The 44,051-nt window shown below is 70.7% G+C and carries 33 protein-coding genes and 2 pseudogenes; 30 read left to right on the forward strand and 5 right to left on the reverse strand.

The window, feature by feature from the left end; all coding sequences use genetic code 11:
- The 4 genes from SSNG_RS35785 to SSNG_RS35800 all read left to right on the forward strand — a co-directional run.
- Positions 1-1,915, forward strand: a 1,915-nt coding sequence (locus SSNG_RS35785; protein ID WP_063749982.1) for an ATP-binding protein, incomplete at its 5' end; no start/stop codon positions are given.
- Positions 1,912-4,311 carry a hypothetical protein gene (locus SSNG_RS35790; protein WP_007268877.1) on the forward strand — a complete coding sequence of 800 codons (2,400 nt, stop codon included), beginning with the start codon at positions 1,912-1,914 and terminating at the stop codon, positions 4,309-4,311. The genes SSNG_RS35785 and SSNG_RS35790, both read left to right, overlap by 4 nt.
- Positions 4,308-5,468 (forward strand): NlpC/P60 family protein, encoded by a 1,161-nt coding sequence (locus SSNG_RS35795; protein ID WP_042804684.1) that lies wholly within the window; start codon positions 4,308-4,310, stop codon positions 5,466-5,468. The genes SSNG_RS35790 and SSNG_RS35795 overlap by 4 nt, the downstream gene beginning before the upstream one ends.
- Before the next feature lie 64 nt (positions 5,469-5,532).
- Entirely contained in the window at positions 5,533-6,942 is a 1,410-nt protein-coding gene (locus SSNG_RS35800; RefSeq protein ID WP_007268879.1) for a hypothetical protein, read from the forward strand.
- 247 nt (positions 6,943-7,189) lie between these two features.
- Here SSNG_RS35800 and SSNG_RS35805 read toward each other — a convergent pair whose 3' ends face one another.
- Entirely contained in the window at positions 7,190-8,071 is an 882-nt protein-coding gene (locus SSNG_RS35805; protein WP_128637639.1) for a helix-turn-helix domain-containing protein, read from the reverse strand.
- Between the two features lie 9 nt (positions 8,072-8,080).
- On the reverse strand, positions 8,081-8,911 hold the full coding sequence (locus SSNG_RS35810) for an alpha/beta hydrolase (RefSeq protein ID WP_063749984.1): 831 nt from the start codon (positions 8,909-8,911) through the stop codon (positions 8,081-8,083).
- A gap of 336 nt (positions 8,912-9,247) precedes the next feature.
- On the opposite strand from SSNG_RS35810, the gene SSNG_RS35815 reads away from it, so the two are divergent.
- From SSNG_RS35815 to SSNG_RS35835, 5 genes are all read left to right on the forward strand, one after another.
- Positions 9,248-9,709 carry a hypothetical protein gene (locus SSNG_RS35815; RefSeq protein WP_007268882.1) on the forward strand — a complete coding sequence of 154 codons (462 nt, stop codon included), beginning with the start codon at positions 9,248-9,250 and terminating at the stop codon, positions 9,707-9,709.
- The gene (locus SSNG_RS35820) at positions 9,706-11,877 is read left to right on the forward strand and encodes a hypothetical protein (protein WP_007268883.1); all 2,172 of its coding nucleotides are present in this window, start codon (positions 9,706-9,708) and stop codon (positions 11,875-11,877) included. Before SSNG_RS35815 ends, SSNG_RS35820 begins: the two co-directional genes overlap by 4 nt.
- A 17-nt stretch (positions 11,878-11,894) precedes the next feature.
- Positions 11,895-12,836 carry a replication-relaxation family protein gene (locus SSNG_RS35825; RefSeq protein ID WP_007268884.1) on the forward strand — a complete coding sequence of 314 codons (942 nt, stop codon included), beginning with the start codon at positions 11,895-11,897 and terminating at the stop codon, positions 12,834-12,836.
- Between the two features lie 917 nt (positions 12,837-13,753).
- A complete protein-coding gene (locus SSNG_RS35830; protein WP_007268885.1) occupies positions 13,754-14,458 on the forward strand; it encodes a helix-turn-helix domain-containing protein in 705 nt (234 codons plus the stop codon).
- A gap of 46 nt (positions 14,459-14,504) precedes the next feature.
- A complete protein-coding gene (locus tag SSNG_RS35835; protein ID WP_007268886.1) occupies positions 14,505-14,924 on the forward strand; it encodes a hypothetical protein in 420 nt (139 codons plus the stop codon).
- A gap of 178 nt (positions 14,925-15,102) precedes the next feature.
- On the opposite strand, the gene SSNG_RS38485 is transcribed toward SSNG_RS35835, so the two are convergent.
- Entirely contained in the window at positions 15,103-16,491 is a 1,389-nt protein-coding gene (locus SSNG_RS38485) for a competence protein CoiA family protein (RefSeq protein WP_128637640.1), read from the reverse strand.
- A 387-nt stretch (positions 16,492-16,878) separates the two neighbouring features.
- On the opposite strand from SSNG_RS38485, the gene SSNG_RS35845 reads away from it, so the two are divergent.
- The 16 genes and pseudogenes from SSNG_RS35845 to SSNG_RS35925 all read left to right on the forward strand — a co-directional run bounded on the left by SSNG_RS35845 (position 16,879) and on the right by SSNG_RS35925 (position 35,883).
- Positions 16,879-17,481 (forward strand): hypothetical protein, encoded by a 603-nt coding sequence (locus SSNG_RS35845; protein ID WP_042804686.1) that lies wholly within the window; start codon positions 16,879-16,881, stop codon positions 17,479-17,481.
- Positions 17,482-17,789: 308 nt separating this feature from the next.
- Entirely contained in the window at positions 17,790-18,365 is a 576-nt protein-coding gene (locus SSNG_RS35850; RefSeq protein ID WP_241695339.1) for an ATP/GTP-binding protein, read from the forward strand.
- Positions 18,366-18,403: 38 nt separating this feature from the next.
- Positions 18,404-18,712, forward strand: a pseudogene (locus SSNG_RS44560) (hypothetical protein); the annotation flags it as partial.
- A 381-nt stretch (positions 18,713-19,093) separates the two neighbouring features.
- Positions 19,094-20,023, forward strand: a complete 930-nt coding sequence (locus SSNG_RS35865) for a hypothetical protein (RefSeq protein WP_007268891.1) — start codon at positions 19,094-19,096, stop codon at positions 20,021-20,023.
- Positions 20,016-21,575 (forward strand): CpaF/VirB11 family protein, encoded by a 1,560-nt coding sequence (locus tag SSNG_RS35870; RefSeq protein WP_007268892.1) that lies wholly within the window; start codon positions 20,016-20,018, stop codon positions 21,573-21,575. The genes SSNG_RS35865 and SSNG_RS35870 overlap by 8 nt, the downstream gene beginning before the upstream one ends.
- Positions 21,572-22,489, forward strand: a complete 918-nt coding sequence (locus SSNG_RS35875) for a type II secretion system F family protein (protein ID WP_007268893.1) — start codon at positions 21,572-21,574, stop codon at positions 22,487-22,489. The genes SSNG_RS35870 and SSNG_RS35875 overlap by 4 nt, the downstream gene beginning before the upstream one ends.
- A complete protein-coding gene (locus SSNG_RS35880) occupies positions 22,486-23,376 on the forward strand; it encodes a type II secretion system F family protein (protein WP_007268894.1) in 891 nt (296 codons plus the stop codon). Before SSNG_RS35875 ends, SSNG_RS35880 begins: the two co-directional genes overlap by 4 nt.
- Before the next feature lie 18 nt (positions 23,377-23,394).
- Positions 23,395-23,583, forward strand: coding sequence for a hypothetical protein (locus SSNG_RS35885; protein ID WP_007268895.1), 189 nt, complete (start codon positions 23,395-23,397; stop codon positions 23,581-23,583).
- 27 nt (positions 23,584-23,610) lie between these two features.
- On the forward strand, positions 23,611-24,033 hold the full coding sequence (locus SSNG_RS35890; RefSeq protein WP_007268896.1) for a TadE/TadG family type IV pilus assembly protein: 423 nt from the start codon (positions 23,611-23,613) through the stop codon (positions 24,031-24,033).
- Positions 24,030-24,473, forward strand: coding sequence for a TadE/TadG family type IV pilus assembly protein (locus SSNG_RS35895; RefSeq protein WP_007268897.1), 444 nt, complete (start codon positions 24,030-24,032; stop codon positions 24,471-24,473). Before SSNG_RS35890 ends, SSNG_RS35895 begins: the two co-directional genes overlap by 4 nt.
- Positions 24,470-24,928: a pilus assembly protein TadG-related protein gene (locus SSNG_RS35900; RefSeq protein WP_241695329.1), complete on the forward strand. Its 459-nt coding sequence runs from the start codon at positions 24,470-24,472 to the stop codon at positions 24,926-24,928. The genes SSNG_RS35895 and SSNG_RS35900 overlap by 4 nt, the downstream gene beginning before the upstream one ends.
- A gap of 7 nt (positions 24,929-24,935) precedes the next feature.
- Positions 24,936-28,475, forward strand: coding sequence for a LysM peptidoglycan-binding domain-containing protein (locus SSNG_RS35905; protein WP_007268899.1), 3,540 nt, complete (start codon positions 24,936-24,938; stop codon positions 28,473-28,475).
- 608 nt (positions 28,476-29,083) lie between these two features.
- On the forward strand, positions 29,084-30,310 hold the full coding sequence (gene cas7u, locus SSNG_RS35910; RefSeq protein WP_241695330.1) for a type I-U CRISPR-associated RAMP protein Csb1/Cas7u: 1,227 nt from the start codon (positions 29,084-29,086) through the stop codon (positions 30,308-30,310).
- A 4-nt stretch (positions 30,311-30,314) separates the two neighbouring features.
- Entirely contained in the window at positions 30,315-31,796 is a 1,482-nt protein-coding gene (csb2, locus tag SSNG_RS35915; protein WP_007268901.1) for a type I-U CRISPR-associated protein Csb2, read from the forward strand.
- Positions 31,793-34,825 (forward strand): type I-U CRISPR-associated helicase/endonuclease Cas3, encoded by a 3,033-nt coding sequence (gene cas3u, locus SSNG_RS35920; protein ID WP_007268902.1) that lies wholly within the window; start codon positions 31,793-31,795, stop codon positions 34,823-34,825. The genes csb2 and cas3u overlap by 4 nt, the downstream gene beginning before the upstream one ends.
- A 2-nt stretch (positions 34,826-34,827) precedes the next feature.
- The gene (locus SSNG_RS35925; RefSeq protein WP_206731430.1) at positions 34,828-35,883 is read left to right on the forward strand and encodes a hypothetical protein; all 1,056 of its coding nucleotides are present in this window, start codon (positions 34,828-34,830) and stop codon (positions 35,881-35,883) included.
- A gap of 2,113 nt (positions 35,884-37,996) precedes the next feature.
- Here SSNG_RS35925 and SSNG_RS35930 read toward each other — a convergent pair.
- On the reverse strand, positions 37,997-38,230 hold the full coding sequence (locus SSNG_RS35930) for a DUF397 domain-containing protein (RefSeq protein ID WP_007268906.1): 234 nt from the start codon (positions 38,228-38,230) through the stop codon (positions 37,997-37,999).
- Positions 38,227-39,075, reverse strand: a complete 849-nt coding sequence (locus SSNG_RS35935) for a helix-turn-helix transcriptional regulator (protein WP_128637667.1) — start codon at positions 39,073-39,075, stop codon at positions 38,227-38,229. The genes SSNG_RS35930 and SSNG_RS35935 overlap by 4 nt, the downstream gene beginning before the upstream one ends.
- A gap of 504 nt (positions 39,076-39,579) precedes the next feature.
- Here SSNG_RS35935 and SSNG_RS35940 point away from each other — a divergent pair.
- The 5 genes and pseudogenes from SSNG_RS35940 to SSNG_RS35960 form a co-directional block, all read left to right on the forward strand.
- Complete coding sequence (locus tag SSNG_RS35940; protein WP_241695331.1) at positions 39,580-39,993, forward strand: ATP-binding protein; 414 nt, start codon at positions 39,580-39,582, stop codon at positions 39,991-39,993.
- Between the two features lie 83 nt (positions 39,994-40,076).
- Complete coding sequence (locus SSNG_RS35945; RefSeq protein WP_042804689.1) at positions 40,077-40,331, forward strand: hypothetical protein; 255 nt, start codon at positions 40,077-40,079, stop codon at positions 40,329-40,331.
- A 257-nt stretch (positions 40,332-40,588) separates the two neighbouring features.
- Positions 40,589-41,683 (forward strand): hypothetical protein, encoded by a 1,095-nt coding sequence (locus SSNG_RS35950; RefSeq protein ID WP_241695332.1) that lies wholly within the window; start codon positions 40,589-40,591, stop codon positions 41,681-41,683.
- Positions 41,680-43,722: a hypothetical protein gene (locus SSNG_RS35955; RefSeq protein WP_007268911.1), complete on the forward strand. Its 2,043-nt coding sequence runs from the start codon at positions 41,680-41,682 to the stop codon at positions 43,720-43,722. Before SSNG_RS35950 ends, SSNG_RS35955 begins: the two co-directional genes overlap by 4 nt.
- Positions 43,707-44,051 (forward strand): annotated as a pseudogene (locus SSNG_RS35960) (hypothetical protein); the annotation flags it as partial. The gene SSNG_RS35955 and the pseudogene SSNG_RS35960, both read left to right, overlap by 16 nt.

Genomic DNA, 44,051 nt, shown 5'->3' on the forward strand with positions numbered 1-44,051 from the left:
CGCGGCGCTGGGGGAGATCCTCGTCGCCGATGGCGGCGCCGACTTCAATGCTGGCCCCGCGCTGCCGGCCAACCCGTTCAAGCGGCGCTTCCTTCAGGTCTCCTCCGAGTGGGGTGACTCCTACCAGGCGCTCCTGGCCCTCTCGGAGATGCCGGAGGCCTTCGCTCTCCCGGGGGCGGCCTACCTTCAGCAGCTGGACGACCTGGCCTACCCCGTCGACTGGACCGCGCGCCTGGTCATCGTGCCCGGCTCGAAGGCCGAGCCGAAGGTCCGCAAGCGCGCCCGGCACCTGAAGGCGCAGGCCGCCGAGTACGAGGGCGACCCTGCCGGTCCGCCCGCGGCCGTGGCCAACAACCAGTCCGACAACCAGGAGTACCACGAGAGGTTGACGGCCAACCGGCGCGAAGTCGAGATCCGCCCCATGATCACCCTTGCTGTCTGGGGCAACAGCCCCGAGGACGCGATGGACCGCGCCGCCGCTCTGGCGAGCGACTTCGGTTCCACCGACTACACCTTCTCCCGGCCCGTCGGCGAGCAGGCCAGCCTGTGGCAGTCGATGCTGCCCGGCTGCCGCACCCCCCGCGTCATGGCCAGCTACGCGCAGGTCCTCCTGGCCAAGGACTTCGCGATGGCCATGCCCTGGTGCGGCTCCCAGCTCGGCGACGAACGCGGCGGCCTCTACGGCCTCCAGCTCGCCTCCGGCGGCGCCCGCCCCGTCCTGATCGACCCGGCCCGCGGCCCCCGCGAGAACGCATCCGCCTCGATGGCGTGGCTCGGCGAGCTCGGCGCCGGCAAGTCCGTGGCGATGAAGTCGGCCGTCTACAACGTCCTGGCCCGCGGACACCAGCTCGGCCGGCCGGGCTCCCGCGGCCGCGCCGTCATCGTCGACCGCACCACCGACCAGGAATGGGCCCGCTTCGCGAAGGCCTGCCCCGGCACCACCCAGCTGATCCGCATTGACCACACCGCCGAAGTCTCCCTCGACCCCCTGCGCCTCTACGTGAAGCACAGCCCCGAAGTCGCGGCCCGCTTCACCGAGTCCTTCCTTACCCTGCTGCTCGGCGTACGCCCGATGGACCTCGAAGGCGTCGCCCTCTCCGAGGCCGTCCAGGCCGTCCTGGCCCGGTCCGAGCCGTCGATGCGCGCCCTGATGGATGAGCTCACCGCGCGCGGCGCCGGGGACGCGGCCGCCCACGGCCTGGCCCGCAAGCTCGCCTCGGTCGCCCGCAAGGACCTCGCCCGCGTCGTCTTCGACGAGACACTCCCGGTCGTCGACACCCAGCGCGCCGACAGCGTCGTCTTCCTCGTGAGCGCGCTGCAGCTGCCGAAGAAGTCCGAGCTCGCGAGCGAGCACCGCATCCAGCGCCTGGAGTTCGAGAAAGTCCTGGGCCGCGCCCTGATGTACCTGATCGCCGCGGTCTCCCGTGAGACCGCGATGCGCTCCAGGGATGAGTTCGCGGTCACCGTCTTCGACGAGTGCTGGTGGCTCACCTCCAGCGACGAGGGATTGGAGCTGCTGCTGGAGCTGCTGCGCGACGGCCGCAAGCGCAACGCCGCCGCGTACGTCGGCAGCCACGACGCCAACGACATCGGCCCGGCCGACAGCGAGAAGGGCGTGATCGTCCGGGGGCTGATCCCGCACCGGTTCGTTTTCCGGCAGACCAGCCGCACCCTGGCCGCCCGCTCGCTGGAGTTCCTTGGCGTGGACTCCACCGACACCGATCTCCTGGACCTGGTGACTGGTGGCCTCTCGCCGCTCGGGCTGCCCGAGGACCAGCGCCGCGCCCGCGCGGGGGAGTGCCTCTACCGCGACCTGGTCGGCCGTATCGGACTCATGCGGGTCCTCATCCCCATGGACCGCGCGATCGAACGCGTCATCCACACCACCCCCACCGGCGAACTGGCCGCGGCATGACGACCCCTCGCACGTGGTGGAAGCAGCTGCGCCTGCTCGGCCCCGCCCGCCTGCGCCTGGCCCTGCTCGTCGCGGCGCTCGCCGCCACCGCCTTCACCATGCTCACCTCCCTGCCGGCCCTCGCCGACCCCACCCCCAGCCCGAGCACCAGCCCGACCGCGACCCCATCCCCGGCGCCCACTACCGCGCCGCCGGCCGGACCCCTGCCTCCGGCCACGCCCGGTACCCGTACGCCGACCCCGGAGGAGCTCGCCGAGATCGAGAAGATCCTCGGCGACCTCAACAAGAAGCTCTCCGGCTCCATGCAGGAGGCCTACCTCAAGGCCGAAGAGGAGCGCCTGCGAAAGCTCCTGCCCGACGAGGGCGGCGTCCTGGCGGTCTTCAACGTCACCGACGCGAACAACCTGCCGATCTCGGCCTACACGGTGAAGTCCGACACCGGCGGCCTGACCGACTGGGACCTCGGCATCATGAACCTCCTCGTGGAACTGTTCTTCATGGCCGTCAAATGGGTCATCGCGTTCTGCTGCTGGCTCATCGTCTGGGCCCTCGGCTTCGGCCTCGCCAAGCTGCTCCTGGCCCCGGTGCTGTCCGTCGCCACCAGCCTGCACGCCCAGGTCATCGTCCAGCTGGGGCTGCCCAGCCTCTTCCTGTCGGTCTGCGCCCTGATCACCGTCGCCCGCATCTTCTTCGGGGACCGGGCCAAGGGGTGGGGCGACGCGGCCCTGTCCATCCTGATCGCCGCGCTCACCGCCACACTGCTGTCCTCGCCCCCGCAGCTCCTGCTCGGGGAGAAAGACGGCGCCATCGCCGCCGCCCGCGGCCTGGCCCTCGAAGTCGCCGAAATCATCCTCGACGCCAACCCCGGCCCGAAGGAGAAGGCTCCCGACGAAGAGGACTCGGTCAGCAGCCGGGCCCTGTCCCGCCCGCTGACCGACGCACTGACCGATGCCTTCATCGTCAAGCCCGCCATGCTGCTCCAGTACGGCCGGGTCTTCGAAGGCGACTGCGCGAAAAAGTACTCCGCCACCAAGATCACGCAGCTCGCCTACGACCGGGCGATGAACCAGCAGATGGAGCGGCTGAAGAAGTACAACTCCTACCGGGCCTGGATCGACCCCGCCGGCGCGCAGATCACCGAATGGACCCTGCCCCTGTCCAAGCAGTGGGCGCTCGACCACTTCGGCAACCCGCCCATGGAGCGGTTCGAGAAGGAGTGCGTCAAGGGCGACGTCCAGTCCGCGAAGTGGGCCTCGATGGACAAGGTCGGCGGCGCGATCTTCCTCCTCGTCGCCGCCCTGATCGTCAGCGCGCTGATCGCAGGTCTCGCCGGCAGCTTCCTCGTCGCCCAGTGCCGCATCGCCTGGGACGCCGTACGGGCCGAACCCGCCCTCGTTGCCGGCCTGATGCCCGGCGCCGGCCGCGGCTACCTGTGGGACTGGGCCGCCTCCGTCCTGCACTCCCTCGGCCAGCTCCTCGCCTCCATCCTCGGTCTCGCCGTCCTCATCCTGATCATCCAGGCCGTCCTCGACCCCGTACAGCAGGACTGGGGCAACGAACTCACCTTGCGCTTCCTCGCGGTGGACATCGTGTGCATCGGCGCGATCAAGAAGCGCAAGGCCCTCACCGTCCACTCCAGGCAGGTCGCGGCCAACTGGCGCGCGAAGATGTCCTCCGGCCGGATCGGCGGGACCAACGGCAGCGCCTTCACCCCCTCCTCCACCCCGGTCGCGAAGAACCAGTCCATCACCCGCAAAATCACCCGCGGCGCGGTCCGCACCGCGATGGTCGGCGTATCCCTCGCCTCCGGCAACCCGATCGCCGCCCTCGGCTACGCCACGAGCAGCAGCGTCAGCACCGTCGCGCTGATGAACCGCGTCCAGACAGCCAGCCGCGGACGCGGGCGCACAGCCCGCCCAGCCGGGCAGGCACCCCAGCCACAGACCGGCAGCCAACCGCAGCCCGGCGCCCCGCAGTCCAGCAGCCAAGCGCCGCAGCCCACCCCGCAGAGCGCGCCCCAGCAGCCGTCCAACCAGCCCATCCCCGGCGGCCCCGCCGCTCAGCCCGCCTCCACCACCCCGGCCGCAACCGACCCCGCGGACAACCCGGCAGCGGACCCCGCGAACCAGTCCGGACCCGATGCCGGGTCGGCGGCGGCGCCGCAGGCCCGAAGGCAGCGGATGCGGCCCCGGCACCCCATGCCGATCCAGCCGGCCGCCTCCGCCCGCCAGCAGCAGCTGCGCCAGCGCATCAGCCGTGGAACCCGCCGCGAGCCGGTGGCGCGCCACAGCGCGCCCGCACGGCTGACGCGTCCCACCGATGCCTCCCTCACCCGCAATGAAGAGCAGGAGCTCAACCGCCGGCGGCGTCGGCGCCGCGGGCGAGGGCGGTCATGAGGAAGAACAGGCGCTGGATGGCCGGCGGTGCCGGGCTGCTCGTGCTGGCGCTGATCCTGGCGGGGGCGATTGCCGCGCACGTCGTCGGTCTCGCCCAGAGCGAGGCCGAGGCCGCCGCGGCCCGCTGCCCCGCCGGCGGCCAGCCCGGCCTCGACCCGGACACCGCCGACATCGCCCGCAAGGTCCAGGCGATGCTCGCCGGCAGCGGCGACGTGAACGTGCCCGGCCTCCTGGAGCCCGAGAAGCAGGTCCCCAACGCGAAGGTCATCGTCGCGACCGGCATCCAGAAACGGGTGTCGGCCCGCGGGCAGGTCGTCGCCCTCGCCACCGCCCTCCAGGAGTCCACCCTGATCAACCTCGACCACGGCGACCTCGACTCGATCGGCCTGTTCCAGCAGCGGCCCTCCCAGGGCTGGGGCACCCGCGAGCAGATCATGGACCCCGTCTACTCCTCCGGGAAGTTCTACGACGAGCTCGTGAAGCTGAAGGACTGGGAGCAGATGCCCGTCACGGTGGCCGCGCAGAAAGTGCAGGCCAGCGGGTTCCCCGACGCGTACGCCAAGCACGAACGGCTCGCCACCGCCCTCCAGCAGGCCATCGCCCCCACCCTCGGCGCAGCCCCCGCCGGGCCGATGCCAGGACAGCCCGGCCTTCGCGAAGGCCTCGGCCCGGGAGGATGCGCGGGCCAGGGCGCCACCGGCAACGTGGACTTCGGGAACATCCCGCCCGGCTCCCTCCCGGAGGGCTACCAGATCCCGGCCACGGCACCCATGCAGGTGCAGACCGCGATCCGCTGGGCTCTCGGCCAGCTCGGCACCATGTACCAGTGGGGCGGCACCTGCACCAACCCCCACGGCCCCAACGCGGCAGAGCGGTGCGACTGCTCCTCCCTGACCCAGCGCTCCTACGGAGTCGCAGGAAAGGAGATCACCCGCACCACCTACACCCAGATCTACGACGGGCGCGCCGTGCCTGAGACCGCGATCCTGCCGGGCGACCTGCTCTTCGCCCGGGGCACAGCAGATGCCCCCGAGCACGTGGCCATGGCCATCGGCTACGGCTACGTCGTACACGCGCCCCGGACCGGGCGGCCCGTCTCCGTGGTCCCGCAAAGCCAGCTGGGTCCGATCCTCGTCGTCCGGCGCATCATCGGCTGACCCACCCTCGGCTGACGCGTCGTCACCGTTTGCTACTGTCCAGGCGAAGATCACCCCAGCCCCCGTGAAGGACGAGAAGATGCGTGCAGCACAGGCAATGACCGCGGCAGCTCTGCTGGCCTTACTCGCCACAGGCTGCTCTAGCGGTACGGACACCGGGGAGAACAAGCCGGGCGGCTGGCTCGGCGGCGGTGCAGCCCCGGCAGCGCCCACGAAGCTGAGCGTGCCGCCCGCCTTCGACGCCTCGAAGGGGTGGGACGAGGTCCTCTCGTGGGTACCGCAGGGCCTCGGCTCGATGCCGGTGACGGTGGTGCCGCGGTCTCAGGCTGTCGCGTTCATGCAGGCGGCGCCCAACGGGTACACCATCTCCATGCGCTCAGCCGACGGCAAGCTGGTCTGGCGGTCCGCACCCTGGGCCGGTCTGACGCCGGTGGCCGGAGTGACTGGCTCCAGAGGTCCGGCAGAGATCCCGGACCTGAAGGGTGTGGAGATCGAAGGCCGCTCCTACGTTGTGGCCTACGCCCATGGCCTGCGGGGCAAGGACCAGCTTCACGACGGCGCCGAGATCGTGCGCCTGGCGATCTTCCCGGCGAACGCGAAGGGAGAATCCGTCAAACCCCTGCGGGAAATCGACGTACCTGTATCGGCCGACCCCGGCGAGATCCGGGTCCAGGCAACGGGCGGCCGGCTGCTCGTCGCCTGGGGACAAGAAGGCTACTTTCCGGACAGGAGCGCGACGGTCAACGTGACCAGCGGCGAAGTCGCCGTCCATGACTCCCGTCGTCTGCTTGAGCAGTGCCGCACACCCCTATGTAGCAGCCGTGTCGTCGCCGCCACTGCGGACGGCCCCCTGGTCGCCATGGCCAGGGGAGGCTTCGGCATGCCGGGACGCTACTTCAGCGAAAATCTGACTCCCGAGGGCATCGACCCCAAGTCCGGCTTCCTCGGAGACCGGAACGGCAGCGTCTACGGCGCCGAGGCCGGACACGCCCTCATCAGCTGGCGTGCGGGAAAGGTCGGCGACACCCCCGTCTGGGCCATCCACGACCTGCGCACCGGAGCGCCCCAGGCTCGACTGGTCTGCGGCCAGGAGGTCGCCCCCAGCGAGGATGCCACCCGTGACTACCCGGTGGTCTCCTCTCCCGGCGGCCAGTACCTGGCCGCCGGGTCGGTGATCTTCGACGTCAAGAACAAGCGGGGCATCTGCCTGCACGGCGACGGCAACCGCAAGACGATCGCGGTGCTGTCGATCCAGGACAACGGCACCGCGTACGGGGTGACACAGGAGACCTCGGCGGGGGGCACGAGCGTCCTCGCCCAGGTGGACCTGAGGACCGCCACCGGCGATGCGAAGCCCCTTGAGATGGGGACGGAGGTCCCCCTCGCCCATACCGAGGACGGGACGGGGGTGTTCCTCACCCGCAACGAGGACAAGAGCCTCCGCCTGTCGGTACGCAGGCCGGCCCGTCGCTGAGCAGACCCCCGCCGGGACGAGCCGCCACGGTTTTTCCCCGCGAGCCGTGTCGGCCCGGTCCGAGCACGTACGCCGACCAGGGGGCCGCTATCCGGACTTCGGGGCGATCCGCTCGCTGCCGAAGGGCCGCCGCCTGTCCTTTGACAGCCAAGTTAGTCCGGTGCGATGTCCTGAGCTGGGGCGACTAGGTTGGATGTCAAAGGACAGTTGTCGGTCGGGAGCAAAGTGAGGGCTGCGGCTGGGCGGTTCAGCACTGGCCGGAACCGCGTGCGCCACCTGTCACGGGCCTCCCTGCCCGCCAGGAGTCCGGCCACGCGACGTCGTCGATCGCCAGCCACGGCGCGGCGGCGACGGCAGTCGGCGTGAGCCCGGTGAACGCCTTCACTTCGCGGTGCAGATGGGACTGGTCGACGTAGCCGCTCTCGGCCGCGACACCGGCGGGAGGGACACCCGCCGCGAGCAGATGGGCCGCATGGTCGAACCGCACCAGCTGGGCGGCCCGCTTGGGGGTGACGCCGAGCTGCGCCCGGAAGCGCGCCCACAGACGCTTGCGGCTCCAGCCGACCTCGTCCGCCAGGCCGTCGATACGCAACTGGCCCCTGCTGGCGACCGTCCGCCTCCAGATGTGAACGACCTCCGGATCGACCCGCGGGCCGTCCCCGATCCGCCGGCGGACGGCGTCCGCTGCCATCGCGAACCGCTCGTCCCACGATCCGGCTGTACGCAGCCGCTCCTCGAAGCGCCCGGCGTCGCGGCCCCAGACGTCCGCCAAGGACTCCACGCTCCCGCTGCCCCCGGCCGACGAGCCGAGCACTGCGGCCGCCACAGCCGGCTGCAGCCGGATCTGCAGGCACTCGCCCACCAGGCCGGACGCCCGCAGCTCCCCGGGTGCCAGGCCGATCACGACACTGCCACGTCCGTGCCGCCCCTGCGTGTCGTAGACCAGGCCGTCATCGTCGCTCAGATCGATGAGCAAGGTGACGGACGGATGCGCGACCATCGCGATGTCGACGGGCGCGGGGACACGGTGGCGGAATCCGGCCATGCTGATGCCCAGCAGTCGGTCCGAAGGCTCCGGTACTGCTATGTCAACGCCCGACCACACGGGTGGCACACCCTGCGACAACACGGCGCCAGTCTAGGCCGGGCCTGCCGGCGGGGTTCCGGCGCACAGGGTCGCGAAGTCCAGCAGCCGGCCCACCGGCTCGGGCGCTTCCAGCATGGGCATGTGCCCAACACCCGGCAGCATCTCGACCCGCACGCCCGGCACGACGTCGTACTGGCGCGCCGACGCCGGATCCCACCGGGGATCGGCAGCGCCGAAGACCACGAGCACCGGGAGCCCGAGGGCGGCGAGCCGCTCGGGCACGGACTGCTCGGCGAGGTACGCGGTGTTCTCGCGCAGCACCTTGCGGAACGCGCGGTACGTGGTGCTCCGCACGTCGGCGACCATGCCGGGCGGAATGGGAGCAGGCCCGGCGAGCGTGGCGCCGATGCCTTTGCGGATCATCGCATCCGAACGCCGCCACCACAGCAGCGGCCCGAAGGGCGGTGCCAGCATCACGCGGAGGACGGCCGGTTGCGGCAGGAGGGCGTCGAGGTGCGGGCCGGTGCTGATCATCGCCAGCGAACCCACCAGGTCGGGGCGCTGCTCCGCGAGCGCGGTGGCGACGTATCCGCCGCTGGAGTGGCCGGCCACGGTGATGGCGCGCAGCCCGAGTTCGTCGAGCAGCGCCGCCACGCGGCCCGCCTGCGCCGGAACCTCGTAGGACGTGGCGCGCGGGGACTGGCCGCAGCCCGGGAGGTCTATCCGGACGACATGATGACGGGCGGCGAGCACCGGAACCACCGGCCCCCAGGAGGCGCTCGAGGCTCCAGATCCGTGGATGAGCAGCAGTGGCGGCGCGTCCCGCGGTCCATCACGGTCCACATGCATCGGCTGCGCGTGCTGTGCGTCGTGGGCGTTCATAGAGCGATAGTGCGGGGGGCGGCGGCTGCCGGTCTTGTACGAATGTCGCCAACGGCCCGCGGCGGGCGCGCCCCGCATCTGGATGTCAACACGACTAGGTTCACTGTCAAAAAAGCCGAAACGACTGGGTTCGTTGTCAAACGCCTCGATTGGATGACAAGGGACACCAGATCCTGGCCACGGCACCCTCAAGGGTCAAGGGATGGCAAAGCATTCGGGTGCGGTGTCTGGATCGGCCTCGAAATCGTACTTGGTCCAGGTGAAGGGCTTCTTCCCACCACCTGGAGGAACCGTGCAACACCCCGCCCCGTCCCGGCCGACCCAGGGCCGGCCGACATGAGCCTCCCGGGCCTGCCGGTCGACGAGTTCCTCGCCCAGCTCCAGTCCGTCCTCATTGCGGCCGCGCCGTACCTCGTCGCCCTCAGCATCCTCGGGGCGGCTGTCTGGGTGTGGTGGACGATCCGGCGCGCGGCGCTCGTCCGGGAAGCGCTCGCCGACCGGGTCCGGGTCGAGGTGATCCCGACCGCGACCTTCGATCCCGGTGAAGGCGAGGTCGGCCGCTGGGCCCGCCAGCTCGGACGCGTGCACTACGCCGCCGATGGTGTTCCGGACCGAGGATCCGCTGTGCGCCTGCGGTACACCGCGGTCGACGGCAAGATGCGCTGCTACGTCGAAGGCCCGGCCGCGGCGGCCGCGATCCTGAGCATGCCCGGCTTCGCCGAGGTCGAGGTACGCACCCCCCACGGCCAGGCCGACATCCGACCGGTCCGCTTCACCGGCCCTGGAGGTGCGCCGTGACCGCCGCCATCTCCCTTACCAAGCCGGCGCAGGCGACCACCGCCCAGGCGGGCGCGCGCCGGTACGTTCAGCGCGCCGAGCTCGCCCTTGGCCTGCCCGACTTCAAAGCCCTCGCCTCTCTCGGCCTGAGCCCGGACCCGCTCCAGCAGTTGGCCGCGGCCATGGCCTCCGTCCGCACTGAGGACGGGGAGAAGGCCGAGGCGGTCTTCGACCTGGTCCCGGTCTCCGAGCGGCGCCTGGCCCGGCGTCGGCGCCGCCTGATGGCACGGGCCGCCCGGCGCGGTCCGTCCGCGTACGGCGAGCGCCTCACCGGCGGCCTCGGCGGAGGCGGCCTCTGGGGCTCGGCCACCTCGGCCTGGTCCGGCGGCGGGGCCTCCAGCCGCTCCGAGCGGATCCCCCGGCAGACCGACCTGCGCGACGGCGTCGGCAAGCTCGAACCCACCGCTGGGGCGGTGTTCGCCGTGCAGATCCTGCTGCGCACCGAGGCCGCGCACCCGCAGCTGGCTCTGGCCCGGATGCACCAGCTGATCGCCGCGCTGTCGATGACCTCGGGGGAGAACTACCTCAAGGCCCACCGGCCCCGCCGGTGGGCGATCGGCCGGTTCGAGCGCCGCTTCGCGAGCGGGGAGTTCGCACCGTGCCGTCGGCAGTGGCTGACGGTGCCCGAGCTCGCGGGGTGGCTGAAGCCGCCCACGGTGAAGTGCACCGCGTCCAGCGTGGTTCGCTCCGGCGGCCTTGTTCCGCCGGCCCCGGCAGACCTTCCCGTCTACACCGGGCAGCGGGACCTGATCCCGCTCGGCGCCGTCGTCTACCCCGACGGCCGCGAGCGGATCGCCGCCGCCCGCGTCCAGGACCTGCTCTTCGGCCTCCAGCTCGGCAAGGCCGGCCACGGCAAGACGGAGGAGGCCCTGGTCCAGTGCATCGCGATGGCCCACTCCGGATACGGCACCTGGTTCCTCGACCCGCACGGCGAGGGCTGGATGAGGGCGAAACCGTACCTCGCGCACCCGGAGATCACTGACCGGCTCTGGGAGATCAACCTGGCCAAGGCCGACCCGGACCAGCCGGTCGTCTCCTGGAACCCCCTGTCGATGGAGGGGCGCAGCCTCCCCGACGTCCAGGACATCGTCCGCTCCGTCACCGAGGGCATCGCCGCGGCGCAGGACTGGGGCGACAACGCCCCGCGCGCCCGGACGATCCTGGCCCGCGCCTCCCAGGTTTTGGCCCTGCTCAACCTCCAGGCTGTCCAGGCCGGCCACCCGGAGGCTCAGTGCACCCTATTCCAGATCAGGACCTGGCTCACCGAGGAGGAGTGGCGCGAGCAGCTCCTGCCCAAGCTCCCGCCGCGGGTCCGCGCGTACTGGGAGGCCACGTTCCCCAAGCTCGGCCCGGACGCCGTGCCCACTGTCACCTACGCCATCGACCGCCTCGACACCTCCCAGTCCCTCCAGGGCTTCTTCGGCAGCCCCCGCTCTGCGTACGACGTCCGGCACGCCATGGACACCAGCAAGGTGGTCTTCGTCTGCCCGTCCGGCAGCGAGAGCGACGCCCTGGTCAGCTGCCTGCTTATCCACGATCTCCACCGCGCGGGCCTCTCCCGGCAGGACACCCCGCGCGAGCAGCGGGCCTCCTTCTGGGCCTGGGGCGACGAGCTCACCGCCCTCGACTCCTCCAGCAAGGGCTTCCTCGCCGCCATCGCCGAACAGCTGCGCAAGTACGAGGTGCGCTTCATCGGCATGACGCAGATGGCGCTCCGGCTCTCCGCCATCACCCGCCAGGCCCTGCTGCAGAACCAGAGCTGGCTGTCGACCTGCGCGGCGGACTACGACGAGGCGGCCTTCGTCGCCAAACGCTGGAACGGCCACGTCAGCCCCGAGACGATCACCGAGCTCCCGAAGTACCACTACGTGATGTCCGTGAACCTCAACGGCGCCCGGACCACACCGTTCCGGGTCCGCGGATTGCCCGTGGACGAAGTCTTCGCCCACTACAACAACCCGGACGGCGTCCCCGACCTGGACCAGGCGATCGACAGCAACCTCAACCGCCGCCCGCTCGGCGAGATCCTCGCCGACCTGGAACTCCTCGACGTCACCGTCCTCAGCCACCACACCGGCAGACGCCCTGGCGGCCCGAGCGCCGGCGACCCCACCAGCGTCATCGACTAGAAGAAGGCGAGCACCCCGTGCCCTACCCGCAGTCCGCCCCCACCGGGCTGGGCCCGATCGGCCAGCAGGCCGCCCAGGTCCTCTACCAGCACCGCCTGGTCTCCACCCGTCAGCTCCACCGGCTCGTCACCCCGCACCACAAGCGCACCGAATACCTGCGCCGCCAGCTCCACAGCCTCCGCCAATCCGGGTTCGCCGACGTCGTCGGCCGCCGCACCACCGGCCAGACCGAACTCCTGTGGTGGCTCACCGAGAAGGGCGCCCAAGCCGTCGAAGCCGTCGGCCTGCTCCAGCAGCGCCCGTACCGGATGAGCCCCGAGGCCGCCCTCGGCCCCCTCCAGGAACACACCCTCGCCGTCGTGGACACCGGCGCCGCGTTCGTCGAGCACGCCCGCCGCCTGGGCCACGAGTGCGGCCCCCTGGACTGGTCGCCCGAGAACGCCCACTACTACCGCGACGAAGCACGCCCAGGCGAGGAACTCTGCCTCGTCCCCGACGCCGTCCTCAACTACGTCCACACCGAGAGCAAGCAGCGCACCCTGCTCACCTTCTTCGTCGAAGTCGACCGCACCCAGATGACGATCGCCCGCCTCGCCCAGAAGCTGCACGCCTACGCCGCCTACCACGCGTACACACCCCAGCCCCAGGCCGCCAAGGGCACCCGAGGGCCCCGCCGCCAGGCCACGATGCCAGCCTGGCGCAGCCGCTACCCCGTCTTCCCCCGCCTGCTCCTCGTACTGACCGGCGCCTCCGAGGAACGCCTCGCCCGCCGCATCGCCGACCTACGCAGCCTCGCCGCCAGCGACCCCGCTCTCGAGACCACCCCGCTCCGGGCCGGCGTCACCACCCTCGACCAGCTCCGCAACCACGGGCCCTTCGACCCGATCTTCACACCCGTCCTCGGCGCAGCGGAGCCAGCTGACGCCTGGCTCAAGACACCACGCGCTGCAGCAGCCTGAGGGAGCATCATCAGCGCATCTTGTCAGCGTCCAGCATCCCTGTCCGAAGACGCCTACGGGCGGTAGCTCCTCAGCCCTGGCGGGCTTGCGGTGCCCCGCTGGGGCGCTGAGCTCCACTGGCGACTGCAGGTGCCTGGTGTCCTGAATCAAGTGGAGTGGCTGAGGTAGGAGGTGGTTGATATGGCCACTGATGCAGTCGTTCGTCGGACGCAAGGCTGTGGCTCGCTTTCGGTGGTGAAGGTGCAGACGGGGTGCCGAGGAGCTCGATCTGCAGTATCCGACGAGCAAGAGGGTCAGGGCGCCCTTGTTCCTCGGGGCACGGATGACGACCGTAGGCAGGGTTGTGTGGGCGTCCTCTTCATTAAGAGAGCGCGGCACTTGCAGGTCGCTGACCTGCGTCTTCTCGGATCAAAGCGTTCCTGGCGGACACACTTGGGGGGTGAATGTGTTAACCCGGCGGTGACACACCACCTCAATGCTTAACTTGACGGAAAGTTCGGAACCTGATGGAAGCCCCGAGAGAATCCGCAGGTCGCAGCGTTGCACTGTCCCCGTGCAACGCTCAAATGCGGGGGCCGAGTGGGGCTTGTTGGATGCCCATGTGTGTTGCGTGGACTGGCAGGACTTAACCTCATGGCAAGTTTGGGGCCTATTCAGCGCTTGAAGCTTTCGCTGAGGGAAAGTTTTGCGGGGTGCATCCTCGCGGGCGTGGAGCTGGCCCGTGCTAAGCCCGCAAGGCTTAACTCCAAGGAAAGTCTCGCGAGCGCAGGGGTGTTGGAACTTTCCCTCATGGAAACTTCTGACTCCTCCGCGAGGCTGGAGCGGACCAACTCTTCCGGGTGACGCGCCGTCAAAACTTAAGCTCATGGAAAGTTTTGGGATAGGCTCCCTCTGCCTGAACAGCAGAGGAGGGCTCAGTGACACCTGAACCGCCGGCGCGAGCGCAGCGCCGGCCCAGCCAGACCGCACCCGCCGACGTGCCCCGCAACGGAGACGACGTCCTTGACGACATCGTCAGCCTGTTAGCGGGCCACATCGGGCAAGCGGCCAACGTCGTCCCCCGTCCGACAGCGAGGAGCAGGACAACCCGCGGCGGACCCAAAGTCCAGATCAACATCGACTACAGCGACACCGACCCCCGCAGCATCCACAACATGGCCGGGCGGCTCGGCTACAGCATCACCTCCAACTGGTTCGCCCAGTGGATGGCCAAGCTCCTCATCGCCGGAGTCCTGTCCCGATCCCAAGCCGCTGTCTTCCTGTTCGTTGCCGGCGGGCAGAAGAAGGGGACCGGCATCGCCTCGTACACACAGCAGCAGATCAGCGACGGATTGAACGAGCTTGCCGGCGCGAAGAAGATCACCCGGCCGACCGTGAACAAGGCCGTCAAGACTCTCATCGAATGGGGCTGGCTGGAGAGCGTCGGCTACGGCCGCATCCGGCTCAACGTCACCCTCTGGTTCGCGGGCAACAGCGGTGAGCAGAAGAACGTCCTGGAAGAGATCGCCTCCGACCACGGGAACGAATACGAGGCCTTCCCCCACAGGGTCGGCCCGAACGACCTGCCAGGCCAGCAGGTGCTTGACTTTACGGAAGCGCCCGTCAGGGGAGCGGCAGGGTGACCACCGCCCGCATACCCCGACGACACGACCAAGGAGACCCCACCCGATGCCCACTGTGATGTCCCCACTCGTGACGGAGCGGATCTGGGCGCTTCCGATCGGGGCCGCCGCGGTGAAGTTCTTGTCCTACCTCGTCTTCCGCAGTGAGACGGGCACGGGAAACTTGCCCTCCCAGCAGGTGATGTCGACCGAATACAAGGTGAGCCCAGCCGCCGTGAGCAAGCTCCTGACCCCCCTGTTCGAGCTGAACGTCGTGCTGCGCACACCCAGCGAGCGCAGCCGGCGCGCCAACAGCTACATCCTGCATCCGCTCGCCGCTCGCTACGAGAGCGTCGAGGCCATGGACGACGCCTTCGCGCAGGCTCTGGACGACATGCGGGAGGGCAGGCTTCCGCTCCTGCAGCTGCCCGAATACCAGGCAGCCCCTCCCGCAGAGGGACCGCGGAAGCTCCGCAGCGTCGCCTAACCCCTTGTAATAGAAGAGGGCCCCACATGGTGGGGGCCCTCTTCTGCCTGAACAACAGATTGTCACTAGCATACGTGGACCAGCCTCGTCCCGTACAGTGCAGCCTGTCCCGACACCGAGAACGGGATGGGTACGTTTCTTGCCGCTCCACCGCGGCGAGATGTGGCTGCGCCGCCTACTAGGGGTCGGGGAGACCAAGGTCCCTGATCCTCCACGGTGGAATGCCGACGTCGATCAGCTCCTGTGCCTCGTCGCCGTGGCGGACAAAGATCCGTTGGAACACGAGCTGCGGCGAGAGGACGGCGAGCTGAGGACACGGACGAACGATGCCGTACAGGCCGCCGCCGTGAACGGGCACGCCGTACGCGAACGCTGGCACACCAGCACGGGCACCGGGGTTGCTCAGAACACCATCCTCCTCGGCCTCCTCGCAGACGGCGCCGAACACCTCCTCGACCTGAGCGGGCGAGAGCCGGGCCCACCACGAAGCCGCGATTTCACCTGCGTTCCGCTCCAACACCGCCCGGCGGGCCAGTTCGGCCTCCTCCCGGATGCGCCGCTCTTCCTCCTCGGCGCGGCGCTTCTGCTGCAGGGCCTCCTGCCGCGCCACCCGTTCACACTCCGCCTGCGCCTCGTGATCCCTCCGCCCTCGCGCGGCAGCCTGCGCCCGCAGGCGTCGGTACTCGGCCGCTCGCTCCTCTCTCCTACGCGCGGCTTCAGTCGCCCGCTTCCTCCGCTCCGCTTCACGAGCCTGCGCAGCAGCCTCCCGCTGTGGCCGCAACCGCTCATACTCCACCTGCGCGTGCGCCGACTTCCGGGAGGTCCACCACAGGCCGCGTACGTCGACCTGGTACTCGCCCTCGACAATCCGCGACACCCGGCGGTAGCCGGGCAGGGCCCGGGTAGTAACGACGGCGCCCCGAAGGACCCACCCCACGAAACGGGGGAGCAGCTCCACTCGGAACTCCCACCGGCCAGCAGCCGCATTGAACCCCGCGAGCCCGTCGTCGACAGTCCAGCAGCCAGGATGGACATCGAGCGGCGGGCGAACTCGTATCGACGGGACCTCGCCCATCCACACAGGCGCTCGCGGATGAGGTGAGACCCAGCAGACGTCGACGCCGTAGGCACGGTAGCGAGTCGTTCGAGCCTGGATGTCCTTCACGGTGATCGAGGAGAGCTGAGCCTCCCATGCAACGCGTCGTTCACCGTCCGGGGAAGTCGCCATCACATCCGCGCGCCACGAGCCGTCCTGCGCTGCCACTTCGAGCTCGGCGTGCCAGCCAACGGCGCGAATCGCTCCGGCCATCTCCAGCTTCAGCATGTGGTGCTCCCAGGACTCCTCAGCCATCGCGCATTCCAACGGTCGTCCCGCGTCGTGGGCGAAGACGCGCATGCGTCGGGGGCGCGGAGTGTGCTTGGCGTGGACGCCCCACCCGCACTCGGGGCAGGTCAAGCCGGGGCGGGGCCGAACGCGGTAGATGTCGGACCAGGAGAGTCCGCCACCGAGGTCAGGCTGCGAGGCATCGAGGCAGCCAGCCTCCGGGTGTATAGCCGTAAATGCCATTTCAGGCTCCAAGAGGTTAGACGATCGGATAATGGTTGCGCTTGCTTTTAGCCACGCATAATACAAAACTAGCCATACCTCCTGGGGTTGGAGTGCGGATAAGTCGATACTTGAGCTCTGGGCGGTGAGGTGAGCGATTAAATCGACCTTCCCGCAGGACTGTCGGACTGAAATCCGACAGCGTCCCGCGATGGTGTGGAAGAATGCCCGTTTTGTGCCTGCCTTGGGCTTGTGAACTGCGCTAATGGCTTTCGATGTTGGCCGCCTCTGCGTAACGTATGGGAACAGTCCGGTCGCTTGTGACGGTTGTGGTTCACGCCGCGCGAAAACAGGCCGCAAAGGTCTGCACCGGGCGCGATGGCTTTCTACGGGGAGGCAGCGATACCCATGGCACAACTCGATCGGCTTGGCCGGAACAGCGGCCGGGCAGTCTCTGCACTTCTTCTCGCCGCCTGCGTACCCCTCACCGCGGCGTGTACCTCATCGAGCGGCTCGGACAACGAGAAGGACAAGGCGGCGTCCCCCACGGCCACGGCCGCTCCGAGCAAGTCGGCGACGCTCGACCCGACCGAGGCCGCGAAGGCCGAGGCCCTGACCGCGTACAAGGCGTACTGGACGGAACTGCCCAAGGCCTACGCGGTGCCCTCGATCGAGGGCACAGACCTCAAGAAGTACGCCACTGCCGACGCCCTCAACAAGGCCATTGAGGAGACCGCCAACCTCAAGACCAACGGCCGGGTCATGACCGGTGAGCCGGTCCTCTTGAACCCCATCGTGACCGGGGCGGATCTGGAGAAGAAGAGCCCCAGCGTCTCCGTATCGGCCTGCCTGGACGTCTCCAAGTGGAAGATCACGGACAAGAAGACCGGCCAGCCGGCACCCGTTGCGTCCAGCCCCGTCCCCAAGTACGTCATCACGAGCATGATGGAGCGCTGGAACGGCGCCTGGATGGTCCTCAAGTACGAACTCCACGCGGACCAGCCGTGCTGACCCGCCGGCACGTCGCTCTTGCCCTTCCCCTCGCCGTGTCTCTGGTTCTCCCCGCCACAGCCGAAGCAGACGAGAAGCCGAAGTGCGAGACCGGCTTCGTCTGTCCGATCGTCGTGGTCCCTGGTGGTCCCGGCGGAAGCACTGGCGGAGAAACCGGAGGCGGTGGTGGAGGCGGTGGTGGAGGCGCTGGTGGAGGAGATACCGGCGGAGGCGACAGCCGCTACACCTGCACCTACACCCTGGCCGACCCTCAGCCCGACGACGAGAACCCGCTGTGGGGGCCCGGCGGCCGGAAGCCCGGCGTGTCCATGTACATCGAGGACTGCCTCGACAAAGAAACCGGCATGCACGACGTCAAGAACATCTTCACCGACGCCCCGCCTGGCGGCGGAGGCCCGGTGATTGACCCCGCCGTCGTGGCGCGCCAGGCCGTGGACAAGATGCGCCTGCGTCCGCCGGCGATCGGCATCACCCCCAAGCCGGGCGGCAAGGGCGTGGTCGGGATGCCCGTCTACATGTGGACCGAGACCGGCCCCGAGACGTACGGCCCGAACGTGGCCTCGGCGTCCGTCGGACCGGTGTCGGTGACGGCGACGGCCAGGGTGTCGAAGATCGTGTGGAACATGGGCGACGGGAAGACCGTCACCTGCACGACGGCCGGCACGCCCTACAAGCCGGAGTACGGCAAGAACTCGTCTCCGGACTGCGGACACCGCTACGACAAGCCGTCCTCCACCACCGGTTCCGGCACGTACCACGTCACCGCGACGTCCACCTGGTCGATCGACTGGCAGGTCACCGGCGGCGCCCAGGGCGGCCAGCTGACCGAGATCCGCACGAGCGCCGTGGACATCAACGTCGCCGAGGTCCAGGTCCTCAACTAGAACGCGCACGGCTGCACTTCCCGAGAGGCATCATCCGAATGGAAACCCCCGCCGCCCCGCCGGTCCCGCGTCCGGCCGGCCTGCGCACCGAACTCCCCATCACCACCGCGGCACCCGTGAAGAAGCAGCGCCGGTACGCCGCGGCCGCCCTCAGCACCGTCCTGGCCGTCGCGGCCGCCCTCGGCGCGGCGGCCGCGGTGTCCGCCGTAGGCGATCGCACGAAGGTCCTGGCCATCGCCAACGACGTCCCCGCCGGGCAGCCGCTCACCGACGCGGACATCATCGTCGCGGAGGTCTCCGCCGACTCGGCCCTCACCCCGATGCCCGCCACCGACCGCGCGAGCGTCGTGGGCAAGCGCCCCGCGGTCGACCTGCGCAAGGGCAGCCTGCTCGTCGCCGGCCAGCTGCAGCCCGGCACCGGCCTCGGGCGACGACAAGCAGCAGGTCGGTGTCCAGGTCAAGCGCGGTCAGGCCCCCGCGGGCTCCCTCGTCCCGGGGGACAAGGTCCTCGCGGTCACCGTCCCCGGCCAGGGCGAGCAGCCCACCGGCAAGGACGGCGCCGAAGCCCCGCCCACCTCCGTCAAGGCGGTCGTCGTCTCCGTCAGCCGGCCCGACGCCTCCGGCGCCGTCGTCGTCAACCTGGCGGTCTCCTCCTCCGACGGGCCGCTGCTGGCCACCCGCGCTTCCTCCGGACGGATCGCCCTGGTCCGCGACGTGCGGACCGGATCGTGACCGTCACCGCGCTGGTCAGCGCAAAGTCGTGCGGGGTCACCACCAGCGCCCTCGCGATGACCCTGTCCTCCACCCGCCCGTCACTGCTGGCCGAATGCGACCCGGCCGGCGGCACCATAAGGGCTGGCCTTTTTCAGGCCCAGATCACCGCCGGGACCGGCCTCTACCACCTCGCCGTCGCCGAACGCGCTGGCGAGGACGCCCTCGCGCAGGCCTTCGCCAGCCACCTCGTCAGCCTCGACCAGTCCGGTAACCGCCAGGTCCTGCCGGGCCTGACCGACCCCGCCCAGGCCCCTGCCCTCGCCCGGACCTGGCCCGCCCTGGCCCAGGTCATGCGCGTGCTCTCCGACGAAGGCGGCTACGACGTCGTCATCGACGCCGGCCGCCTGGCCCTGGAGTCCGGCCGCCTCCACCACACCCTCACCCCCGCACCCCTCCTCCACGGCGCCGACCTGGTCCTCCTCGTCGTACGCGCCACCGACCAGTCACTCGCCCTGGCCCGACACATGACCGAGCCTCTGCGTAACGAGCTCACCGACCGCGGCACCGGCCCGGACGCCCTCGGGGTCCTCCTCATCGAGGACGGCCCCCGCCGCGCCCACGAGGTCTCCGAAGCCCTGCGCCTGCCCGTGATGGCGGCGCTCCCCTGGGAGCCGGACACCGCCGCGTACCTGGCGGGAACCGGCCGGGCCCCTCGCAAGCTCAGCAAGTCCGCGCTCCTGGGCTCCGCCCGCACCGCGCTCGGCCACATCCAGGCAGCAGCCTCACGCCGGGCCCTGCACCAGAAGTACGCGCCCACCGCACCGGCACCGGCCGCCCTGCCGGCGCCGGCAGCTGCGCCGGCACCCGCTTTGGAGGCACCTGCTCCGCAGGTCGCCGGGGTGCTCCAGCGCCTGGGCCAGGGAAAGGTGGACCCTCGTGTCTGACACCCAGCAGCGCCCCGACGGCGGGGCCGCGCGAGGCCCCGCCGACATCGCCGGACTGCTGACCGGCCGCATCGGTGCGACCCGCATCCCTCAGCCCACCGCTGTACCCGCACCGGCGCCCGCGCGGCCGGCCCCCACCCAGGCGGCAGCCGCAGGCCCGGGCGCCGTACCGAAGCTGGCTGGGCTTCCTGGCCAGCTGCCCGTCGGCTGGGAAGTGATCGAGGCGCTCCAGGCGGAGGTGTCCGCCGAGCTGTCCGCGCACGACCCCAGCCGCCTCCTGGAGGAGGACGACCGCCGGGCCCAGGCCCGCTCCATGGTGACCAAGGCGGTTGCCAAGTGGGCCACGAAGTACGCCCACGGCAACCCCGACCTGACCGCGGCCGAGGAACACGCCGTCGGGGCGGCCGTCTTCGACGCGATGTTCCGCGGCGGCCGCCTCCAGGGCCTCCTGGACGAGCAGGGCGTCGAGGACGTCATGGTCGACGGGGTCCGCGCGCACATCGAGTACTACGACCGCCCTCGGCGCACCATCGAACGGGTCGCCGACTCGCACGCCGAGCTGATCACCTGGGTGAACCGGATGGCCGGCCTGTCCGGCCACGGCGAGCGCGCCCTGACCCAGGCCACGCCCAACGTCGGTTTCCGTATGCCCGACGGCTCCCGCGTCACCGCGAGCCTGCTCACCACCCGCCCGTCGGTGGTCATCCGAAAGCACCGCATCCGCCAGCACGGCATCGACGAGCTCGTCCGCTGGGGCTCGATCAACCCACTCCTGCGAGCCTTCCTCCAGTCCTGCGTCCAGGCGAAGCTGAACATCCTGGTCGTCGGCGACATGGGAGCGGGCAAAACCTCCCTGCTGCGTGCCCTGGGCCGGGAGATCCCGCCGGGGGAGCGGATCGCCACCCTGGAGTCCGACCGCGAGCTCTACCTCGACGAGCCCGGGCCGCCCGACAAGCCGGGGCCGCTGACGTTCGCGTTCGAGGCCCGCCAGTCCAACGGCGAGGTCCGCGCCGGCGCCAACTCCGGCGAAGTAACCATCGGCGACATGTTCCCCACCGCCCTGCGCTACAACGTGCACCGGGTCATCGTCGGCGAGGTCCGCTCCACCGAGGTCCTGCCCATGCTCCAGGCCATGTCCGCAGGCGGCTCCGGCTCCATGTGCACCCTGCACGTCCGCCGCCCGCACGCGATCATCTCCCGCCTTGTGCAGCTGTGCACCGAGGCCGGCATGCAGACCGAGGCCGCAAACCACCTCATCGCCTCCGCGATCGACGTGGTCGTCTACCTCACCTACCTCGACGAAACCGCCATCGGCGGCCGCAAGCACCGCTTCGTCTCCCACATCTACGAGGTCCACGACGTCGTCGGCGAAGGCGGCCGCCCCACCACCAGCGAGCTCTTCGCCCCCCACGGAGACGAACCGCGCGCGGTGTACCGGAACATGCCCTCCTTCATAGACGTACTGGAGCGCACCGGCACCTTCGACCGCCGCTGGCTGACCCAGAACCCCGAAGGCGCCTGGGGCCCGACCCTGGAGCTGGTGAAACGATGAACTCCGCCCAGCTCGCCCTCGTCGCAGCCCTGTGCGCCCTCGTCATGGTCCTCGCCGGCCTGATCGCCGTACGCGAGTGGCGCGGTCGTGTCGTGGACCCGGCGAAGCCTGCCTCCCGGCGCGCCAGCCGGATCCGCGCGGCGAAGGCCGGCCTGCCCGAGGCCTGGCAGCGCCGCTGGCGCGCCCTGGTCACCACCGCTGGCATCACCGTTCTCGTGGTGTGGGCGTACACCGGGTGGCCCGTCCACGGCGTCCTCGCCGGCGCCGCGGTCCTGGGCTTCCCCTTCCTCCTCAATCCGGGTGTCGCCGCCGAGCAGCGCATCGAGCGGCTGGAGGCAATCGGCCAGTGGCTCAACGGCCTGGCCGGCATCCACACCGCCGGCATCAGCCTCGTGCAGACCATCCGCGCCTCCGCCCGCAACGCCCCCGCGCCCATCGCCGCGAACGTGCGCGCCCTCGACGAGCGGCTGCGGTCCGGCATGGACTCCAAGCAGGCCTTCGCGCTGTTCGCGGACGAGCTCGGCGACGGTGTCGTAGACCACGTCGCCCTGCTCTTCCAGTCGCACGCAGCCAACATGGGCCCCGGCCTGTCGACGGCGCTGGAGGCCCTCGCGGTGACGATCCACCAGCAGGCCGCCGACGCCCGCGACATCGAGTCCGACCGCGCCAAGATCCGCAAATCCTCGCGGATCGTCAGCATCGTGATCTGCATCGTCTTCGTCGGCTGCATGCTCAACGAGGCCTGGAGCGCCTGGTACCAGTCCCCGGCCGGTCAGCTCGCCCTCGCGATCCTCGGCGGGCTCTTCGCCTGGACGCTGTCCTGGCTGCGCCGCGCGGCCGCGACCAAGCCGGACCCCCGCCTCCTCAACCCCCTGGACCAGGCCGAGCCGGCCCTGACGGGAGCCGCCCGATGATCCCCATGGAAGCGGTCCTTCCCGCCGCGGCCGCAGGCGCCCTCACGGGCGTGGCCATCCGCGCCCTGTTCCCGGCCCGGCCCGACGTCGTCTCCGTCATGGACCGGCTCGACGCCGACCACATCGCCCGCCAGCCCCGTATCGCCGCCACCAGCACCGGGTCCCTGCCCGAGAAGGTCGGCATCCGCCTCCTGTCGGCGTTTGGCGAGCGGATCACGCTGCCCGTCCGCGACCTCAACCTGCTGAGGATCAGCCCGGCCGAGCACCTCGGCAAGCGGTTCCTCTTCGCCCTGTACGGGCTGGTCCTGCCGCAGCTGGCCGGGGCGCTGCTGTCGATGCTGGGGGTCGGCCTGCCGTTCGTGATGCCGGCCGCCGCCGGCCTCGGTCTGGGCGCCCTGTTCTGGCTGTGGCCCGGCCAGGAGGTCAAGAAGGAGGCCGCGGCCGCCCGCCTTGTCGTACGGCACGCCGCCGCCTCCTACCTCGACCGCGTCGCCCTGGCCCGCATCGCCAACTCCGGCGCCGCCCAAGCGCTCACCGATACCGCGGACGTGGGCGACGGCTGGATCTTCGAGCGGATGCGCCAGGCCTTCTACGAGGCCGACCTCGCCGGCGTCACCGTCTGGGACGCCCTCAAGCAACTCGGCGAGGAACTCGACATCCCCGAACTGACCCGCCCCGCCGACACCCTCGCCCTCGCGGGCGACGGCGCCGCCGTCTACACCACCCTCCAGGCCCAAGCCCGCCAGCTGCGCGTCGCGATCCTCGCCGACGCCAAAGCCCAAGCCAACGAAGCCAGCACCAGCATGGTCCTGCCGGTCACCTTCGCGGTCCTGCTGATGCTCGTCTTCGTCGTCCTGCCACCCGTTGTCTCCATGTTCAACGGCTGAACCCCAAGGGAGAACACCATGCACATCCGCGCCCTGACCACCTTCCTCGCCGCCCGTGTCGAGCGGCTGAAGAACGCCCCGAAGGACGCCGGCCAGACCTCGGCCGAGCTCGCCGTCATCGCCGGCGTCGTCATCGCCATCGCCATCGCGGTCGTCGCCGCGATCAAGACGTTCACCGACGCCAAGATCCCGCTCATCAGCGGCTGAACCAACCACCACGAGAAGGGGAGCGGCGTGAAAGACCAGGCCGGCAACCGATGGCAGCGCCTACGCGCACGCCTGCGGGACGAAGGCGACCGGGGCTCGGGCAGCGTGGAGCTGGCCGTGCTCGCCGTCATCGTGTTGTTCCTGGTCTTCGCCGCGATCCAGACCGGCATGTACTACCACGCCCGATCCGTCGCCCGCTCCGCCGCCACCCAGGGGGTGGAGGCCGGCCGCCAGCTCGGCGCCGGCCCCGGCGACGGAGTCGCCCAGGCCCAGGAACTCCTCGCCAAGTACGGCAGCGTCCGCGGGGCGAGCGTGTCCGCCGACGGCAGCGGCCCCGAGCAGATCCGCATCACCGTGCGCGGCACCGTCGCCACCCTGGTCCCCGGCTTCGAACTGGACGTCGTCCAGAGCGCCGAGGCTCCGGTCGAGCGCTGGGTGGAGGCGCAGTGAAGCGGGCCCGGCGCATCAACTGGCGCGAGGACCGGGGCAGCTACAGCGTCGAGACCGTCATCCTCGCCCCGGCCATCATCGCCCTCATGCTCCTCATGATCGCCTTCGGCCGGATCACCGACGCGTCCGGCGCCGTGGAAGGCGCCGCCCGCGCGGCCGCCCGCGCCGCCTCCCTTGAACGGGAAGCAGGCGCAGCGCAAGCCTCCGGAGCGGCGGCCGCGACCCGCAGTCTCAACGGCGAGGGCATCCACTGCGCCTCCTCCAGCGTCTCGGTCGACACCTCCGGGTACGGCCTCGACCTCGGCCAGGAGGCCACCGTCCGCGTCACCGTGGCCTGCACGGCTGCGCTCGGCGAGATCGGACTGCCCGGGCTCCCGGGATCCCGCACGCTCCGGGCCTCGTGGACCAGCCCGATTGATTCCTACAGGGGCCGCCAGTGATCACCGCCCTCACCCGCCGCCTTGCCGCCGTGCGGGACCGGATCCGCCACGACGGCGACCGCGGGTCGCTCTCGCCGTTCTACGCATTGAGCGCCATCGGCATCATCATGATCATGGGACTTCTGGTTGACGGCGGCGGCGCCCTCAACGCCACGAACAAGGCCACCGGCCTCGCGCAGGAGGCCGCCCGCGCGGCCGGCCAGCAGCTCAACGTCCCCGCCGCCGTCCAGGGCACCGAGATCACGGTGGACCCGGACGCCGCCGTCGCCGCCGCCCAGGACTACCTCGCCACCCAGAACGTCTCGGGCTCCGTGACCGTCACCGACGGCGGCCAGCGGCTCGAAGTCACCGTCCACGACACCTACAACACGTTGTTCGCCCAGTTCGTGGGTAGGTCGACGATCAGCGTGTCCGGCACGGCACACGCCCGACTGCACACCCAAGCCGGAGGCTGACCGCCCCATGAGCACCCCCGTACGCCTGCTCCGCGCCCTACTCGGCCTCGCCGTCCTGGCAGCCCTCATCGCCGGCATCCCCCTTGTCCTGCTGGCCGTCGGGTACCAGCCCACGGACTTCACCGGCGGATGGGACCTGCTGACCCAGCAGGACGACGGCCGGCTCTTCTTCACGGTGCTCACGACCATCGGCTGGATCGGCTGGGCGGCCTTCACCCTCTCTGCCCTCGTCGAAATCGTCGCGCTGTTCCGCGGCCGGAAGGCGAAGCGGATCAAGGGCCTCGGCGGGCTGCAGTCCTTCGCCGGCCTCCTCATCGGCGGCCTCGTCCTGGTCGCCCCCACCGCCGCCTCGGCCGCGACCACCGGCCCGGCCGTCGCGGCGACGACAGCAGTACAGGCCGCAGGCACCAGCAGCGCGGCGACCGCCGAAACGGCGGCCGCGGCGCAGCAGGACGCCTGGCCCACCCACACCGTGACCGGCGATTCCGAGCTCCCGTGGGACCTGGCGGAGCAGTACCTGGGCAGCGGCCCGCGCTGGAAGGACATCGCCGCCCTTAATCCGAGCATCCCGCAGCTCGCGGCAGGCGACCAGTTCCTGCCCAAGGGCGCCGTGATCCGGCTGCCAGCCGACGCTAACATCGCCAAGCCAGCGGCCCCGGCTCCGGCCGCCCCGTCCCAGGCAGCACCCGAGACCGCCACGCCCCCGCAGCAGCCCGTACAGGCCGCTCCCACGGACGCGAAGCCGGCCGCGGCCGAGGAGAAGCACGTCGTCAAGACGGACGAGAACCTGTGGGGCATCGCCGACCAGCACGGCAACCCTGAGGACTGGCCGAAGATCTTCGAAGCCAACAAGGGCAAACCCCTGCCCGGCGGCGGCACGTTCGACAACCCCGACCTGATCGTTCCCGGCCAGGAGCTCACGCTCCCCGCCACAGTGACCCCGGCGCCCGCCGCTGACAGCAGGCCCGCCCCGGATTCCAAGACGCCCCCGAAGCCGGACACCGCGAAGGACACCCCCACACCCGCAGCCCCCGCGCCCGCCACCCCGGCTCCGGCCGCCTCAACCCCCGGCACCGGCCCCACCACTGCCGCTCCCGCGCCCGCGCTGGACGGTCAGAAGGCGGACAGCACTCAGCAGGCACACGATGACGAGGCTCTGGCGCCTGCTGCCGTCTGGATGGGTGCAGGTGTCCTGGCGTCCGCGCTCATCGGCACCCTCGCCACCCGCCGCATCCTCCAGCAGCGCCGCCGCCGGCCCGGCCGCCGCATCCCGATGCCCACCGGCAGCGCCGCCGCCACCGAGCAGGGCCTGCGCTCCGCCCAGCACCCCACCGGCTTCGACCTCCTCGATGCAGCCCTGCGCACCCTCGCCCTCAACCTCGCCGCCGCCGAGCGCGAACTGCCGGTGGTCACCGCCGTCGTCCTGCACGAGCAGAAGGTCGAGCTCCACCTCGACCAGGACACCGCGCCGATGAAGCCCTTCTCCGGCACCGCGGGGCGCACCGACCTGTGGAGCTGCGCGGCCTCCAGCCCCGACCTCGCCGACCGCGACGCCCTCCAGGGCGCCGACGCGCCCTACCCGGCCCTGGTCTCCCTGGGCTGGGACGGCGCCGGCCGCCTGGTCCTCGTCGACCTGGAGCACGTCGGCGTGCTGCACCTGGACGGCGACGCCGACCACGCCCGCCACGTCCTCCAGGCCATCGCGGTAGAGCTGGCCAGTACCCCGCTGCCCGGCCACCTGGAGATCACCGCGCTTGCCGAGACGGCCGCCGGCCTCGACGAGGCAGCACCCGAACGCGTCGCCCGCACCGACACCCTCACCGAAGCGGTCGCCGAACTCACCAGCCACACCGCCGACCAGCGCCGAGCCCTGGCCGCGCTTGGTGCACCCACCCTCCGCGCAGCCCGCCTCCAGGAAGACGCCGGCGGCTCCTGGACTCCCCACATCCTCCTCGCCGCCGAACTCCCCGAAGGCGACCAGACCAAGGTGCTGCTCGACCTGATCACGGCCCAGCCACGGGTCGCCGGCGCGGTCGTCACGGCCAGCGAGAACGCGGACCTGGACCCGGAGGAGGGCTGGACACTCCACTGCGCAGGACCCGACGAGACCATTGTCCTGCCCGGCTCCGATCTGCCCATCAAGCTCCAGGGCCTGACCGACCCTCACTTCGCCGACGCGATCGAACTGCTCACCCTCTCCGCCGCCGATACAGACGTACCCGCCCGCGACGAGTGGCTGGACGGCCTCCTCGACTCCGACGAGCGCCCGGACGAGCAGAAGGACCAGGCGCAGGAGGAGACGGAAGAAGAAGACCTGACGGACGAGACCGGCGAGGACGAAGCACCCCAGCCGGAGTCTGGTGCCGACGAGGATGGGATGCCGGACGAGTACGCCGGCATTGAGCGCGAGGAACTGGAGACCGAGCACCAGGCCGGCACCGACACCGACACTGACACCGGCGCTGGCGAGACGGACGAGGAGCTCGCGGAGCCCGCAGTCCTCCCGGCTGAGGTACCCGACGACGAGACCGAGCACGGCACCACCAGCCCGACCATCGCCGACCTCTTCGAGCCGCCCGCCGTTCCCACCCCCGCCCCGGAGCCAGCAACTGCTGGGCCGGAACCGGCGCCTGAACCTGCACTGCTGACGAGGCAAGGAAGCGACTCGGCCGAGACCCGCCCTGAGGCAGACAACCCGGTCCCGGCCCCTCTCCCGGTCCCGGCCGCGGTTCCCGTACCGGTGCCGGCCCCGACTCGCGCCGCTGACGATTCCGACGGTCCCGAGGGCAGCGCGCCAGCGGTGCTCCTGCTCGGCCGGGTGGTCATCGAAGGCGCAGCCGGCCGGATCGACTCCAACCGGCAAAGCGCAGCCGTTGAGCTCGTCTCCTACCTCGCGCTCAACCCCGGCGCCGACCACCACGCGATCGACGACGCCCTCTGGCCGGGCCGCTTGGTCAACAAGCAGATGCGCAACGCCGTCATCTCCCGCACCCGCTCCTGGCTCGGCAAGGACGCCGCGGGCGAGGCGTACTTCCCCCGGGTCCAGGACACCGGCGACAGCCGCTACCGCCTCGCCCAGGCCGTCACCTGCGACTGGAAGATGTTCCAGAATTTCGCCCGTACCGGCCTCGCCCGCCACGACGAGGACGGCGAGCTCGCCCTGCGCCGGGCCCTGGCCCTCGTCCGCGGCCGCCCCTTCGCTGCGATCGACCCCCAGCGCTACGCCTGGGCGGAGCCGGCCGTCCAGGAGATGGTCTCGGCCATCGCCGACGTTGCCTACGAGCTGTCCACCCGCCGCCGGGAGGCCGGTGACTGCGCCGGCGCGCTCTGGGCCGCGCACCAGGGCCTCCTCGCCGCCGAGGAGAACGAGATGTTGCACCGGCAGGTCTTCCTGGCCTACCACGCGGCCGGAGACGTGGACTCTCTCCGCGAAGCCGCCGCGCGGCTGGCCCGGATCAACGAGGGCCTCGGCGGGGGAGTGGATATGGAGGCCGAGACCGCGCAGCTGCTGAGCACCCTGCTGCCGAAGTCGGTCATCCGGCGCTGACGGCCCGCCGACTGGGTATCGCCATACAGGCAAGGCCCGGATTCCCCCCGCTGCGGGCTGGGGGATCCGGGCCGCGTTGCTCCGCTGTCCGTTCTGTTTCGCGCCCATTGAAGCGGCCACCGGCTGCGAGAGCGCCACGAACTGCAGCCTCCTGCGACGGACGCTGGCGCCCGAGGGGGTGGTTCATGTCACAGCAGATTGCGACCGAGGCCTTTGAATCGCCCTCCCACGCCCAGGCCCGGCCGGGAGCCGAGTTCATCGGAGCCGATGAGCACCTGCCGAACCGGGCCTGAGGCCGGTTCGGGATCCTCTTGCCGACTCCCCTCATCGGCGACTCAACTGGGCTGCCTGCACACCCAGTACGCACCGACCGGCCATGCTGCATACCGCGCGGCTTGTTCCGAGCAGGACTTCGCTGCTCTGATCGGTCGGGGCGCCGCAGGGCTGGCTGACAGCCGCTCACAAGAACGCGGCGCGAACCGTATACGCACGGTCTGACACAGGCGTTAACCGGCCAACGGTGGGTGTTTGCGCCAATCGGAGAGTGCTGCTTCCATGTCGCCATCTCACCGCCCTGACCTGCTGGTTTTGCCAGCGGAGGACGTGGTGTGCCCGGCTACTGGGTGACGACAAAGGGACTTGAAGTGCGGGACATCTATGAGCGGCTGCTTGCCGCGGCGAGTCTGCGTTCGACTGACGGGGCAATCCGCGTCAGCGCGGAGTACGAGCCGATCGGTGGCGCCGGGGACACGCTGTTCCCGCCCACGGTGAAAATCAAGGAAACCGATGGCGCCGGCTACCTCGTCGAACCCCGCTACGTGAACGGCGAGAAGGTCGAGGTCGTCTGGCTCGACCAGCCGCAGTCACAGGCGAACCGCTGCGAGCAGGCACTCATGGACGCCATCCGCGAGGGATCCGCGTACCTTCCCCACCTGCTGCTGGTCACCCAGTCGGCGGGTGTCCCCGTGCGAACGACGAACCTGCAAGCCCCCCACCGGTCCAGGGACGCCTACTTCCGGGACGCCGAGGATGCGACTGGTGCCGCCTTCGACAAGACCGAGGCGGGCCGTGCCCTGCGCCAGGCAAGCTCCGAGGACTGGAGCGCCTACCTGCGCCTGGTACCGAGCGACCTCGCGTACGGGGTGTGGGACTCGCACCGCAAGCGGCGCATCCAGGTGAAGATTCCGCGCGCGTACAAGTCGGCGATGATCGGCATCGCCCCGCTCATCGGGGTTCGCGGGGCCGGCCGCGTCGACCCGCTGAACTTGGCCGGCGACACGGTGCAGGTGTCGGAATCCGGATGGACGCCCGTCGAGGGCACCAAGGCTCCCAAGGGCGCCAAGACGGCCCGCATGTCCGAGCTCGGGCACGGCATGATCCCACCCTCGGAGGGACTGGGTGGCGTCTCGGTGCGCTCGGTCCAGCGCGAGGCGAGCCTTGCGATGGCCCAGCTGGCCTCGCTGCGCTTCGGTGACGCCGGTGAGGAGTTCACGGCGGCGGCCCGCGCCCTGGTGGCAGCAATCGCTCTGCTGGGCGACCGGCTGGCCTTCGCTTCCCCGGCGCTGCGCCTGCGCTCAGGCTGTGACCTGGTGCTCGTTTCCGAGCGGGTGCAGTGGGTCCAGCGCGGCCGGGACGGGCGCCCCCAGGAGGAGCCGCTGGCGGTGAACACCGTGCACGAGGCGCTGGCCCTGTTCGAGATCGCGTCGGAGCGGGCGCGCGCGGCGGGCCTGGAGTGGTCCGCCGAGCCGGTGGCGCTGAAGCCCAACGCGAGCTTGCAGCAGGCCATCGACAAGTCGTTCCTGTCCGACGGCGTCGGCGAGGCAGAGGGCGAGTGACGGCATGCCATTTCGTATAACCGTTCATCTGCTGGACCCCGTCTACCAGGCCTCGACGCTGGACCGTGGGGCGGCCGAGTGGCCGCCCCACCCCTACCGCGTGTTCTGCGGCCTGGTGTCGGTGGCCGATCCGAAGGACCCGGTTCAGGACGCCGCCCTCCAGTGGCTAGAACAGCAGCCCGCCCCGACCGTGCGGGTGCCCGAGCACACGGCCGAGGCGGGGTCGCCGCGCGGCGCGTGGGTGCCGACCAATGGGGTCGAGAAGACCAAGCCCAGCCACGGAGTGCTGCCCGGCCGGACGGCCGGCGGAAAGCCGAAGGTATGGCCCGAGCGCACCCTGGCCGAGCCGACGGTGGAGTTCGAGTGGCCCACCGAACCACCGGCAGGCGTCCACACGGTCCTGGAGATGCTGGCGAGGTCCGTGCCCTACATCGGCCGGGCCACCGGCCACGCCTTCGTACACGCCGCGATCCGGCCCGCTGACGAGAACACCCCTGACGAGGGCCAGTGGCAGGTGTGGGAGCCGGCCGACGACAGCGACGCACACCGAGCGGACGCACAGTCCCTGCGCATCCCGTACCCCGGACTGCTGGCACAGCTGCGGTGGGCTCACGAAGAGGGCCAGAGCGCCTACCAGCAGGCCCGCCCGCACCCCTACGTCCTGCGCGGCACGGTGGCCGAGGATGAGGAACCCACCGTGGTGGAGGGACCGTACTCGGACCTGCTGTCCTTTGCGTTCCCGCCCGGCTTCTCGTTGGACCCGGCCCTCACCTTGAAGGTCACCGGCGCCCTGCGAAGCACGGTCAGCACCCTGCTGGATGAGGCCGGTCATGACGTGGACGCCATGGTCGCGGTCCACGGCCACAAGGCACCGGGCGACGAACGGCGCCTGTGCGCGTTCGTGGCCTACCCGTTCGTCGGGCACCGCCACGCCGACGGCAGGCTGCGCGGTGTGGGCGTAGCCCTGCCCTCCGACCTGGAACCGGCTCACCGTCGCGCCCTGCTGGCCATCCTGCTGCGCGCCGGTGGCGGTCTGGCCGAACTCAACGTCCCGGCCGTATCCGAGCCGATCCCCCTGACCTACATCAGCGCAGGCGCCACACCGACCGACTCCATCCGCACCGTACGGCCGCAGCGCTGGACACGACCCGCCCGCGAGTGGACCACAGCGCTGCCGATGGTGCTGGACTTCTTCCCCAAGCGCCACGGCCGTGAGATCGAGGCCTCGGTGGTCGCGAGCTGCCGCCTCGCCGGCCTTCCCGAGCCGGTCGCCGTGGAAGTCCTCCACTCGGGCGCGTACGCGGCCGGCGCCCCCACCCTTCCGGCGCGCGCCCTGCGCCGCAAGGCCGACGAGCGCCCGCTGCCCGCCCGGCACGTCCGCCTGCGATTCGCCCAACCCGTGACCGGCCCGGTGCTGCTCGGCAGCAAGAAGAACTACGGCCTGGGCCTGTGCCTGCCCACCCATCCGGAGGAGAAGCCCGCATGAGCCTCACCCCGGAACAGGCACTTCGGCTTAAGGAGTTCCCCGACTTCGTCCAGGAAGTCCGAGGCCACCGTCCCTTCCCCTGGCAGACCGCCTACCTCCACGAGGTCGCCGACCGTGGCACCTGGCCGGACCTGGACATCCCCACCGGCCTCGGCAAAACCAGCATCATCGACATCTGGGCCTTCCTCCTCGCCTGGCAGCACACCGCCGGCTCCGGGCGGACGGTGCCGCTGAGGCTCTTCTTCGTCGTCGACCGCCGCCTAGTCGTCGACCAAGCCCACGACAGTGCCCGCGCTCTTCAGCACGCCCTCGACACCGCACTTCCCGACACCGTGACAGCCCGCGTTGCACGCGCACTGCGCGAGATCGCGGGTTCCGGTACGGCGTTGGAGAGCGTACGGATGCGCGGCGGCGTCGACTGGGCCTCGCGCTGGCTGCGCTCTCCCGCCCAGCCGGCCGTCATCACCTCCACTGTCGACCAATACGGCAGCCGCCTGCTCTTCCGCGGCTACCACACCAGCCCCCGCATGCGGCCCATCGACGCCGCCCTGTGCGGCATAGACGCGCTCCTCGCCGTGGACGAGGCCCACATCGCCCTGCCGCTGCTCGTCACGGCCACCGACTGCGCCGCCTACCAGGACACCGCTGCCCAGCCCGAATTCGCCGACCGCGCCGTCAAGGTCGTCAGCCTCTCCGCGACCGCCGCAACCGGTCCCGACCGGCGACGCCACTCCATCACCAGCGCCGACCGAACCCACCCCGTGGCCGGCAGGCGCCTGGCCGCCCAGCGCCGCCTGACACTGCTGGACGCCTCTCCCGGCGCCAAGGACACCGCCGAAGCCTTCGCACGCGCCGCCGAATCCGCCGTCGACACACTGCTGCCGATCGTCGAACGCCCGATGCTCGGAGTGGTCGCCAACACCATCCGAGCCGCCCGCGCCACCTACCGCCTGCTGTCCCAGCGCGACGACGTGGACGTGGTGCTGCTGACCGGCCGCTCCCGCACCCTGGACCGCGAACGACTGCTCGCCAGCCCGCTCGTCACGGAACTCCTCACCGGCGTGAGCGCCCAGCGCGACAAGCCGCTTATCGCGGTCGCCACCCAGACCGTCGAGGTCGGCATCGACATCTCCTTCGCCGGCCTCATCACCGAGAACGCCGCCCTCGCCGCGCTCATCCAGCGCCTGGGCCGCCTTGACCGCACCGGCGACCTCCACCTCGCCCCCGCCCTCGTGATCCGCGCCAGCACCCAGAACGACCAGTCCTCCATCCCCGTCTACGGCGAAGCCGCCGAACACACCTGGAACTGGCTCACCAACCAGGCACCCACCCTGCCCGCGACCGACCTCGATACGACCACCCTCGCCCAGGCACTGCCGGACGGCCTGCTGGTCAACCCGCTCACCCTGCCTGGCCTGCTCGCAGACACCGACGCCACCCTCCTGAATGCGGCACCGCCCCGCATACCCGTAGTGCATCGAACGCTCCTCGACTCCTGGACCCGCACCAGCCCCACCCCCGTCCCCGACCAGGACCCAGCCCCATTCCTGCACGGCCTGGACACCACCCCCGAAGACGTCCAGATCCTCTGGCGAGCCGACCTTCAAGACAGCGCAGGACGCCCGGACTTCGACCAGTGGACGGTCCGCATGCATCAGGTCCCCCCTCACCCAGCCGAAACCGTCGCCATCCCCGCAGCGCAGCTCCGCCGATTCCTCACCCACACCGCGGGCGCTGACGACAGCAGCGACCTCGAAGCCACCCCACAGCCCCCAGAACCCGCCCCCGGACCGAAGAAGGAGAAGCAGCCGCACATGTCGCCAGTGCTGTCCTTCGACGAGGTCCAGGGCGAGTGGGTGCCGGTGACCGAAGCGAACGACATCCGGCCCGGCAGCACCGTGGTCCTGCCCAGCCACTACGGCGGCCACGACGCCTACGGCTGGGCCGGCACTCGCCACCTGCCCACCTGCGACCTCGGGGACTTCCCACCCGCCGCCACCGCCCCCACCCGCCTCCACGCACCCCTGCTCACCCTCCTCGCAGGCGGCGACGAGCACCTCACCGAGGCCCTCACCAAAACCATCACCAGAGCCGTCGCACTCCTGCACGCGGGAGAACAGGAGGAAGCCGCCATCGTGCACACCCTCCTCGACACACTCCTGGGACACCTGAACCGGCACACGGACGGCGCGTACGCCGACCTGGCCCGCGACCGCCTGAGCCACCTTCGGACGGTTGAGCAGTGGACCGTGGAACCCACCGGCCGTACCGAACGCCGAGGACGCGTCGTCCTGGACCCCGAGGAACACGACCGCCTTCTCCTCATCCCCCCACACCTGCCCGCAGGACAGCGAGAACAGGGCGCGGGAGTCGGCGACGAGAGCGCCGACGCCAGCTCGCTGACCAGGCCCGTCCCCCTCAGCCAGCACAGCCTGGCCGTCGCAGACCGCTCCGCAGCCTTCGCCGCCGACCTCGACCTGCCCACCAACCTCATCGACACGCTGCGCACTGCCGGCCACGCCCACGACTGCGGAAAGGCCCACAGCAGATTCCAGTGCATGCTGTGCGCCGGCGACCGGCTCCTCGCCGAATCCCTCGACGAACCCCGCGCGAAATCCGGCATGGACCCCGCCGACCACGCCGCACGCCGACGCGCCGCCAAACTCGCCCAGTGGGCTCCCGAGATGCGCCATGAGGCACTCAGCGCCCTAGCCGTCACCGCCTGGCTCGATACCCGGCCCGCCCATGCACGGGGAACCGACGATGAACTCCTGGTCCACCTCGTCGCAGCCCACCACGGCCACGCCCGACCGCTCCTTCCCCCGGTCACCGACCCCTCTCCGCAGGCCGTGATCTGCACGATGCCCGACGAGCAGCAGGTCACCATCCAGAGCGGCGACATGGGCGCCGATTGGAGCGGCCCCGACCGCTTCCACGCACTCAACCGCCGCTACGGACCCTGGGGCCTGGCCCTCCTCGAAGCCGTCCTCCGCCTCGCCGACATGGCCTGCTCCGAAGAAGGCACCTGACCATGCCGATGCCTACCCACCAGCTCGAACTCCCCGCCCTCTACGGGAGCTCACCACTCGGGTTCCTCGCCGCGCTGGGCACCCTCCACCTCACCACCCACCTCCTCGACGAAGCCCCCCGCCTCTCCTGGCGCGGCCCCGACGCCCCCGCGGTCCTCCACACCCACCAGTGGCTGACCCACGAAACCCTCGCAGGCCTCCTGGCCACCCAGCTCCCCACCCAGCCCGACAAAGACCCCCTGTCCGTCGCCCCCGGCATCCTCGACCAGCCCCGCCACCTCGAACCCGGCTCCCCCAATGACCCACTCCAGATGCCCATCGACGAAGCCCTCACCCGGCTCCGCGCCCACGCCAAAGCCGAACGCGATCACGACGACCACCGCGCCCACTGGTTCACGTCACTGATCAACACCCTTAGCCTCACCCCCGGCAAGAGCGACAAGGACGGGACCCCGAAGAACAAGGGCGCGGCCCGAGGAACCCTGTACACCCGGACCACGCCCTACTTCGGCCGCAGCGGCCGGATGACCCTGCCCAACAACTGGACCAAGGCCTCCCAGCACTGCCTAGAAGACCCCGCCCACCTCTACGCAGCCCTCACCCGATGGCGCCGCGTTGATGACTACGCCGGTGCCAACCTCGACCACTTGTCAACCGGGGACGCCCATATGGTCAGCCACGGCAAAGCCACCCAACAAGGCGTTCCCGGCGCCACCTGGCTCGCACTCCACGGCTTCACCGCCTTCCGCCTGACCGGAAACACCAACCGGCCCCAAGCCACCAGCTGGGACACCAGCAACCACGCCTTCACCTGGCCCATCTGGCACCAACCCCACAACACCAACAGCCTTACGACCCTCCTCGAACACCCCGAGATCAGAACCCGGACCCCCAGACCCACCCGACTCCGCAACCTAGGCGTCACTGCCCTCTACACCGCACCACGCACCCGTCTCCCATACGGCGACGGCCCCCTCGAACCAGGTCGCCGCATCGACGTAGCGGCACAGGAAGTCCGGAATCCGCAGCCCACCGCGACACTCCGGAAAGGCGGATAGGGCGACAATGACCACTACGGAAGAATTGCACTTCGTGCGACCTTTCGGTCCCGACGCAACCGAACCAGAACATCTCTGCGGTTATGCCCCGCAGCACCACTGTGGCGTGCGTCCTCGCAGCGCCGAGGAGCTTTTGCCATCCGTTTCTGCGGGTACGGCCCGCAGCATCACTACGGTGCGTCGTCCCAGATCACACGGCCACGCTGCTCGCCCGATTCTCTGCCGGTACGTACGCTCCTGCAGCACCATTGCGGCTTGTACTTGTGCGCCTCCTCGACGAACACCTTAATCCCGCCGCTGTGGGCGGTCCCCGCAACCGCGGTGCCTGCTTCAGAACGAGTGCCCTGAGTACCGCCGACGGCCATCTCTGCGGATTCTCCCCGCAGCGCCACTACGGGATGATCTGGCGGCGGGCCATCTCCAGCGACACGAACGACCTCTGTGGGTAAACCCGCAGACACCACTGCGGGGCCCGGATGCAGCTGGACCCGCCGGACATCACGCGTGCTTCTCTGCGGGTACGGCCCGCAGCACTACTACGGCCGGCTGCGCGTCCTCTACCCCCGCGACGCGTCCGTCCCTTCTCGCGTGTACGTCACGCAGCACCACTGCGGCGTCGAGGGTGCTGCTGAGCACTCCTGCGAAATGACGTGCTTCTCTGCGGGTCCATCCCACAGCACCACTACAGCACGGCCGCGGCGGCCAAGTAATTCGGGAAGCCAGCCAGCTCTGCGGGTACACCCCGCGGTACCACAGCGGCATGATTTCCGCAGGCGTCATAGTGTCGACCGCCACCTCTTTTCTGCGGCCATCCCGCAGCACAACCACGACTTCCAGTTGAAGAGAAAGCTGACCGCGGTCAGCGCGACGGCCTCTGCGGGTACGTCCCGCAGCGCCACTACGGTGACGAGATCGCCGAGTATCTGGCCAAGGCAGCGAACCCGTCTCTGCGGCCCACCCCGCAGCATCACTGCGGCGAGTGTTGGCGCCGGTCGGGGCGTCATCCCCTTCCAACCGACTCTGCGGGGCGCGCCCCGCAGCACCATTGAGGCAGCGCATAGGCGATCAGCCCGCGGATCAGGGTCAGGGCCGCTTCTGCGGGTTCACCCCGCAGCACCACCTCCGCTTGTACGCCGACCATAGAGGTCCGCGGCCATCGGTCAGGCTCTGTGGCACGTCCGCAGCACCATTACGGCCCGATGAACGGGGTTACGAACGACCCCCAGCCCTGACACCTCTGCGGGTCCTTCCGCAGCACCACTGCGGCATCGCCGAACGGGGGGACTGGCCGTGGCTGGGCGCAAACTGTGCAGGTCCATTCCGCAACACCACTACGGCTCGAACGGCAGGGGGACGATACTGGCGGCCCCGTCCCTATCTGCGGGTCCGCGCCGTAGCACCACTGCGGCGATGTACTGGCGTCCGATGAACGTCCTGAGGTCACGGGTCACGGCAGACGCGTGCCGCAGCACCACTGCCGCACCAACGGAGAGAAGGCGCGCGGCCAGGAGTTCCCGACCGCCCCTGCGGGTTCGTCCCGCAGCACCACTGCGGCTTGTGTGCTTCGAGCAGTTGTGCGATCTCGGCGATTCCATTCCTGCGGGCAACCCTGCAGCACCACTACGGCGTCCTGTCCGACCGGCTGCTGCTGGCAGGACTCGGTCTGTCCCTGCGGGGCACTCCTGCAACACCACTACGGCGCCGCACCCGACGCCCGCTCCGGTCAGTATCAACCTGTTTCCGCGGGCACGACCTGCGGCACTACTGCGGCTACCTGGCTGCGGCGATGGCCGGGCGCCTGGCTCGGCCGTCTCCGCAGGTACGGCCTGCGGCACCACTGCGGCTCGTCCCACGCCAGGTAGGCGAGGGCGAAGCGGGGCCCGTCTCCGCAGGCACGACCTGCGGCACCACTGCGGCTTGATTTTGCACCGCCAGGCGGCGGCGCCGTCGCCCGTCGCCGCAGGCACGGCCTGCGGTACCACCTGGGCCGAGCCGGTCATCCAGAGATGGTCGCAGCCATCGGCAACAGGCGGACGGGGTATCGCCATACAGGCAAGGCCCGGATTCCCCCCGCTGCGGGCTGGGGGAATCCGGGCCTTGGCTGTTCAGCGCGTCAGGCGGTTGGAGCTTGCTCGCGGGTTGCGTGCGGCAGGAACGCGGTGAAGGCGGCCTGGGTGAAGGCGATGGCCGGTCCCGCCGGCCTCGTCGAGTCGCGGACGGCGATGAAGCCGCGGGTGGGCCGGACGTCGGCGATCTCGACGCACTGCTCACCGGCGTCGCTGAACGACGACTTGTACCAGTCCGCTTCGGGAAGGTCGGTGGCGTACAACCTGGTCGTGTCGGTCATGACTTCTCCATGGTGGATTTGATCTTCTCCCGTGAGTCGTCGACGGGGAGTGCTGCGGCCACGATCCGCTCGAAGGCGGCCTCGTAGACCTTCACGTCGTCGGTGCCCTCGGCGAAGGACCCACCGCGGAGGGTTTCCAGGCTGATCACGGTGGGCCAGGGGTGGGGGAACCTGACGATGTGGAACGGGCCCGCCATCCCGGGGTGAGGGGTGGCGAGTATCGGCATCACCTGGAGGGTGATGTTGGGCAGGTCGGCCATGTCGAGCAGGTGCCGCAGCTGCTCGCGCATCAGCGAGGGGTGGGTCGCCGACCGGTAGTGCAGGGTCGATTCGTGGATGACGGCCCACAGTTTGAGAGGTCCGCCCGGCCGGCTGGTGTCGGTGAGGATGGCCTGGCGCTTCTTGCGCATCTCCACGAGCACGGACACCTCTTCGGCGGTCCGGGTGATGGCGGTGGCAGTGATGATCTCGCGGGCGTACTGCGGGATCTGCAGCAGGCCCGGGAGCACCTCGGGCCGGTAGATCCGGGTGTCCTCCGCGTCCTCCTCCAGGCCGATGTAGTCCTTGTAGTTCGTCTCGGGCAGGTCGCCGTAGTTGCTCCACCAGCCGACCTTGTTGGCGTCCCGGGCCAGCTCCTCCATCGCGGTCACCACCGTCTCGTCGGTGACCCCGTAGGCCTTCAGGAGCGGCTTGACGTCCTTGATCGGCAGGTGGGCTTTGGCGTTCTCGATCCGGTTGATCTTGCTGGCGTCCCAGCCGACGGCCTGAGCGGCGCTGTCGGAGGTGTTGAAGCCGGCGTTCTTCCTGAAGGTTCGCAGCGCGCTGCCGAGACGGCGTCTGCGCACGGTCTGCACAAGCGGCGGTGTGGGCACGGGAAGTTGGACCTCTCTGCGGGCTGGCAGGTCGATGCAGGGGGCGGATCTTCCCCTTCCGGGGGTGCGGCTTCCTCTTGCCGGGTCAGTCTGCCCGTCCCGGGGATCGGAAGTCGATCGAACATCCCTCCAATCGTTGGGAGTTTGGTTGCAATGGTTGCAGGCATCGCGTCATCGGGTGCATTCTTCCAATGTGACGCCGTGACCAAGTGTCAGCAGATGATCACGCTGAGGTGGTAGGTCGCGGCCCCAGAACGGCCGGGTTCGAGCATGGCCCGGCCTGCCGGCCTCGTGTCCCCGCCCCCGTCGGGGACACGAGGCCGTGTACCCCTCACCCGCTCCCAACTCGCCGAGGCCACCCATGAGCCAGAGCACCACTCGCACACCCCGCATCCACCGCCCGGCCTTCGCCGCCCGCGCCATACAGCGCCCCCACGCCGGCAGGGCCGCCCGGTGACCGGCGCCTTGGCGGAAGACGTGAAAGCAGCCCCCACCGGCCCCCAGCGCTACAGCGACGGCTACTCGCCCCGCGACACCGCCCCGGCCCGCGCCCGACGAGACGTCGCCCTCTGCCTTCGCACCTGGGGCCTCGATGTCCTGGTCGACGACGCACGGCTGATCGTCTCCGAGCTCGTCACCAACGCGGCCAAGCACACCAAGACCCGCCGGATCGGCGTCTCTGTCACCCGGCACCCCGACCACGTGCGGATCGTCGTCACAGACACCAGCCGCACCCTCCCCGCCCCCGCGACCCACACCCCGGAGGACGAGGCCGAGGCCGGACGCGGGCTCCAGCTTGTCGACCGGCTCACCACCCGGTGGGGCAGCAAGCGGTTCCGGACCGGCAAGCAGGTCTGGGCCGAACTCCCCGTCGGCAAGGTGGTGTCGTGAGCGCCGGCGACTGGGGCGAGTTACACGGGCCCACCCGCCTGAGCCCACCCCGGAAGCGCCGTCACGCCCGGCCGGACGGGAACGTGGTCGCAGGACTGCTGCTGACGACAGGCAACGTGCTCGGCCTGGCCGTCCTCGCACTCTCCTGCGCCCACCAGGCCGACGGCGCCACCCTCACCACCTCCGCGATCACCGTCCTGGACCGGACACCCGCCGAAGTACAGCCGACCAGCAGGCCGGCCAACGACACGGCGCACACGCTCTCCACCGGACCGGCGGCCCGCACCACAGAAGCGCGGGCCTGCCGCTGCGGATCCCGCACCCGCCCCACCCTCTGAACTCCGGTGGCAGCGCGGCGCCTCACGGCCCGCGCTGTCGCCGGCCAGAACCCCCGGCCCGGCACCCCGAACGATGACACCGCCGGACCGGGGCACCGTCCCCGGCTGAACAACCCTGGACAGGTCGAGCAGCCGGGGACGGGCACCACCGCGCACCGGTCGGCCATCCTCGCCACGGCCCCTTGCCCGCAGGTAACCGAGCCTGCACCGTACGGAAGTTCGCCGCGTCCGTCCCTTTGACCGGATGGAGGGCCCCTGTGCCTGCCACCACACCGCGTGAATCCCACACCGCCACCGACTTAGACGCCATGGCCGCCCTCGCCGCCCACCACGGCGTACCGATCGAGGACGCGCTCCTGATCGCGATCAACCTGCACGGCATCAGCTCGCCCCTGAACCGGCACCGCGCCCGGGTCCTGATCCGCCTCGCGACGGCGCCCGCCGTGCCGTGGCAGGTGATCGTCCCGCTCAACGCGGCCGCCTCACCGTTCGTTCTCGACGAGGACACCCTCCTCCTGGCCGGGCTCCCCGTCGCGACCGTGACGCGAGTCGACGCGGACGAGGCCGTGGGCGGCTACTTCCGCAACGACGGCCGCGCCGCCACCCTCAACCCCAACGCCCGCAGCCGCTGCGTCGGCTGCGCGTTCTGCCCCAACACCCTCGAAGCCGCCGCCGACCCCCGGCTGTCCGAGCAACGCGCAGTGCGCGAACTCCTCGACGCCATGGCCCACCAGCACCCGGCCGGCACCCTGACCGGACTGGAAGAGGTCACCGTCTCCACCGGATGCTTCGAACGCGAACAGGCCGCCGTCGACCACCTCGGCAACCTCCGCACGGTGCTGACCGAGGCCGGCATCACCGCCCGGATCGGATTCCTCACCTCCGTGCTGCGCAGCCAGAGCGCGTTCAACACCCTGGCCCGCACGGCTGGCCCTTTCGTCCTGCGGATGACCGCCGAGTGCTTCACCCGCCGCGACCTGCTGCTGAAGGCATCCAAGGCGGAGCTCACCCGCCAGCAGATGCCGCGCGTGCTGCGCCGGGCCGTTCGCGCCGGACACGACACGTCGTTCACGTACATCGTCGGCCTCGACGACCTGGCCGCCATGGAGGACGGCGTCCGCGACCTCGCCCCGCACATCACCGAGTTCCCGAACCTTCAGGTCTACCAGGCCCACAACCGGATCATGGCCGGACTCCGCGCCCCCGGCGCCACCGACCTCGCTTTCTACCTGAAGGCCCGCACCGTCCTGGAGGACCTCCTCGGCCCGACCGGACTGCGGCCCCAGGCCTGGGAGTGCTACCGGCCCCTGTGGCACTTCACCTTCGGCCCCGAACGGCTGGTCCCGGCATGACCGCCCCCGGCAAGGCGGCGGAGCTGCTGTGGCGGGCGCAGACGTACGTGGCCGCCGCCCAGATTCACCTGCGCGACAACGTGCTGGTGCGCCGTCCCCTCGGCCCGGGAGACGTGAAGGCACACCCGGCCGGGCACTGGGGCACCGTCCCCGGGACGGCGTGGGCCCTGGCTCACATCGCCCTGCGCTCGGGCACCGGCGGCACCGAGCTGGTCCCGCTGCTGGGCGCCGGACACGCGGGCGTGGCACAGATCGCGGCAGGCTGGCTCACCGGCCACCTGGTCACGGCGCGCCCACAGTTCCCCCGCGACGAGCGGGGCCTGGTGAACCTGTGCCGGTCCTTCCCCGAGGTGGCCGGCCTCGGCTCCGAAGTCACCCCAGCCCTGCCCGCAGGGGACTTCCTCGGCGGCAGGCTCGGCGGCTGCCTCCCCTTCGCCCAGGGCGCCGCGCTCGCGGCCGGCCCCGACCGGGTGATCGTGCCGGTCCTCGGCGACGGCGAATGCGAGACCCCGACCACCGCCGCGGCCTGGCTCGCCGCCCACGCCCTGCCCGGCACCCCGGTGCTGCCCATCGTCCACCTCAACGGCTTCCGGATGGGCGCACCCAGCCTCCTCGCCAGCCTGGACGCGCGGGCCCTGACCGCCTACGCGGCCGGGCTCGGCCGGCACGCCCGCACCGTCACCGTCCCGGACGACGGCCACGAGGCCTTCCACGCCGAGCTCGCCCAGGCCGTCGACGACACCCTGGCCGGACGCCGCACGGTGCTGTTCATGCGGTGCGTCAAGGGCTGGAGCGGCCCCACCACCGTGAACGGACAGCAGGTCATCGGCACCGTCCGCGCCCACAAGACCCCGCTCACCAAGGCCGCCACCGACTCCGCACAGCTGCGCGCCCTGGAGGCGTGGCTGTCCTCGTACCGGCCCGAGGAGCTGTTCACCGACGGCGGCCACCTGGGCCCCGGCCTGGACGCTGCCCTCGCCGCAGCCGCGTGGCCCCGCCTGAAGGCGCCCCACCCTGCGCTGGCGCCGCGCGCCACCGTCCGGCAGCAGCCCGTCTCGTTCGCTGACGCCGTTGCCACCGTGATCCGCGCCCACGCCCGCGCCGGGGACTTCCGGGTCTTCAGCCCGGACGAGCTCGCCTCCAACCGCCTCGCCGAACTCGCCGGGCAGCCGTGGACCACCGAGGTTCTCGCCGAGGAGGTCTTGGGCGAGCAGCTCGCCGGGTTCAACGCGGCCGGCGGCCGCGGGGTCTTCATCTCCTACGAGGCGTTCGCCCCGCTCCTGGCGACCGGACTCGTCTCCCTGCTCAAGCAGCAGCGGATGCCCGGCGCCGCCCCGCGGCCGAGCTTCAACCTGCTTCTGACCTCCTATGGCTGGCACAACACCTACACGCACGGCGACCCGTCGCTGACCACGACGCTCCTCGCGCTGGAGGACCCGGCCACACGCGTGCTGACGCCCGCCGACCCTGCCCGCCTCGCGGCCGTCCTGGACGACGCCTTCACCAGCACGGGCCAGCTCAACGTGATCATCGCGGGCAAGCACCCGCTGCCGCCCGTCCCCGCCGATACGCTCCGCGAGGAGCTGGACCGGGGAGCGGCCCTCTGGCCGCACCTGTCCGACGCCCAGCCCCCGGCCTTGACCGTGGTGGTGTGCGGGGACCTGCCCGCCGCTGTCACCGCCGAGGCGCTGCCCCGGATCCGGGCAGAGCTGGGCGTCGCGGTGCGGGTGGTCTCTGTCCTCGACCTGACCGTGCTCGGCGATCCCACCGTGTGGCCCGCCGGCCTCCGCCCCGCCGAGCTGGACGCCCTGCTCGGCGAGGACGCGGCACTGCTGATCGTCACCCTCGGCCACCCGGCCGCGATCTGGTCCCTCCTGAAGGCACGGCACGCCCGGCCGGTCGAGGTGATCGGCTGGCGCGAGACCGAAGGGCCGCGCATCCAGCAGGACATCGCGGCCGCAGCCGGCCTGACCGCCGAGGGCCTCCTTGCGGCCGCCGGACGCCTGCTGAAGGCGAGGACGCGATGCGACACCTGGTGATCGACTCCTTCGACTTCGCAGATCTCGCCGACCACGCAGGTCCGGGTGACGACACCGTCTTCGTCTCGGTGCGCTCCGGCCGGGCAGCTGGCTGGTACGGGCCCCTCGCCGAGCCCGTCGCCCGCGCCGTACGCGGCCTGGCGCCCGCACTCGTCGGCGCCGAGGCGGCCGACCACGAAGGCCTCCAGGACCGCCTGGCTCAAGCGGCGCCCCATTCCAGGGCCGGGTCATGGGCGGTCGGCGCGCTGGACTGCGCGGCCTGGGACCTGCATGCCCGCGCCGCCGGGCGCCCGGCCGCCGCGCTGCTGACTGACGAGCCGCTGCGGCAC

Source organism: Streptomyces sp. C, assembly GCF_000158895.1.
Lineage (GTDB): Bacteria > Actinomycetota > Actinomycetes > Streptomycetales > Streptomycetaceae > Streptomyces > Streptomyces racemochromogenes.

Bases quoted from the DNA above. Each gene is read 5' to 3' on its own strand.
- SSNG_RS35850 (WP_241695339.1), top strand. From the start codon at position 17,790: ATGTACATCGAGGACTGCCTCGACAAAGAAACCGGCATGCACGACGTC.
- SSNG_RS35875 (WP_007268893.1), top strand. From the start codon at position 21,572: ATGAACTCCGCCCAGCTCGCCCTCGTCGCAGCCCTGTGCGCCCTCGTC.
- csb2 (WP_007268901.1), top strand. From the start codon at position 30,315: ATGCCATTTCGTATAACCGTTCATCTGCTGGACCCCGTCTACCAGGCC.
- SSNG_RS35885 (WP_007268895.1), top strand. From the start codon at position 23,395: ATGCACATCCGCGCCCTGACCACCTTCCTCGCCGCCCGTGTCGAGCGG.
- cas3u (WP_007268902.1), top strand. From the start codon at position 31,793: ATGAGCCTCACCCCGGAACAGGCACTTCGGCTTAAGGAGTTCCCCGAC.
- SSNG_RS35930 (WP_007268906.1), bottom strand. From the start codon at position 38,230: ATGACCGACACGACCAGGTTGTACGCCACCGACCTTCCCGAAGCGGAC.
- SSNG_RS35795 (WP_042804684.1), top strand. From the start codon at position 4,308: ATGAGGAAGAACAGGCGCTGGATGGCCGGCGGTGCCGGGCTGCTCGTG.
- SSNG_RS35790 (WP_007268877.1), top strand. From the start codon at position 1,912: ATGACGACCCCTCGCACGTGGTGGAAGCAGCTGCGCCTGCTCGGCCCC.
- SSNG_RS35815 (WP_007268882.1), top strand. From the start codon at position 9,248: ATGAGCCTCCCGGGCCTGCCGGTCGACGAGTTCCTCGCCCAGCTCCAG.
- SSNG_RS35835 (WP_007268886.1), top strand. From the start codon at position 14,505: ATGCCCACTGTGATGTCCCCACTCGTGACGGAGCGGATCTGGGCGCTT.
- SSNG_RS35905 (WP_007268899.1), top strand. From the start codon at position 24,936: ATGAGCACCCCCGTACGCCTGCTCCGCGCCCTACTCGGCCTCGCCGTC.
- SSNG_RS35810 (WP_063749984.1), bottom strand. From the start codon at position 8,911: ATGAACGCCCACGACGCACAGCACGCGCAGCCGATGCATGTGGACCGT.
- SSNG_RS35925 (WP_206731430.1), top strand. From the start codon at position 34,828: ATGCCGATGCCTACCCACCAGCTCGAACTCCCCGCCCTCTACGGGAGC.
- SSNG_RS35845 (WP_042804686.1), top strand. From the start codon at position 16,879: ATGGCACAACTCGATCGGCTTGGCCGGAACAGCGGCCGGGCAGTCTCT.
- SSNG_RS35955 (WP_007268911.1), top strand. From the start codon at position 41,680: ATGACCGCCCCCGGCAAGGCGGCGGAGCTGCTGTGGCGGGCGCAGACG.
- SSNG_RS38485 (WP_128637640.1), bottom strand. From the start codon at position 16,491: ATGGCATTTACGGCTATACACCCGGAGGCTGGCTGCCTCGATGCCTCG.
- SSNG_RS35880 (WP_007268894.1), top strand. From the start codon at position 22,486: ATGATCCCCATGGAAGCGGTCCTTCCCGCCGCGGCCGCAGGCGCCCTC.